We start from the raw sequence: 57,671 nt of genomic DNA, 5'->3' as shown, positions 1-57,671 counted from the left end.
TTGTACTTGCACCCGTTTTTGGAAGCTCTTTATATGTATCTTCTTTTTTATCAGAAGTACTATTGTTTGAGATATTACTGTTACCAGTATCAGAGCCATCGCTGTTGTTAGTAGCAGTACTGCCATTATCAGGGCTATTACCGTTGCTGGTATTGTTATTACCATTATCAGAATCATTATTGTTGCCTGAACCATTATTTCCGTTATCAGAACCGTTACCATTGTCTTTATCTTTCACAACCACTTTTTGTATTGTAGTTACCTCATTACCACCGGAGTCACGAACAAGGAATTTCATTTCGTAAGTACCAGTTTTAGATGTATCTACTTCACCAAAATGTATTACTTTATCAGTAACATCGCCATCTTCTTTATCAATAGCTTTAACCCCAGACATTGGATCGAATTTGTCTCCTACATTCATATTCACTTCAGCAGGTACAGTTAACTCAGGCTCTTGATCTTCAACAGGTTTTTCTTTTTCTTTAACTGTTACAGTTTGCATTTGAGTTGCCAAATAACCTGCAGAATCTTTAACTGTGTATGTAATCGTGTAAGTGCCAGGTGTATTTGTATCTACATGACCTTCATATTTTACTTCCGATGTAATGTCACCATCTTCTTTACCAGTAGCACTTACATCTTTCATTGGGTCGAATTTATCTCCTTCCGTAATTGTAGTTTCTAAAGGTACTTTTAGTACTGGCGCTTCATCTTTTGTTTCTTCTTTCTCTTTAACCGTTACCTTTTGTTTCGCAATTACTTTATGACCTTTAGAGTCTTTAACTGTGTAAGTTAGCTCGTAAGTACCTGCTTTAGATGTATCTACTTTACCGTCAACTGTTACTTTATCAGTAAGATCTCCGTCTTCTTTATCAGTAGCAGATACTCCTGCCATTGGGTCGAATGAATCACCTACATTAATTGTTGCTCCAACAGGTACTGTTAATTTCGGTTCCATATTTGAAGTTTCTTCGTTTTCTTCTACAATAACAGGTTTAGAATCAGTGGCTTCCCAAATAGGCGCGGTTAATATCGGATAGCTCAAAGCTTCTATTTTTTGCCGCGTTTCTTGCGATGCTTTCAGTCCCCATTGATCAAAAAATGGTAGTAAATTTTGTTTCGCTACTTTCGATGTATTGTAAATAAATGCTTGTATTTTATCTTCATCCGTTTTTGGAAGTAGATCCTCTGGTGACTCTCGATATAGTTTATGAAGATTTGGATAAAAATCTTCACCATATGCTAATTGCAGTTGCCAAATCATTACAAGTTTCACAAATAAGTCATCAATATTTTTATATTCTTTATCTGTTTGTTTTAAGTATGTAAAGGCTTTTTCGTAATCCTTATTTTTTTCTAAACGTGTTGGCTGATTTGGGAATAATCGCTTTTGTGCAGCTAAAGAATATAGATTAACAGTTACTTCCCCCATACCTCTAAAATCGCTCCACGTCCATGGGGATTGTTGCCTTGCATGTCCCGCCTCATGCATTTGTCCCCATCCAAATTTATTTACATCTAAAGCACTTTCAATTGCGTTACCAGCAGTAGTAAATACGGCTCCATCAAGAGAGGCATACATGCCCCAATCTGGTTTGTTAGGATTTTCTACAAAAGCCCAAATGCGGCGAGTCGAACGATGTAAAGGATTCGGGTCTGTTTCAGATAACCCTGATATCTTATCTTGTGCTCGAATCATTTCATCATATTTTTCTAGTAGAGGAACAGGATCTTGATCCACAATATATTTCTGAGCACTATCACGAGTAACAGTAAGTACTGCTTTTTCCGATTTCAATTGTACCGCATGTGCATCTGGATACTTGTTCATCATCGCAATCCAGTCTTCTTTCGTATGCTTCCCTAGTTCAAAGAATGGAACAGGGCTTCCGCCTTGTGTTACTTTCACCTTAGCTGTTCCTGTATCTTGAGGGTTATCAAACCCTAATAAACCACCGTTTGGAGAGGAGATGGTATTAGAACCAGGAGATAGATTAACTTCTTTTCCCCATTCTTTATCATATTGATGCGTCCCAATAATCGCTCTAATCTTTTGCGTTCCCGATACTTCAATTGTAACTTGTTCATTCGGTTTTACATAGATTCCTGTTGGCATATAGTTTTTTTGCTCACTTCTTCTTTCTCTTTTTGCTTCACTACTAAAACTTCCTGTACCTGGAAGTTCAAAATCCCTCTGTTCATATTGGTTTGTAGTCTGTGCAGCAATTGTTTCAGCATGAACAGTCAAGCCATTTGTCATGATAGGTGAAAATAATGTAGTTGTCAAAATAGCAGATGTCGCAAGTACTTTCATCGGTTTTTGGAACATAAAATTATTCCTTTTCTTCATATAAATCATCCTTTCCTTTTCAATTCATTCCATTAAAGCCCTTTCGATGAATGAATGTAATTGATTTCGATTTCCTGTCGGTTTTGTTTTTTGAAAATTAAGAAATAAGCGCTCGTAAACCTTCCTAGAGTTTGATAAATATAAAACACACCCGAAGAAAGAAATCTCCATCCGTGTTCATAATAAATAATTACGAAAGGTTGGATATGGGAATGGAACGAACCCATTTCCTTTTTTTCTTATTACTTCGAATTTAACATCGCACAGGTCGTATAGCAATCAAAATTAGACAATCTTAGCTATTTTTCGACATTTTTTGTCACCTTACTAAAATAGTAGTCTCACGTCTATCAACTAAAAAAATTTGAAATCAGTAAAGCGAAAAATGAGATTATGCTGCAAAGTTTTGTAACACATAAAAATATGAGAAAATTGAAGTCCAATTTTATGAAAACGTCAATAAATTCTGTAATTCGTTATACGCCGAAAAGACGGAGTCTATTTGAAGACTTCGTCTTTTCGGCGTATATAGCATAAAGCGTTTCTATTCCTTTGATCGTACGTGAGGCATGTCGAAGACTTTGAAATCCTAAGGAACGAGCGAAACGGCGTTTCACATGTCGATGAACCTGCACAATAAGGTTATTGAGATAGTTAGTTATTTACAAGAGTTCATTTCATTTTTTCGTTTTGAAGAATAACGGATTTCTTAACTTGATGGCAATGTGGCGGTACCCCATCGCTATCAAGCTAAGCTTATGCAAAGTCAATTTTAGGCGAGATTGTTTCTTTTTTCTAAAGAGCAAGTGTAAGTGTTTGAAAGATTTGCATACGAAATAAACCCTAACGGGTTTCACTTTTTTGAATTAAGCGGCTTGGTTATCAGACATGGTACAATTGTAAACGACACCTAATATATCAAAGATCGTTTTTTTATCATATCGATGAGATTTCCGCCCATTTTGCTGTAGGAGATTGAACAGGCGAAGTAACACCTTTGATAGCTCTTGGGTGTTTTTCTTACGATTAGTCAAATGTTTTTTAGAGTTATAATTGATTAAATGCCAGAGATTTTAAGCCAATTAGAATGCAAGCCAAATACCCCTAATATGTGTCCATTTTTTACTAGGGGGAAGATATGGTACGATGGATGAAACTATGGTTTTAGGCGGCTAACCGATAATCATAGTGCATATTATGTGTAATGAGATAGAAGAGAAGCTTCAATAATTTATTTACACATGCAATGGACGCAACTTTATGACACTTGTTATAAGGTTGCGTTTTTAATTTATCGTAATACTCAACAATATGATTTTGTCCGTAACGTCGTTGTTTAATCATGTTCTGGATGATGAGGAAAAGGAGCTTCCTCAAATGTTTATTTCCACGTTTATTGATTTTATCTTTAAAAAAGGTTTTACCTGATTGAAAACGGCGTATATCAATACCAGCAAATGCATTGAGTTGCTTGTTATTGTTAAAACGAGTAATATCTCCTATTTCAGCCATCAAGCGTACGGCAGTATTCGGTCCAATCCCAGGGAGACTGCGAACGATATCGTATTCTGCGCGTTGCTCAGCTACATACACCATCTTGCTAATACAGCTTTCTTTTTGGTGAAGAAGCTCTTGATAGCGCCTTGCGTATAATTTGAGCTGGTCACACAGAACATCGTTCTGAGAAACAGCAGGATAGCAAATTTTCGCTATTTCAAGTATCTGAATCGCTTTTTTCTCCGCCGTAATATTTGATATTTTTTTATTGGTGTTGGCACGAATACGATTTTTTATAATGGTTTTAGAAAGACCTAAAACACAATCTGGGTGGGGAAATAGTTGAACAAAATTTAAAAACAAATCAGATTTACTAGTAAATATTCTTTCCAATTCTGGAAATGTTAATTGGATTACTTTATGCATACGGCCGCGAATTATTGATAATTCATCATCCAGTTCACTATATAATCTAGAAAGAGATTTTAACTGATAGAATAAATTATCAGTTCCGGTAGATACCCTTCGGGTAACTGTAAAATGAGTGAGAGCTAATCGGTGTGCGTCGCTTCGGTCTGTCTTATGAATCCGCAAGGAATCACATTGTATTTTGGCTTCTAATGGGTTTAATAAACAATATGTATACTGGTTATTTTGCATAAATCGTTCTAGCTGTCTGGAATAGATCCCTGTTGCTTCGAACACAATTTCAGGTGATTCGCCGGTTTCATCTGTAAGCTTATGTATCTTTTCTTGTAGCTTTTTAAAATCAGGCTTAGAATGCTTGATTTCACTTTCGAATACGCATTGTTTTTGTGCATTATAAATTACCATATAACTTTTACCCATACTGACATCAAATGCAATAACGTGTTTCATATAGCGCCTCCTCAGGTGGAATTGAAGTCTTCAACTTACACTTATCGATTCTCATTTCTTATACACGATCTCGAAGACCAACATACTAAAAACTGATTCAAATAAGGTAAGTGAAGAAGGTCAGTTTTGTATACGGATTCAGGATCCCAAAACACCCACGACCTCCTCTTCACTTCTACTATATAAAAAATAGTAGTGCGAACCAATGCCTTGGTCTGCACTACTAATCTTAGTATGTTTTGTATAGTTTGGAATAGAAGAAGAAAATAGTCTTTAATCATATATATGGCTTTATACTCACTAAGCTCTCGTTTTTTCTTCATGAGGAGCAATTGGCGCATTTGAAACATGATAGAAGAACAGAGTAGAATGGCAATCAATTGACCATATAAATGGCACTCCAATCGTTCTGGTTTTATCTTTTTACAATGATGGATTTGAAAGAATGACTTCCACGTTTTAAATAAAATTTCGATTTGCCAACGCAAAGAATACCAGTCATGTACCTGTCCCATCGGGACAATATCTGTAGGGGTGTTTGTCATATATACATTGATACCACTGAGCCGTTTACTACAAGGAGAATACTTCATTCCTTTCTTTTTTTCTCTTACAGCTTGATCTTGTAATCGTTTTTGTTGCTGTTGTTTTGTTAATCGGTGAACAATTACACGAGCTGGCACTTTATCAATCATTCCTACATAAGCATCAGCTATTTCACATGTTTGTCCTGGTTGAAGGGAGCTCATTAACGTCTCCATATCTATCTGTATATACTCTGTACCTTTCTTAATTCTTCCGTCTTGAAAATAATCAGGGTTAGGATTTTTTTGATAAATACGTGTATTCGACTTGATACGAGAGATATAGTAGGCCTCTTTATCTTGTATATATTGAAGGTCTTTTAAATGAAAATAACCTAAATCTCGGATACATAAATCATTCGCTGTCACAGTTGGGGCACACAGAGAGCCGTAAGTGCGATCATGTTGTTTACCTGGACCTGTATGAATATGTAAGAACTGTCCACTTAACAAATCATACTCAAGTTGAATTTTTATCCCAGCCGTATGGCTGCATCCTCCTGCACCTGGATAAACCGATGAAAATACATCCGGGAGTTGAAATGCAGTTGAATCTAAAATACGAATACGCTTGAAAACAGAAGTGTATGGAGAAGAAATCGGCATAGATGCGGCCAATTTTTTGCTTAGTAGTTCGGCTAGTAGGTGTTGTAAAAGTTGGACGGCCGCCTTATTAAACCGTTGATTCAGTCCCTCAGGACTGATGAGTACTTCTGTTGATGCTTCTAAACAGCTAGATAACTGAGTTAAAGAAGTCATAGCTATATTTTGGCTCAACCATACACATAAAGCTACTAAATCTTTTGCTTGGTACTTACTGGTTCGTTGTACAAAGCCAACATCTCTAGCAAGATCCCGTAAGGTATTTGGAGATAAAAAACTTTGAATCTCTTGAGCAAATAGTTGTAATTCGTCATACACAGAAACAGACATAAAAAACGCCATCCTTTCCTATGATTCTACAGAAAGAATAGCGCATTTTTTCATTCTAGGGGGCATTTCTTTTTATTAGCTTGATAGCGATGTGGCGGTACCCCAAAGCAAATAGAACACTTATGATAAAACTTCGTATGCTTGCATACCCACGGATCATCGTCATCCTCAACATCATTTGCCAAGAATATTTCCACTTTCGCCTTTTGTCCGTTCTCCATAATCACAATACCTTCGTAATAACCTTCTATATATTCTGTTTTCCCTTCTTCTGTATCAACTAATAGGGGGCACCATACATCACTATCCAGTTAAGATAAATAATTCATATTTATTTACAGCTTATTTTCGGGAGGGGGTTAAGCAATGAGAGCACCATATCAAGTATTGATATTTCCTTATATAATAACTGACGATTCTATTCAATATGCTATTTTTAACCGAAGTGATTATGGTTATTGGCAAGGAATAGCTGGTGGTGGAGAAGATGGTGAGACTCCTACTGAATCAGCACAACGGGAAGCGTTTGAAGAGGCTGGTATTATAAGAGAATGCCCATATATAAAACTAGATTCTGTATCTTCACTACCAGTAGAGGATGTAGTTGGAGGATTTCTTTTTGGGGAAGATGTTTATGTAATAAAAGAATTTTCTTTTGGAGTTAAAGTTCCTACAAAAAATATTTCATTATCCAAAGAACACTTCAATTATAAATGGTTGTGCTTTGAGGAAGCAGTAACGCTTTTGAAATGGGATAGCAACAAAGCAGCATTGTGGGAATTAAACAAAAGGCTATTAAAACAATTAACGTGTTAGCTAACAAAGACGATAGTGGAACGAGAATTAAACAACTTAAAAAAGCCTTGCTACATTATATATGTAGCAAGGCTTTTTTTCTTAGCGTACGAAAGCCGCGGTTCGCCTACCTAAGAAAGGTTTATGTCCTCTTGCAAAAGCGGTAAATAAATATTCACCGAGGTTCCTACTCCAACTTTACTTGTTATACAAATTCTTCCTTGATGACTTTCAATAATTTTATAACTAATCATTAAACCAAGACCTGTGCCTTTTTCTTTCGTACTATAAAAAGGTTCGGCAAGTTTTGCAATTCTTTCTTCTGGAATACCAGTCCCTTCATCTGAAATACAAATTTCCACCTCATTGTTACTTACTTTCTTAGTGGTAATGATTATGTTTCCACCATTTGGCATTGCTTCAATCGAATTTTGTAAAACATTGATAAACACTTGTTTTAATTGCTTTTTACAACAATCAATATATACAACGTCAGGATCCGTTTGGAATGTGACATGAATATTTGTCATAATTGCCTTTGTGTTAATTAATGATACAACGTTTTCTAAAATTACATCGATGCTCTCTTGTTCAAAAGAACATACCTCAGGCTTAGCAATCGATAAAAATTCATGAATAATAGATTCAATGTGCTCAATTTCAGAAAGTATGAGTTGAAAATATTTTGATTCATGTTTCATTGGTATCTCTAATAATTGTATAAATCCTTTAATAACAGTGAGTGGGTTTCGCACTTCATGTGCAACCCCTGCAGCTAGTTGACCGACAGTAGCTAATTTATCTGATTTATTTAATAGTTCCGCTGTCTTTTTCCGCTCTGTAATATCGCGAACCATAACCATTACTTTATCTTTTAATAGCGGTAAACATCGTGCTTCAAAAAAGTAAATACTATTATGCATGAGCAAGGAATAATCTACAATTTCTATGGAATTATTCTGCTGTACCCTTGCAATTGCTTCTTGTAGCTGCAGGGCAACCTCTAAAGGTAACACATCCTGAAATTTTTTATACATAAATTGTTCGACAGGTACATAAAATCTTGATGGACAGCCGGCTTTATAATCAACGATTACTCCGTCAAGTCTTGTTAAAAAACATAAGTCTGGAAGTGCTTTAAAAATTAATTCTAACTCTGAAGATTTTTCTATAAGTTTCTCTTCTACCTGTTTCCGATGCGTAATATCAATACCAACTGCCCAGTAACTGTATCCAGGAACAGGGAATTCTTCTGAAAGGTTTGACCACAGGATTGTTTTTTCATCACCGTTTTTACAAGTAAGTGTCATTTCCCAATCACGAAAGTTTTTACCGAGTTCAGAAAATCCATGAAGTAACTGATTCCGATACGTTTCATCTGGATAAAGTAGCTCTAACGCGCAAGGATTGTTAATAATTTCATCGGCACTATAACCTGTTACAAGTTCACACTCTCGGTTCCATATGACAATATTCCCTTCTTCATCACAAGCATCAACCATAACGGGCATGTTGTGTAAAATCGTATATAATTTTTCAGCAGGGATAGATTGATCTTTCTGTAATTGATGTAATGTATTCATTCCTTTATTCGTTATAATCGTTGCAAGGGATTTAAAGTATATAGTGCAAGATTCAATACTATCTTTAGGCGACAAAATCCAAAAATCACCAATCGTATTTTCATTGAATATAATAGGGACATGAATTTTTGTATGTAAATGTATATCAGAGGATGGTGTGCCGTAATGAAATATGATTCCTCCGTTGCAATCAAGCAGCTGATGTGAAATCTGTGTTAAAAGATAAAAGTGTTCTGCCATAGTTTGTATTTCTTTTACGTCAATAATCTCTGTCAGTTTGTACATATTCTCTCACCCCTATGTATGTAAACATGCGTATGTAGTTATTTTTAAAATTTTCTTAGTTTTTTTATTATACAAATTAAATGTGTCGAGGTACACAGAAAAGATGGGTTATTTTAATTTTCAAACGATCCCCGCGCATTTTTCATAAAAATGCTTTCCAAAAACTCATCTTAAAAACTATGTCCCTGATAGGTGATTTTTTGAATTACTACCTCAACTATCATAAACAATAAATGAAATCTTTACAGAAAAAAAACAACTTGGATAAGGACAAGTTGTTTTTTTCTAAAGGGCACAGCAAAGAAAGAGTGGAGGAAAAAATACATATACACATGTCAATGATGTAAAGTAAACCAACCAACAAACAAAACTAAAAATTCAGATAATTATATCGCTAAGGGTTTTGGTTTACTCTTTCTTTGTAATTATAAGTCTAGCATAAAAAAAAAAAATAAAACAACAAAAATATAAAAAATTCTGATAAATTCGACATTATTTTCGCACGTTACCATTTCCACATTAAGCATCAGTTACTAAAATATTTATTTTTTAGAGGTATTTAGGTATTGATAAGATTTACATAATAGGGGTACCGCCAAATCGCCCATCAAGCTAAAGTTTTATTACACCCCCAGAACGAAATTTCTAGGCTTTCTTGTGAAAAAAAGCTTATTTATCGTTTTGGGGGTGACCTGTTTTCTTAGGTTGATGGCAATGGGGTCACCATATCAAAAAAAGAAAATTGTACGTTTAGACATAATTTAGACACATTTTATCCGGTTCCCTGTACGTTAAGGAATTAGTTTGTATATTTGAGGAGATGTACGAGACAGATGTGAATTTAGGGGAATCCAATATTTTCTATTCAAATATGATAGAATGGAAATATATACAAAACGGAGGAAAAACAAATGAACTCAAACACAAAACAGTTTATTAATGATATCCAGCAAAGAAAGAACAATTATTTAGAAAATGTATTAATAGCAATACAACACCCTAAAAAAGAGCAATCTGAACAGGTCATTCAAAATATAGTAGAGAAGATGGATATGATGATTAGTTTAGTTACTACTTACATGAGGATTGAATCAGGATCTATGGAAGAATTAAAAGAACTTCAGGAAGAAATTATTCATGCTCAAGCATATATTCAAAAAAGAAAATTTGAAGAAACACAGAGATAAAACCCTGTGTTTTTATTTGGTCGTCTATGACGCCAATCTGTTATAAATCAAATTAGATGTAATTTGATCATTGTTTTGGCATAATCCATACAATTTGTTGAATACGTACAATATACGGTACCGTATATTCAATGAGCAAATGATCTGGTTTCACATCCTTTAACTTTCCTCTTACATTACCTCTTACAGTTTCAATAACCACAAGTTTACCAATTACTGATTGTAATGTCTGATATACGTAGGGGTTAGGTACACTTACCATATTTTGTTCACTAAAGTCATTTCCCTCCAAATAACTCATTCTATAAGACTCCTTTCTAACTTGCATTCTTTCTACTAATATATGATATAAATCTTATAAATATGCTAGAAGGATAATTCATTATATGAACGAAAATAACATTTTAATAAGGTACGTTTTCTATTCCTAAATTACTAAAAAATTATTAATATAAGATTATTTTTTAGTAATTAATAGGTAATGATATAGGGATATTTTAAATGTACATTTAGGTTGTTCTTTTCAAGATATTTATCATTTTAAATACGCCCTTTATTAGAATACTGCTCATACTTTTTTTGAGATTCTTTAATAATACGTGCGTTAAGTAAAATTGCTAACAACAAAAACACTCCATATTTTCCCCCTGTAGCTCCTATGATAATCACACTACTACAAACAAGTACAATTAATAGGAGAAACGAAACTAAATAAATATGGTTATAGTTCTTTGACATCTTCTCGTATTTTATGCGTTCTTTCCTTGCATCCATCTAAATTCCTCCTTTAAATTATCCATTTCACTATAAAATAAATCTCGCCCTTAAAAAGAAAACAATCTATCGTTTCAAATAATTAGTTTGTTTTTTTAGCAACTAATTTATATAACATAAAAAGAAATACTACCAACATTAAGCTTTCCGCTATGATAATCCCGACCCTCTCCTTTCTTTTAATCCCATCGCATCAGATGAAATGTATATCCTATTATTATCAACAGCAAACAAAAAGGATCTTCCCTTCTCGTAAAGGCTGATCCTTTTCTTCGTTCATTCAACTATTTTTAGCTATTCTTGATTAATTAGAATAACAGCTGGTCCATCTACACGAATTCCACCAACTTCGATTTTTTCATAAGGCTCAACCGTAATAGAAATGATCCCTTCCCGCTTCTTTAATTCCTTACTTAATTCTTTTGTTAACATTTTTTTCATGTGTGCACTCCTTCTTACTGCTTAATTTACTATTGTTATGTAAATGAAATTTAAAATGGTTTCCTGGTCTGGAAACCATTTTTTGTAGTTGACCATATGGTGTTACCAGTTCGTTTATCAATTTTACGTAAAGAAGATAAACAATTACTATTCACTGTATCAGTAGATGTAAGAAATTCTTAAAGATAGCGGTGAGATTGATTGTTTTTTCTTCTAGAAATAATGACTTAGATAGTATATTACCTAAAACAATGAAAGCCCTACCTCTCTTTCATCCTTACGGCTCCTTGTCCGTGCCAGTGTGAATCAGGATTGCAAAAATCAAGTGACTATTTAATCGAGTTATTTGATGCAACTTCGAACGTTCGTAAAAGAAATTTAAAAATAAAAATGGATTAGATTGAAGTAATAACAAAAGAGGTTCCTACTCTAAAAGTGAGTTGAAGAAGTTGAATGTCTTTGAAATGATTTACTTTTAATAATAATCATATTCCCGAAAAATTCAGGATATTTTCGGGGGATGTAATACATTATCTATAATGAATCTTAACAGAAACTTTTCATTTGATTTTCAGTGATTCCTTTAATTAATCCTAGTTCACTAATCAAAAATTCATGTGCGTTATCCAACATTTTTTTTTCGCTTGTATTAAGTGCCTTTTCTTTCTTCATACGCATTAAATCACGTACAACTTCAGCACCTTCTTGTATTTCACCCGTTTTTATTTTGTCCGTGTTCACTTTATACCTTTGTTTCCACGGCAGTAATTTATCTGATTCTCCATGCTGAAAAATGTGTATAATGTGTTTTAATGCAAGTATATCAGTAACTGGGCGTATACTCGAACTTAATATTTTACCCATAGGAATCATGACTTGCATATTACTGATTGACATTTTTATAACAAAATACTGTTGTTTTTTCCCTGAGAATTCTTTTTCTTCTATGGCTTCAATTATACCTGCTCCGTGCATTGGATAAACAATGTTATCGCCAATTTGAAACATATAATCCACCTCCATATATGGTAACCTTCTTAACCTTAACACATATGCGATTTTTTATCAAATATTTTATAATATCACAAATTTATTTTTGGAGTCAACTACTTTTTTGATAAAAATTAAATTAAGTAAAAAACACCCCCAAAACAATAGGGAGTGTGTCAGATTCTCAATAAAGGGACGGTCAATTTGTCCATATACATCCTAAAATATCGATTAATTAACATAGATCCGTTTTCCCTTGAAAACGACCAAATCGATCCCGTATTTTTTTCAATCTTGTGTGGTACTCCAAAATCTCAATTCTTGCTTTTTCAGCTAGAGGTGCAATTGGTCGTAAGTCTTTTAACCCCCAATAATCAACTACTACATCAAGTACTTGATCAAAATATTGCAGCGGCCCATAGTTAGCTTCTTTTGCAATCACAGTCATTCTATTTTCAAAATCAGGCATGACAGCACCTGGCATTTTAAAATTCCTAATCACATTGGCAATATGATAGCAATAATTAGGTTCCAATTCCAAATGTGTTCGAATGACGTCTCGATAAAACGCATAATGAAGAGTTTCATCTTTTGCAAGACGGCGTAATAATGTAGCAAGATCTGGATCATGCTTACTTGCAACCTTAGCTACATTATTGTAAAACACCATCGTTGCAAGTTCTTGTAGCGTCGTATACGTCATTGCTTCGATTGGTGTGTGAAAATCGGGCTCAAATCCACCCTCAACGACTGACTTTCTTAATTCATGTAATCGTTTGGGATTCACACTTCGAGTGAGTAGTAAATATGTCTCCAATAAATTCGAATGTTGATCCTCTTCTGAAGTCCAAGTATGAATAAAGTCTGTAATAACAGAAAGGGACCCTTTAAAAGTCGCAGATAAATACGTTGTAAACCATGGTAAATTCACTTCTGTTAATAAAGCTGTTTCAATGGCCGTAATTACACCAGTAGGAAGAGTAACTTGACTTTCATCCCAAGGAACTCTTTTAAAGTCCATTCCCTTATCCCATGGTAAAAACTCATGATAACCCCAGTCTATCTTCTGCGCTCTTATTTTATGTTGTTCATACAGTACTTTTAAACGTGGTTCTAATCGGAAATCTAAATCATTTGTTAGCATATATAAGTGCCCCCTTTTCTTATCATAGATATTCATTCTATTTTTACATTCATTTTTATCCTTAAAAATTTTCTACAAATAAATATTACTTTCCTTTTTTTTAGTCAAACATAAAAATTTTTTAACAAAACTCTTTAAGAACGCTTTATTTCTATATGATTTTTTTCATATCAAAAAGGTGCATACCCATAAAGAATCGTTTTATAATTAAGATTGATAAACAATTAATCTTTCATGCGTTTTCGCTACTTTCTAATTTTGTTATTGGTAGCAAAAACTGAAAAGATGAATGGTATGTTATATAGACTAACAACTTATTTAGATGTAAGATCCAAGATGTTAGATTAAGCATTTGGAAAATATATACAGTTGATGAGATAGCCGTAAACGACAATCCCCAACAAGATTACTGTACATTAGCTATGATGAGTTAGACCGTATTTTTGGAAACAGTATACAGCTCAAAGGGAAGAGGCGATAAACATGCAGTCAACGGAAGCTCATATGAAGGAAACACAACGTAGAGAAAAAATAGAAATAATATTTAGTCATATGGTAAAAGGAGAGAGTTATTTTCACGGATCCTCCTATCAATGGAAAAACATTGTATACCAAAATTATAATAGGATACAACAAAAAGAGTTAAAAATTGAACAACTTATTTCCAAAATGGAAAAAGAAGGGGTTCTCTTTGCGCAGCACCGTTCACTCATACACTATCCCGTCATTGATTTTGTCAAATATATAGCTAAGGTTTATAAGGAAACCCTCGAAAAACAATAACCATGATTATATTTTTAAAATAAATAATTATATTCAAAGAAAACCTTTACAAAAAGCTCAAAAACTCATTCGAATATTTTTTTATTCAAAATAATATTCGTTTTTGTTATAATAACAACCATAACGTATTCTAGTCGTTTGTATATCTTCAGATTTTGTGAAATTTATTACACAAAAAGACAACTCTTAATTAGAGTTGTCTTTTCAGGCTGTGGAGAAAGTCTTCTCCACAGCCTATTTTGTGTCTGAACCTCTTTTTATGTGTCAACACTGATAAAAAAGAGGAAAAGGAGAGATTTCTTATGATGGGTGCTTTAAAAAATCATCGTGATGAGCGTGTATCTGTTTCTGTAGAAGAGTTGGTTCCGCAAGATCATTTCCTTCGTGCGATTGAAGCGACAATCAGTTTTGATTTTATTGAGGAAAAATTACGCCCTTATTACTGTGAAAACAATGGACGTCCGTCAATTCATCCTATCGTTTTATTTAAGATGATGTTTATTGGATATTTTTATGGTATTCGTTCTGAGCGTCAATTGGAAAAGGAGATTAAAACGAATATTGCCTACCGTTGGTTTTTAGGTTTTTCTCTATCAGATACAATTCCAGATCATTCTACAATCAGTTGGAATCGCCGTACCCGCTTCATTCATACAAATATTTTCGAAGAAATTTTTGATAAGATTGTGAGTCAAGCGACGGAGCACCGTATGGTGGGAGGACGTGCGTTGATGACAGATTCTACACACATTAAGGCGAATGCCAATAAAAATAAATTTGTACATAAATATAAAAAAGAAAAGGCAAAGTTTTATATAGATGAACTAGAAGCTGCGGTAATCGAAGGTCGTGAGGCACACGGAAAAAAAAATTAAAACCTAGAAAGGAAAGTGATACCCCTACTAAAAAAATTCGTATAAGTACAACTGATCCAGATAGTGGATTTTTAATGAGGGATGGAAAACCGAACGGTTTTCATTTCTTAGATCATCGTACGACTGATGCAAAGTACAATATTATTACAGATACCTATATAACGGCTGGAAATATGGCAGATTCCGAGCCGTATTTAGCACGTCTACAAGCTCAAATTGATAAATTCGGATTTAAAGTTGAAGCTATAGCCCTTGATGCAGGCTATTTTACAGGTTATATCTGTAAGAAATTATCAGAACGGAATATATTTATGGTGATGGGGTATCGCCGATTTGGAAAGCGAAATAAAGAAGTACCGAAAAGCCAATTTAAATATGTAGAAGAAATTAATGTATTTGCTTGTCCGATGGGATGTATTTTAGAATATGCAACAACGGATCGCGAAGGATATCGTCAATACAAATCCAATCCAGAAGACTGTGCTGTTTGTCCGCTACGTAAGGATTGTTTTTCAAAGAAACAAAAACAAAAAGTTATCACTCATCATATATGGGAGAAATATAAAGATATCGCTAGAAAAAACAAGCTAACAGCTACAGGGAAAAGACTGTATAAAGTACGCTGTTCAACTATAGAGCGAAGCTTTGCGGACGCCAAAGAACTACATGGCTATCGATATGCTCGGTTTCGGGGGCTGAAGTCTGTCCAAATGCAGGCTTATCTCACCGCAGCTTGTCAAAACATGAAAAAAATAGCCCTCCACCTAACCAAAAAAGGGCTGGTGGGGGCTATTTTTCTAAATTCTATTATTTTATGTTGTTTTTTTTCGCTAAAATCAAAAAAAGATTCCAGAGTGTTTGGAACCCTAAAGGGTTTCCCAACACTCTGAAAAGACAACTCTTAATTAGAGTTGTCTTTTATTTTTTCTCGATATACATAATACTGTTCTGGTGCAAAAACTCCAAGATTCTTACAACTGGAGAAAAAGTAGGTCCTCTCATAGGAAAGATGCTACTTTTCTCTCTCATATTCCTTCATTATTTTATAAAACGTATTTTTCTTTAGCTCTAACATTTCCATAAATATAATAGCTGTTATTCCCCACTTTTCCATTTAGAATAAGTTTCTTCTATATTAATTATGATAATAGATGGTTTTAATGCTACTGTTGGTTCAACCTTACTTATTTTGCGGTCTATGACAACTACCCTGTCACTACCCCATTTAGTAAGAAAGAAGATTTAGAGAAAGCTAAGAAGTACTATGATGAGCTAGGAAACTCAGCTCCAATACTATTCTTTCATATATAGGCTAAAGGCGATTTCCTTTCACAGATAAATGGTGATATAAAAAATAAAGAGTTTAATAAATATAAAGAAGTTATGGATAAAACCATTAAGCAGGCTAATGAATGCACTTTCATTTTGCGGAAAATATGATAAAATTGTATTTGGATAGAAGTCCAATACATATTATTAAAAGTAAAGTGGTTTAAGTCGGAGGAAGGCACCTTAAGGTGTCTTTTCTTTATGAAAAAATCCCCACACAAGGTGCAGGGATTTTTATGCTACGAATATATAAAACTGACTATTTAATATATAGTGAAGTACGCCACGTATCTCTTGGATAGTTTATTGAAGTCTTTTGATATTCAAAAGTCCCTTCTTGATGATTTGATGCATCCCATTTATATTCCCAACCTACAATAGGATTACCACCAATTATTTGTGAACCAATACTTTTCACATCAAATCCATTCATTTTCGCAAAAGGAAACTGGCCATACCCTATTTCTTTTGTGTAAACATATAAGTAACTTCCCCCATGATCTTTAGTTGTACTAAAACTATTAGGGGTAATGTATTCAACTCCACCCAATTGTGACTCTACTTTTACTACACTTAAAGAAGTTAGAGGTGCCGCTGGCCCTGCAGATGCCTCCGATGCCATTCCTAAACCAACTACCGCTGCCATTGCTAATGATGATATCCCTAATGTAACTTTTTTAAACATATAAACATCCCCTTCTTTTATATATGTACAAGTTTGATATTAACAGAACTTTATAAGAATAACCCTTATTTTGAAAATATTAACAAATTATACTTTTTTAGATATGCAATTTAGCATATTGATTGACATGTATGATAATATATCCGTTGCTTTCAAGATAAAAAACTCCTTAATGGGGTAACGTCCCATTGCCATCAACTTAAGAATTCAATATTACCCCAAAACGAAAAAAATGAGTTCATTTCTCATGGCTACCTATGAGACGATGAAATTTTCGTTTTTGGGGTACTTCAAAATGTTAGCTTGATGTGCATTTGGTGCTATTTCTTATTATACATCTCTAAATTTTAGAGAATATTCACAGCTGTAATTTTGCAAGTTGAAATAGCAAACCTAACGATTGTAGTTGGATTTATAGGTAAAGTACCTATCACTATACCAAGACCTGTTTGTTCCACGTTAAAACCTACTGCAGTAGAACCGTTACTTGCTAAAAGATTCACTGTAGAACCGATAAGCGTATCCAATAACTCCCTAATTGGTCGTTCACGACAATCACATTCGCACCCTGAGTCTACAGGTGGAAGTAATGTTATAGATGGTCCTGGTGGTAAAAATCCTACCCCTGTTACATCAGAAATATTGACCACAAAGGATGTGGTACCATCTGTAACTGTAACTAAAAAATCATTTACGGAAGTGATAGTAAATAAAAAGAAAAGAGGGGGGACGTTAGGCGCGTCTGCAATAGTGCCAAGAATCACAGTTTCCCCAATAAGTTGTTGTAAAACGTTCTGCATAGGTAAAACACAGCAATCACAAAGACAACCTTCAGTTACTCCTGTTGGGCCTGTTGGGCCTGTTACTCCCGTTGGACCTATTACTCCTGTTGGGCCTGTTACTCCCGTTGGACCTGTCCCTCCCGTTGGGCCTGTTACTCCTGTTGGGCCTGTTACTCCCGTTGGACCTGTTACTCCTGTTGGGCCTGTTACTCCTGTTGGGCCTGTTACTCCTGTTGGTCCTGTCCCTCCCGTTGGGCCTGTTACTCCCGTTGGGCCTGTTGGTAGAGTAAATGGGGGAATTGGTGGAAGTGTAGGGCCAATTAAATTTGGATTCAATGCATTAGCTTGAAGCATCTCATTTATTTTTTGTATTTCATTTTTATCAAACACATAACTACCTCCTACGGGTATACTTTATTATAGGAATATATACAGTTACCTTACATAAAATTTATTTATCATTATATAATATGCTATCCCTTTACTATTGTGTGTTTTGTTTTGTGATGATCCAATAACAGTATTTTTGTATTAATAGTAAATCTGGTTCTGATGCAAAGATTGCATCCAATTGAAAGAGGTATACAGGGTTTTAATGAAACCTGTTCTTATGGGGATCTCACAAAATGCTCATCAACTTAAGCAATTTTAATACCCCTAAGTAGCAAAAAATACGTTATTCTTTCTGTAGAATCATAGGAAAGGATGGCGTTTTTGTATGTCTATTTCTGTATCTGACGAACTACAACTATTTTCACAGGAGATTCAGAGTCTTTTATCCCCAAATACCTTACAGAATCTAGCTAGAGATGTTGGGTTTGTACAGCGAACAAGTAAGTATCGAGCACAAGATTTAATAGCTTTATGCGTATGGATAAGCCAAAGTGTAGCAAAAACTTCCTTAACCCAGTTATGTAGTTGTTTAGAAGCATCAACAGAAGTACTCATCAGTCCTGAAGGACTGAATCAACGATTTAATGCCGCAGCCGTGCAGTTTTTACAACAAGTATTAGCTAAACTTCTGAACCGAAAATTATCTTCATCTAGGTTGTGTTCTTCTCCCTATACTTCTATTTTCAAGAGTATTCGCATCTTAGATTCCACTGCATTTCAACTTCCAGATATATTTTCATCGGTTTTTCCAGGTGCAGGAGGTTGTAGTCATAAGGCTGGTATAAAAATTCAACTTGAATATGACCTTTTAAGTGGACAGTTCCTCCACATTCATAAGGGACCAGGTAAACAACATGATCGAACCTACGGTTCTTTGTGCGTCCCGACTGTGAAAGCGAATGATTTGTGTATCCGAGATTTAGGCTATTTTCACCTCAAAAATCTTCAACATATACACGATAACAAAGCTTACTATATCTCTCGTATTAAATCCAATACCCGTATTTATCAGAAAAATCCTAACCCAGATTACTTCCAAGATGGACGAATAAAGAAGGGTACGCAATACATTCAGTTAGATATGGAGAATTTGATGAATTCCCTTCACTCAGGACAAACCTATGAAATAACAGATGCTTATGTAGGGATGAGTGACAAAGTACCAACTCGTGTCATCGTCCACCGACTTACCGAAGAACAACAACAAAAACGATTACAAAATCAAACTGTAAGAGAAAAAAAGAAAGGAATAAAGTATTCCCCTCGTAGTAAACGACTCAGTGGTATCAATGTATATATGACAAACACCCCTACAGATATTGTCCCGATGGGACAAGTACATGATTGGTATTCTTTACGTTGGCAAATCGAAATTTTATTTAAAACGTGGAAGTCATTCTTTCAAATTCATCATTGTAAAAAGATAAAACCAGAACGATTGGAGTGCCATTTATATGGTCAATTGATTGCCATTCTACTCTGTTCTTCTATCATGTTTCAAATGCGTCAATTGCTCCTCATGAAGAAAAAATAAGAACTGAGTGAATATAAAGCCATATATATGATTAAGGACTATTTTATTCTTCTGTTCCAAACAATACAAAAAGACACCCAAGAGCTATCAAAGGTCTTAATTCGCCTATTCTATCTCTTACAGAAAAATGGGCAGAAATCTCATCGATACGAGAAAAAGACTGTCTTTGATATATTAGGTGTCGTCTACAATTGTACCATGTCCGACAATAATGCGGCTTAATTCGAAAAATAAAACCCGTAAGGGTTTATTTCGTATGCAAATTTTCAAATAATCTACACTTGTCCTTTAGAAAAAGAAACAGTCTCACCTATAATTGACGTTGCATAAGCTAAGGTTTTAAAGTACCCCCTAAATGAAAATTCTCTTTCTCTACAGTTAGTTATCTTGAGAAATCAGCTCATTTTTTTGTTTTTGGGGTGTATACATTTCTTAAGTTGATGGGCATGTATGGTGAGGCCTTATATAGGATTTTTAATCAAACTTTTTACAAACGGTACAACTTACTTTTAAAATCACACTAATATAAATTAAAAGTAAACTGTCTAAAAAAGGAAAAAACCTTTTAAGGAGTTGATGTTTAAAGTACTAAATAAAAAACTTTGCGATATTTTTCGCAAAGTTTTTGTAATAATACGTATTATAATAGTAATTTTCGTATTTCTTCTGTACTTAGACCTGTGAATTTTGCAATGTCTTCTAATGGCATACCATTCTTATGCATACCACGGATTAATTGAATTTTTCCTTGCTCAATTCCTTCTTCACGAGCGTGTGCCAACTTAGCTTGTTCATCTAGAAGTAACTTCTCACGAGCTTCATAAGCTGTTCGGAATGAGGAGTCATGGCTCATATTTTCCCATTTATTCATTGCCTTTTGTAAAATTGGATCTTGATTCATCGCAATCTCCTCCAATGTTTGAGTTAAATGTTCATCTTCATGTGCTGGTAGTAATAACATCCAGCGAACAAATGCATTTTCCCATGGATTTACTTTTTCTTCACGCCATTGTTTGAGCAATTTTGGAATTTCTACAAAATGAATTTCAATATCATCACTTAGTATCTGTTGCTTTTGGGGATTCCATAATTGTCCTATGGTGTGAAATGAATCATCCTGGGAGAATAATATAAAATCTAATAAGTTAATGGTAATTGTTTTCCGAAGTGAACGATACGGCATCCCTTCTTGCATTTGGGATGTATAGAGTTTACTCCAGTAATATAAAGATCGCTTCACCATATCATGTGTATTGCGAAGTTGTATCTCTATATTCACTTGCGTTCCGTTATCTAATGTTGCTAATAAGTCTAATATGGATAACTTATCATCTTCATAAGATTTATGAAGATGTGGATCTTCTAGTTGTAGAGATGCAATAGGTGCATCTAGAGATTCTTCTAGGACAGCGTTTAGAAATCCAGTTAAAATTTCTTCGTTTCCCTTCGTTCCGAATAACTGTTTAAAAGCGAAATCAATTCGTAAATTTACTAATTTTGTGGACATGGGTTTCCTCTCCCTGTCTTTCTTTTCTTCTTATTATTTTATAATGTAATTCTTTATATAAGCAAATGCTACTTTTACCATTGTAGCTCCAATTCATCACAGTACACATCCAACTCCGTAAAACAGTTTTGTAAATCCGCTTCAAAACCAATTTCACGAATTATGCTATCTACCTTTTTTTCTAAATCTGAAAGTGTGTTGTAAGGAACATAAAATATATATTCTCCTGAACGTTGTTCCATATAGTATTGTGATATGAGAAAGGATTCGATATTCTTTCGAACTTTCCCCTTTCCTTGTACAAATTTATTATTATTTTCTACACGTAACAACATACGAATAGTGGCTGTTTGTTCTTTAGTTTGTTCGCTTTTTTCAGTTTGCTTATTTTTTCGTATATATCGGTAGAGTGTAGCTTGACTAATACCTGTCATGTTTACAATTTCTTGGATGCTATATTCTTTAGAATCATATAACTTCAATGCTCTCTGAATGAAACTATCCTTAACACGAGGGCGTCCACCTACTCTTCCCCTTGCTCTTGCACTTTCAAGCCCTTCTTGAGTACGTTGAGCAATCAAGTCTCTTTCAAACTGGCTGAATGCTTGAAATACTGTTAACATCAATTTTCCTTGAGGTGTATTAGTATCAAATTGTTCTTTGATACTAATTAGCTTAACTCCCTTATTCTCAAAAAAATCAACAAGTTCAATTAAATCTTTGGTACTTCTTCCTAATCTAGAAAAGCTTTCAACAACTAATGTATCACCAGGTCTAATTTTATCTTTTAATCGAGTAAGCTCTGGACGATCACTTTTCGTACCTGTTATTTTTTCAGTTAAAATTTCAGTACAGTTATAATTTTGAAGCATGTCTAGTTGACGAATCAAATCTTGTTGTTGGGTACTTACCCTTGCATAACCATAAATGTATGAATTCATGAAATCACCTAACCTTTATACGATAATTTTATCATAAAGGGTCGTTAAAGTTAATTTGATTTTGACAATAGTTTTGATAACGAAGTTAAGCGATTTATACGATTAAGATTTTGGTTATTTTCACATTATCAAAAACCATCGTTTTTGAAACACCTATAAATAATAAATCTAATAATTATGTACTTTGTAATAGGTAAGAGTTTATGATAAAAATAGGGAATATCCCCAAAAAAAACACGAGGGGCGTTGATTAAGATTTTTTTTAAAGACTTTAACTACAAAAATGAAGGTGATTATTTATATCCAGTTGAGTATTATCAATTTCGCCAAGCAAGCACACATAATACATTCAAAGTTGAACTATTATGTTTTGATGATCGTTATGATTTCCATTTAACAATTGATAATGAAGCTATCCCTTCAAAGTATAGACTTGTAACAAGCATCTCCTTTGAAATTTATGAAGAATTTGGATTTGAGCCTTATGATTTTAGTTCTAAACACGCTACTCTACAAAGGGCAATTGATATGGCAAGTGCAATTGCAAAGAAATATTGTGAAAATCCAGTTAATCAATAATAAGTAAAGACCGGATATTATATCCGGTCTTTTTTGTATTTGCTGTATGTTAAGGTGATTTTTCTGTTAAATTATCACAATTATTAATGCGTCTTTTAAATTTGAGGTTAAAGACTCAAATTTAAAAGAAAAAAAGAACCCAAATGGATTCTCTTTTCTTGGCATATTTACAACATGGAGAATACTGAGACAACTCTTTCAAAATGTGACTTTACCCATAAAGTTGCCGCTAAAGGAAGCATATCCTTGCCGGAAATTACATGTTTTTGAGGAGATTTAGTTGATTGTTCGAGGGAAAAGGAAGCATATCTTTGCCGTGGATAAATTATTAACCCATAAGCTTGCCGTGAATGCTGTTGGTTTGTAATAAAGTTTGATCAAAAGCATGCTACAAAAATTGATTTTTCAACAGAAGAAACCCAAACATTTTGAAAAAAGTTTGATCAAAATGCTTGGGTTATTTGTTGCTAGTGAATAATTTTTTATAAAAAGTTTAATCATTTTTCTACCTGTGTTTGCTCCACAATCGCGCCCTTTAATCGAATAAACCACTAATTATTTTTGCTCTCGAAAATCTTCGATTGTAAAGTACACTAACTCTTCTCCACGCGAAATGAGCTCTTGCACAATTTTAATAGTCCGTGGTTCTGTGTAATCAACTTCAGTTGGACTCATCTCGAAGGGCTCGACGGCGTTCGTGCAGCACCAGCAGGATAATCATCCCCATTATTACACCTAAGACGATGCCGGCCTGTGTGGTCAACAACCATGCCAATGGGTACTCTGGTGAGGGTGGCGCATCGAGTCGAACTGAAGATAAGGCGGAATAGAGGTTGTTGGAGAACAACGCTCCCGATGAAATCCATGTCGCTGCCATAGGAGGTAGAAACCACCTTGATCCACGGCGGGATGATACCACCAGTATGCCCCACGCACCAGCAAAGGACCACACACCTGTACTCAATGACAGCAGGTACCACCATACATCGCGTCCCCCCATAGTTGCCTGGTCGATGCCAAAAGAGCCACCAACTGCCCAAAACACCTTGATGACACCGAGCAGAATGCAACCGGCAGCGACAATCCTAGCTAAGATGATCTGTAGTTGTAAAGTATTGCCCGGCAACTCCTTGTAGTCGGTTGTGCCACTCAGCGCCTCTGGCCAACGTGCCATTGCATACCCCGCTAATGCAAGCGGCAGGAAGATGCCAATCCCGAAAAGTGAGATCATGACGAAGATCTGCTCGTATACCCAGAAGTCGGCGGCACCTGCTTCTTGATCCCGGATCATAGCTGCAGGGCCCAGAATCGGTGCAATCAACAAAATGGGAACGAGCAAACCGGTACCAACCCAAATGGGTAGAGCAACCAACCACGCAGGTAGCCGCTCCCCCCATGGCCTGCAAAACGCCATTGCAAGAAGGATGCCAATCGCAGCGAGAACGGCGGTTACTGCGTTTATAATGCGCCAGCTGGCGTCACCCATTTGCTCGGTTGGAAGGAAGAAACCAAAAGTCCATACAATTTTGATCAGCAGGTAAGGTGTTACTGCTATTGCCGCACTATAACCGCAGATTCTACGCAACCTCATCAATCTTAAGGCCTTCCTCTCTGCACTAATTGCCATCTTCTCATCTCCTCTACAAGTTCTAACTCACTTTGTTTCATAATTATATATTCACAACTATCCTAATGCCTTTAAACCTTCTTTGTACAACTTTCAAGTACTTATATTTCCAAGACTCATATTAGTGCCTTCCTTACATAAGATAGTTACTCTAGATTATCGAATAAAATGCCATAACTTAACTTCGATTTCCCTTTGAATAAACCTTTCCTTAATTCCATTAGATGGCCTTTTAGTGGAGTAACTTTATTGCCGCTCAACAGTTCCTTAATCCGCCTTTCAGTTCAGATTTTCTTTTCACTATAAAAACATCCCCTTAGATAAACAGATCCAAAGGGACAAAACATCGCGTCTTTTTTATAAACACCGTGACTTTATTTAAAAGCGACATTAAAAATATTCTTCAAATCCTGGAAGCATAAGTTTGCCGCAAACAAAAAGAACCATAAGCTTGCCGAAGCGGCAAACTTATGGTTCATATCACACAAAACTTTATTAGGGGAAAGTTTTAAAAAATGCCCTTATAACAATACTTACATAAATGTAATATATAGTAAATTAATAGAATTAAGAATGACTATTCTTAACTTTTAAAAATTAAATCCTCGCCATACTAATGTGGTTAGATATCCAGTACTTCATGAAACATTAATAGAAATTGAAATTACTCTTCGTCTATCTCGTATTCATTAATATATTAATAATCGGATGTATCTGTTCATGAATATGGTAATCTGATTAAGATTCCCACTACACAAGTCCTACCTACCAGAAATTAGTCAAAAAGAGGAAACTGTTGGGATAAAGCACCACAAGAATCGTTTTTGGGCTATCTGAAAGATAAAGCATATATAAAACCTTACGAGTGTTTTACTGAGTTGAAACAAGAGATAAAGAAATATATGACATACCTTAATCATTATAGATATCACTGGAATTAAAAAGGATTGGAGATGCTACAATAAATTGCACACTAAGTTAAAAGAAAAAGGTGATTCAGTTTATGAGTAGAAAAGTCTATAATCGTCAATTTAAATTGGCTGCAGTCCAATTACTATTGGAAGAGAATATGTTTGTGAAAGAGGTTTCAAAAGAATTATCTATCCATTCGAATACTCTTTATCATTGGATAAGTGAATATGGAGAAAGTGCGTTACCATTGGGAATTTGTTTTACCCACATTTTCAATGGAGTGGCAATTGGCATTCTTAGTTCTTTAGCAATCGCATCATAGCTCCGTCCATCATTTTTATACAAATGTACAGCTTTCAATTTAAATGTCTCTGCATATTTTTGAAATGTTGTTCTTTTTTTGCCATTAAAATATCCCTTCAAGTATAGTGTAACATTCCACATTAAGAATGTAGTCTTTTTACACTGTCTACTTAAAAGGGATAATACCAACTAATATTACCTTACTTGCACCAGCTTTAAGCAATAAATTTCTCGCGGTTTCAAATGATAACTTTTAGTATGTACATTATAATTATTTTTTATGAAAACCTTGTGTAATTCGATCTAATATAATTGCAATTACTACAATAGCAAGGCCTGCTTCAAAGCCCATACCTATATTAACTTGTGTAACCGACCGATAAACGTCTACGCCAAGACCTGGTGCACCGACAAGAGATGCAGTGACAACCATTGATAGAGAAAGCATAATACTCTGATTTACACCAGCCATGATTGTTCCAGTTGCAAGTGGAAGCTGTACTTTGAATAGTTTCTGTGACGATGTTGAACCAAAGGCATTAGCTGCTTCAATTAAATCTTCTGGTACTTGCCTAATCCCTAACTCAGTAAAGCGAATAGTAGGTGGCATTGCAAAAATAACAGATGCAATAATACCTGGTACTACTCCAACACCAAAGAATGTAATTGCCGGAATAAGATAAACAAATGCAGGCATTGTTTGCATAAAATCAAGAGTTGGTTTTAAAAATTTGGAAAACCTTTCGTTCTGAGATGCCAAAATCCCAATTGGTATACCTATAATGATAGAGATAATAACAGACGTCAAGACAAGCGCTAGTGTTTGCATGGTCTGTTCCCAATAGTTAACGTTAAGGATAAACAGAAATCCAATTAAAGAAAATACTATAAGTGAAATTTTACGGGAGGTGTACCAAACTAATAGGCATGTGATTGTAATAAAAATAATGGCTGGGATAAATATTAATAGATTTGTTAATAAATCAACAAATCCTCCGATAATAAAAGAAAATCCTTTGAAAAACCCTTCGAAATGCTGATACAAACTTGTAACAAGTGTATCAACCCATTCTCCTAAAGGAATACGTGGAATACTATTCATTATCATTCACCTCATCCTCTACATTTCCTGCTAAAGCTTGAATAATACTTTCACGCTTTATTATCCCTCTTAATCTATGTTTATCATCTAGAACAGGAAGAGGTAACTTTGCCTTAACCATTTTTATATACATTTCTTCTAATAGAGTATCTAAATAAACAGGAGGAATGTCTGTTACTAATAAATCCGCTATCGGAACCTGTCTTTTAACAGCTTTACTAGCATTATCAGCAGTTAAGACACCTAAAAACTCATGTTTCTTATTCACTACATATACGCTAGAAACACTAGCATTTTTCATGATTTGGAGTGCAACACGTGGACCGCGATCAATTAATAATGTTTCCGGTCTTTTCATAATGGATTCAGAGGTTAAAACTTTTCCTAAATTTACATCAGCAACAAATTGCTCTACAAATTCATTTGCAGGGCTCACCATAATTTCTTCTGGTGTTCCAATTTGAACAATTTCTCCGTCTTTCATTAAAGCAATACGATCACCAATTCGGAGTGCTTCATCTAGATCGTGTGTAATAAAAATAATCGTTTTTTTCATTTTATCTTGCAGTTCTAATAATTCATTTTGCATTTCTTTTCGAATAATCGGATCTAACGCACTAAATGATTCATCCATCAGTAGGACATCTGGATTATTTGTCAGTGCTCTTGCGATACCAACACGCTGCTGCATACCACCGCTAAGTTGTTCCGGATAACTATCTTTATTGTTTTCTAAACCTACTAATTTTAGAGATTCTAACGCTTTTGTTTCTCGTTCTTCTTTTGATACTTTTTGTATTTCTAAACCATATGCAACATTTTGTAAAACCGTTCGATGAGGGAATAAGGCGAATTTTTGAAATACCATACTCATTTTGTTTCTTCTTACTTTTCGAAGAGATTCTTTTCCCATTGTTGCGATATCTTCACCATCAATATATATATGGCCAGAAGTCGGTTTGATTAACTGATTTAACATACGAACAAGTGTAGATTTCCCACTACCGGATAATCCCATAATGACAAATATTTCACCAGCATAAACATCGAATTTTGCCTGGTTCACGCCAATATTCATACCAGTTTCTTTTAATATAGCAGCTTTGCTTTTTCCCTCTTCTAGTAAAGCGATTCCTTTAGAAGGATTCTTTCCAAATACTTTTGTAACGTTTTCAACACGTAATTTCGTTTCTTTCATTCTTTCACTCCTTTTCTTTGACTCTATACAAATACTGTAACTATTTTTAAACCAAATAGTACATTACAATAGTTCATCAAAGACTTTTTTTGATTTTTTTGTTAAGCTATTAATAGTTAGTTTATATTATTCATAGTTATAATTATAAAATATTTATTTATAATTATAAAGTATTTAGCTTTACTTAAATAATTTGCTACGTTAGTTAAAGAAGAAATATCTAATCATAGAGACTAGGAGGAGCTTGATGAAGAAAAAAATATGGCTTCTGTGCATACTATTATTAATTAGCATAATTACTACTTCTTGTAGTGGCGTGAACAGTAATGCAAAGGGAAAAATTAAAATTGGTGTAACGAGTTGGAAAGAAAACATAGCTACCGCAAATATGTGGAAAGTATTACTTGAGGAAAAAGGTTATAAAGTTGAATTGTTATATTTAGAAAAAGCAGCCGTTTGGACCGGGGTAGCACGAGGAGATGTGGACGCCAACTTAGAGGTCTGGCTACCAATTACTGATAAGCCATTATATGAAAAATATAAGGATGATGTTGTAATAAAATCAGCGTGGTATAAAGGTACTGGTCTTGGTTTAGTTGTTCCTTCATACATGACAGATATCAATAGTATTGAGGATTTGAATGCAAATAAGGATAAATTTAACAATAAAATCATTGGTATTGAACCTGGTAGCAGTTTAATGGGCTTAACAGATAAAGCGATACACAAATATGGGATAGAGCTAAATCTTGTTCAATCTTCAGAAGCCGCTATGATGAGTGAATTAAAAAAAGCATATAATCAAAAGAAACCCATTGCAGTAACATTATGGAATCCACATTGGGCTTTTTCAGAGTTTGATCTTAAATATTTAAAAGATCCTAAAAAGGTGTATGGAGAAAAAGATGATATTTATTACTCTGTTCGTAAAGGATTTGAAAAAGATTATCCAGAGCTTATAAAGTATTTTGATAACTGGAACATGACCGATGAGCAACTCGGAACGTTGATGACCATGATTAATGAATCGAATGACCCTGAACAGGCCGCTGAAAAATGGATAAAAAAGAATAAAAAATTAGTAGATACATGGATGAAAAAGTAATCATTTATGGGGTACGGCAACCATTCCTTCTTTTTGGAGCCACTCGTAAATACAAAGAAAGAGAAGTGATGTTTTCATATAATCATTTCTCTTTCTTTTTATTAGCTTGATAGCGATGAGGTTCCTTCAACAAAGCGCGAATTTCGTACACTAAGAAAATTCAAATAAATAAAGTCCATTTCTTTTAGTGTATAAGAAATGGACTTTATTGTCTTTTGTCTAACTTTCTGGATACTTACTTTTCTTAAATTACTTATAAAACTATTTTTTTCCATTTAAGAATTTTAGTTCTGAAATTCGTAAATGGAGCAACTGTATTGATATGCACCCATTTCCAAACAGGCCACATTGCTTTTGTTGTGGCCCATTTTCTTTGTTCTGATTGGAATAATTCTTTTTCAGAAAGATCATTTATCCAATCGACTAACTTTCGAACTAACTTTGTCAATTCTTCCTCCTGCTGTTTTAAAGTTAAAACACCGTACTGCTCATAAAAAGATTGATAAAGTTTACCTAAGTTATTCCATTTGTAGTCTGGAGTGGGCGTTTGTACGTCAAGTCCACATTGTTCGTCTTTTTCCCACGATAACAACAAGTTGATCCACCCCAATTGATAAGAAAGTATTTCAGAAGGAGATTTATCCACTTCAGAGATATGTTTATCTCTCAACTCTTCAGGAATCACCTTAAATTCTTCAATAAATTTCTTATAGGCTTTATCGATTGATTCAATTAATTCTTCAGCATTAGAGTACTGTTTCATAATACTTTCACACCTTTATTTTTGATACCTTCAGTATATGATAGAATGGTATCAAAACATGATACCATTAGGAGCTTTTTATGAAAAAAGACGAGCGACTCATTCAAGAAATGATCTATATCAATTCAAAAAAGAATTTTAACCTTAACGACTTGATTGGAGAATTCGATATTTCTAGAAGTACCGCCTTACGAGACATTTCTTCCTTAGAAGAACTAGGTGTTCCTCTTTATTCTGAAAAGGGAAGTCATGGTGGATATCACGTGTTAGAAAATCAACTTCTACCACCAATTTATTTTAGTAATAATGAATTACATTCTATATTCTTTTCGCTACAACTATTAAAAACATTGCTAAAAACTCCATTTGATAAAGACTACAAAGAAATTAAAGAAAAACTATTAGCTATACTGCCAAAGAAGCAAAAAGAAATGGTTCAACAGGCGGATCAAGTCATCCAATTTGTAGGAACAAATCAAAAAAAGAGTCTCCCTTTTTAGGAGAACTTTTCTCTGCAATATTCAATAAAAAGGTAATAGAAATCAGTTATTGTCGCTATGGCAACAATCAAAGAGTCATTCAACACCTAAGATTATTAATCACGGATGGAAATTGGTATTGCTTTAGTTGGGATTTAGACAAAAATGAATTTCGAAATTTTCGTTGTGACTATATTCAATCCGTAAAGTATAAAGATAAAGAAAGCATTCCTTTTACTGAAGAGACAATTAGTTCTTTATTTAGAAAACAATTCAATACACAACGCCCTTTTTCTTTTAAAGTCAAACTTAGTGATAAAGGGGTCGAACAGTTCTATAAACGCATTTACGATAACATATCTCTTCAAGAAGAAGAACAAAATAAATACATTATTGGGACTTTTGGAGAAAAGGAGATAGATTTTCTAGTTCAGTATTTTTTGTCTTTCGGTAAAGAAATTAAAATCATTTCTCCAGAAATGCTACGCTCCAAATATAAGGAATATTTAAAAGATATATTGGCGGATTGTTATAAGATAGAAAGTAGATCACATACAAAATAGTAGGTCAAACTCGCACAAAATAAAATAACATTCCTTATTTAATTTCAATTAGGTTTTTGATGCCATTTTAATAGATATATTTAGACGGAAGTGAAATGACTTGATTTTTGATGAAGAACTATTAAAACATATTTCTTCATTAGGATGGAAACATAGTAATTTCCTAGGAGAATACCGATTTAATTAGAAAGAAATTGCACCTTCAACTTAAGAATATTCACTAGTCCACCGTTATCAAGTTAATATTTATAATGCCCCCAGAACGAAATTTTTTTTGTCTTTTATAGCAACAAGATTCATTTTTATCGTTTTGGGGGTACTTTTTATTTTTAACTTGATGGGCATGTATGGTGACCCCTAATAAGATCATTTGCTGATATAAGTAATCTTTTAAGCTCTTACAGTTGTTTTCTACCGCTCTTCTACGGTCTGCTAATCGTTTTTCTTCTAACTTGATAGCTTCTGTATCTGCTTCAAGGTTGCGGATTAATAGAGCGATATTTTGCGCCTTATCTTGAATGCTTTCTTCAATTGCTTGTAATGTATCTTCCAATGCTGATGGATCTACGCCATCCTCAATCATCATTTGTAGTTCGCGGTAATTATTTGTTAAGTCATAAAGTTTCATAGTTTATTTCCTCCTAGAACGGCATTTCGCCATGTGGTTTATTTGTTAAAACTGTGATTACATAGTCAAGATCTATCTTTTTCACACTGTCTTGTTCTTTATCAGACATTTGCTTTAAAGTTTCGATTGCACGTTCTACATGTTTATCTTTAATTTCAACCACATCTTTCACCCCATCCGATTGTTTTCCCGCAATCTACACAATAGTCATACTGCGGTTCCATAACTGCTTCACCAGGGATGTATCCATAATGCGTATCTATGTTTTTGTGCTTGCATTTAGCTTGTTTTTCTTTTTTTTTCCTTTCTAGAACCACTGAGCAATATTGTTCTTCATGGACTTTTGCGCCGTGTTTTGTAAGTAGGCGTTTTCCGCAATGATCACATTGATACAAGGTTTGATTTGTTAAAACTTTCATTTCCACATTCCTCCTTATTTACTACGAAAAGTCGATGTGATATAATGAAGGCATCTTAATCTTTCGACTTTTCGAGAAACGCCCTGTCTCCCAACTGGGCGTTTTTTCATTTTTAATATCCAAACCGTCTTAGGGGTAAGTCGTTTTTTTATTTTGTTTTGATAATTTCTAACTATTCTGTTAAAATGTAATTACCGTTGTGTTACAACCGGTCTGTGCTTCTGTACGGGCTTTTTATTATGCTAGTTTTTAGCTAGCGGATACATTATTCTCACTCCTTTCTGATGCTTCGCGCATCGGAATATCCAGGAACCCATTTGCTAGGTGGGAGATACCCTTAGATTACTGAATATTCAGACGAGCGAAGGCTTGTCTATATTTGTGAATTTGTGGTATTATAAGTTTATAAGTTTGTAAGTTTGTAAGGTCGCCAATTCGACCTTACCCTTATAAAATGAGCCGTTGAGTTTCACACTCATGGCTCATTTTTTATTTAGCTTTAGACTCTTTTTTTAGTTCTAAAAGCGTATGGAACGTATTTCTTTTAATCGTTTCTAACAGTTGAAATGCTTCATGTGGCGTATAATCTTCTTCCTCAACTAATCTCGCAAGACCAGTAATTATTAGCTGTTGACCAAAACTCTCTAGATTCAATTCATCTTTATTCAATTCCCATTCCCCTCTCTATTTAGCTAGAGTGATATACTCTTCTAAGGACTTTTCAATTGGACACATTTACCACTTTTTATTTTTGAAAATTATGATAATATAACTTTACCGAGTCCCTTCATTCTCGGTACAACTCATATTAGAGAGCCCCGAATCCCTCAACATCCCTTTGCTCGGGGCTCTTCTATTTAATTAACTCCGCTAAAACGATGTATCCATGATGATTTACAATAGCTTCCGCGCTGTTATGTACTCCTCTAGCCTTTAAATCTCGTATCATTTTGATGATGTTTTCTCGTTCTTCTTTATCTCGCTGCTGTTTATCCATTGCCTTATCACCTTATTTATCTATTAGGGGTCACCATACATGCCCATCAACCTAACAGAACAAGTTGCCCCCAAAATGAAATTTCTATGTTTGATTAAGCCCTTTTTGTTTTAAAGATTGTATACTACTTTATAGTGATGACAATAGTAGCTCTAAAAAAATAGTGTTCTCAAGATATTTATCTTAAGAACACTATTTTCTAATTCAGCTGTATTTAAAATACTAACGGTGATTACTATTTGATACGCATATTCATCCTCCTTTAGTCCAAAATGAAGTTTTCATAAAAATTCATTGCAATGTATTTAAATATTATAATTTTTATATATTACATATAAATAATGTGTTAGTATTAATTATGAAGATATTTACCAACTAACTTTTATGCCCTAGTCGTGCGCCGCACTAGGGCATATTCTCATTTTTTTAAATACATAAAAAAATTTAAAATCAATATATTTCGTTATTAATTAAAGTGATATATTATATTTAGAGAAGAGTAAGGTAAGAGTTACTCTTTGCCATTTTAGGAAAGGGCCTGCTATTTATAGCAGGTCCTTTTTTGTCAAACTACAGCTAAACTAGTTGCGATAGGTAAGACTTTGAAGTTATCTCCATCTTTTCCCCCGCTTAGCACTGTACGTGCGACTTTCATCGCATACAGCGCCCCATCTTATCCTTTTATAGGGGGCTTGCCACATCGCTATCAAGCTAATAAAAAGAAATGCCCCCTAGAAGGGGTCACTCATGTATTTTAACGGATTCATTTTACTTTATGTTTTTAGGGATTAATTGAGCAGGTCCTTTTGAAAAAAAAAAGACGCCATAAGGCGTCCCCCACAATTGGGTAGATAAGGTTTAGTTTTCCAATCTAAAGAAATTATGTATCACACTTTGAAAGTATATCATAATATCCAATCGACTTAATATGCATTATTACATACCCTTTTCCAAGCTTCTAAATTGCATAAAGAAAAGACACCCTAAGGTGCCTTCCTCCGACTTGATAACCACTTTAATTTTAATAATATGCATTTGGATTTTCATCCGAATAATATTTTACCACATTAATTTATATTGTCCATTGAGAAATATGATTCAAATCTATATTTTGTTAATTAGTCATTTTCGGGAAGGTTTTCTAGATAATCATTGATTTCTAGTCTTAGTTCTGTGCATTCATGTTCTAAAGTTTTAATATTTTCTATATCTTGTATGTTTATAACCCCACCTTTTATTATCTTTGTATTACATTTTAAGGATAACTTTGTATGGGTATTTCCTAAACGATTATAGCTATTTTTAAACATGTCATATTTTTCTTGAAGTTCTGTAGGTTCGTTTAAAAATGTCCCGTGTATTTCAGAATGTAAAGTTAACAGACCTTTTTTGATAAAATCTAATTTGATATTTATATTTTTAAGAGTTATATCTGCTTTTTGATTTGTAGCAAGTGAGGTAGATAATTCATTAAGTTCTATTTGTTTTTCTAATAATTCATCGATTTTTTCTTGAGCTATGGTAGTAATGGATTGAGATCGCTCAATAATTGTAGCGGCTTGATTTATTTTCTTTTGCGCTTGTCTATTTAGATATGTTACGTATGCAAAGGCTCCGGTTACGACTAGACCAGCAAGCCCAGCTACAATTCCAATAGGTGCCCACATATTAGGGGTAACCATACATGCCCATCAAGCTAAAATTTCATAGTACCCCCAGAACGAAATTTTGTGCTAACTTGTAACTAAAAAGCTCATTTATTCGTTTTGATATCTTATTTAAAAAATGTTTTAGACTATAGAAAAAAATATTAGACTGTTAAAAATAGTTGTATACTGAAAAGGTGTTTTCTGTAAATGAAAGAACTTTTTGCTAACATAAAAAGTCTCGCAAAACATTTAAAAGTCCCTTCAGAAGTACGGAAAGAATTTTCAATTCAAATAATCAGTGTTATTGGTTGTAAATCAAAAATCCACTGATTTTATTGAATAAATAGAAAATACTTTTCTTTTTCGTTTATTTAATTTAATATCAATAAGGGCACCAAAAAAATAGATAGGGGTGCTAGAATGTACGGTATTATTAATTATGAAGTGTTTTTACTAACAGGGATTTTATTAAATCTAATTCCTGGCGCAGACACCATGTATATTGTGGGGAGAAGTATTTCACAAGGTAGAAAAGCAGGTGTGTATTCTGTTTTTGGTATTATTACTGGTTCTTTAGTCCATACGTTATTGGTTGCTTTTGGTTTATCTATTATACTTACAAAATCCATTGTGTTATTTAACACTATTAAGGTTATAGGTGTTATCTATCTTGTATATTTAGGGATTAAAATGATACTTGATAAGACAAATGTAGCTTTCCGAGCCTCATCCAATAAATTGAACATTAGAAAGATATATTTACAAGGACTTTTAACAAGTCTTACGAATCCAAAAGTCTCTTTATTCTTTATTGCGTTTCTTCCACAATTTATAGATACAAAGGCTTCAGGTCCTATGCCTTTTATCATTTTAGGACTTACTTTTACAGTAACTGGACTATTGTGGTGTTTATTTGTTGCTTATTTCTCTTCATATGTCACAAAAAAATTAAGAGGAAACCAAAAGGTAGGAATGATTCTAAATAAGATAACAGGACTGATTTTTATTGGTATGGGGTTAAAGTTGCTTCAAACGAAAGCTCCTCAATAAACCTGAATAACATAAAAATGCCCCCTTTCAAGAGATGTTATCTTGGGTTTAAGCTAATTTCTATATACTAAAAAGTCCCTTTAAATTTGAAGGGACTTTTTGCTTGTTATTTTGGTTTATCTAAAAATTTATTTCATAGTTCATGATCTATTCTAATCAATTGTCATGAATCTACGTGTCCTCTAATGACAAGGTTAAATTTTTTCAGTATTACATTTAGAAAATAAGAAAAGAGGAATCTAGTTATACCAACTAAATACAGTCTAAAACATTTTTTTAACTGAACATTTGGGGAAGAATGTGTCTCTTAACTTGATAGCGATGTGGTGCTACCACATAAACATCGTAACTTTATTTAAAGTCTATACTTAGAGGAGATGAGCAAAAATACCCACAAACAAAAAAGCATCTAAATTAAATTAGATGCGAAATGTATCAAGTATATTGTCTTTCTCCTCCTTATTGATTCCAATGTACCTTAATGTAATTTGTGGTGTACTATGATTCAATATTTCTTGTAACATAGCAATATCCTTTGTTTGCTTGTAAAACCAATATCCAAATGTTTTACGCATGGTATGGGTACCTACAGATTCGACTCCGGCAAAATCCCCGGCTTTTTGTAACTGTCGATAGGCTTGAATTTTACTAATAGGTTTATCACCTTTTCGAGAAGGAAATAACCAGGTACTTTTTAGATCCTCAGCGTATGGCAATACTTCCTCAAAAATGGATGTAATATTTATGATACGTTCCTTTTTTGTCTTTCCTTCTTTAACCTTAAATTCTTTCCGTTTTTTTCGCTTAAGTTTTAAAATCTCATTCGTTTCCATTTTAAGTAAATCACTTACACGTAACCCCGTATTAATACCAATTAGAAATAATATATAATCACGATCTGAACAATGACGTTTGAGCGACCATTTCATATCATTAAGCTGTTCTATGCTCCGAATTGGTTGTACATCAATTAAATGTTGCTTTTTATCCATCTGTTTTTCAATCCCTTTATTTTCAATAATTTGAATGTATACTTTTTTATCTTTTTTTATAATATCAATGAAATTAGATAAAAGTCAATGTTTAAGGAGGTTTCAATGTAAACTTTTGGGTAAAAGTTTACTTTCACCTCTTGAATCATTTATAGCTAATTTTGTAATAAATTTCTCAATATAGATATACTTATCAATTATGGTTTTAATATTCAAAATTAAAAAAAATTGAAGTATTATAAAAATATGATGGTTATTCCTTTTGTTTACTCCTTGTGCTAAAGATAAGATTGTGTTCCCGATCTTATCTTTTTTCTTTGTAGATTTTTGATACAAAAAAAGGAATCCTTATAATAAGGATTCTGCAACAGGAAATAACAAAAATATAAATAATAAAAAGAATTAATTATATTATATATATTCATTTGAAGTTCAGCTCTGTCTTGGGTAGCACCTGATACCTTTTCTTCATATATAATGCCCATTCCAATTCCCTTCATTTATTGTAATTGTCTCTTTGGATTCTGATCAACAAAACTTACTCGAACATAACTTATTTTTCTTATATTCTACTCTCCTATTTTGAAACAAGTCATATGGGACACCTTGAAGTACCGTTATACCAGGTTCAATAAAACATCCCAATAGGATTTACCTAATTGGGATGTTTTGTTAATACTCATATGGAAAGATAGACATTAAATCCACCTCTTCAGTTTCTTCTTTAGAATTCGTTGCGAATTCGTCATGTTCAAAAGACATACTCGTTAGTATTGCAAATACTACTAAATTTCCTAAAAGAATTTTTTTCATCTTCTTCTCTCCTCACATTTCTTCCTATTAAATGTTGCCAGGGGGAATATTTAATAAGAAGAGAAATACTTATTTTATCATTTGAAGTAAACAAATAATTGTAACAAGGGAAACCCCCTCATTTTTTGAGGGGGCTCCATCACTTCGCTTTGCTTATCCACTTACTATTTACATATATCGCTATATATTTGTGAATTATTATACTTAAATTTTTCTTGCTACTGTTATCTTATTATTTTTTACAACCCAAGGATCTGAAACAACTGAACCATCTGCTCTCTTTAACGTATATTTTGTTGCCAGTTGATATTCTGTATATCCTGTTGTTTTACCAGGTTCACTTGTAACAGAACTTGTAATTGTTTCTTCCGTTGCTTCCGTATTAGTTGTACTAATTTCTGTTTGTATTGTTTTTGTAATCTCTGATTTAATTGCTGCAGATGCGTCTCCAAATTTCAATCCAAAATCTGCTCCAATCTTCATAGAAAGCGTATCAGTCATCTTTTGTTGATCTACAGTAGTCATACCTGTTTTGAATGTATAATTACGAGTCAAACCAGCTGGAATAACCGCTGAAAATGTTTTATCCCAATATTCTTCTTTTACCAAAGTATAATATTGGGAATTGTGTATTTTTGTATAGTCACTCGCTTGACTATCTTTTACCATAAAACAAGGTACTAAAGATGCTCCAACAACAACAGAATTTGACGTTTGAGGTAATTGTTGATCATTAGCCCCACTTGTATTATAATCTGGAGCATTTGGTCTAGTTCCTACAGCTGGTAAAGTTGGTAATGAAAAAGTGCCGTAATCAGGAAATAAACCTGGGAATGAATCAGCTAGAGCACCAAGTCCATTCTTAGCAATGTTAAATACCTTATCATTATCAGAAGGATTTGATTCATCCAAATCTACCCACTCTATTCTCGCTGGACCTGATATCCCATTCGATCCATATGATGCAACTTGCCCATTTCCTTGGTTCACAATTTCATAATTATTATTTCCCTTGTCTCGTAAATACCATTGTTGAGTAGCGGAACCAGTCCAACTCGTTTGTCCCAAAACTCCAGAATTCCCCATAAGAACACCAGGTGTTACAGGTTTTCCACTATTTTTATTTACAATTGCATATGCTCCTCCATCAAGTGGGAAAAATACAAATTGTTCATTGTCACCACGAGAGGAAGTATTATATAGATCAATTTCTGCAATATCAGTAGACCCGCCACGTACATCCCAAGCTAAGTTGTTATTAGCTTTCAAATGAATAGAATAATATCGATTATTCTCTGGAGCTGCTGCTTCACTTGAAGGAGCCCAGATAGATAGACTCATTGCTCCTACACCTAACCCTGCCATGACTTTTTTTGATATTGATTTCATAATATTGCCCCCTATTTTTGTCGGTAAGATTCCTACAAGATTACAAAAAATGATTTTATACTGTACATTGCTTATACTTTTATTGCGAAATAAAATCACTTTTGCTATGTAGAAACTTAAAACCAATTTTGTACAAATATGATACTTTTGTGATTCGAGATACCTTTTTAAAAATGACCGAATATTAAGAAAGTTTAAATCAACATAATGTTACTTGCAACTTTACTAAACTCCCATTTAGTGGAATTTGCTCCTTTCTTATTGGTCATACCAGTTATGTTATTTATTAAAACATTAAATTCCCGATGCGTAAATAGTAAAATTTTGTCGTAAATAGTAGAATTTTATCTTATGTATTCGATAATTTCTTAATATGAGTGAGAGGATATTATACTAATAAAATTAATGATGAATTCTATTGTAGTAATTATAATGATTACAACTTAATATATCCAATGAAAAAATAACTATATTAATTTAGAGGGGGTTAGTTTTTATTTTAGAAAAATACTTATAGAATAATTTAATGGTATTACTTATACATTTGACCCTTTATTTGGATATGTATAATTGCATGTTTCCCTTCTCAATAGAGTGTACCCTATTGAGAAGAAATCTTTTCCTTGATATTATTCGTCTCAGAGACTCTCAATAACACTTATCAAAATACATACAAAAAGAGGGATAAAAATGATCTATGGATACACTCGTGTAAGTGCACAAGATCAAAATTTAGATACACAGATTGAACAGCTCATGAAATATGGAGTAGATGAAATCATAAAAGAGAAAATAAGCGGAGTTACAAAACAAAAACCTGAGTTAGACACTTTACTTTCAAAACTAACAGCTGGCAATACTTTAGTTGTAACTAGAATGGATCGTTTAGGTCGAAATACCATTCAGCTACTACAGTTAGTTGAACAATTTCGGGAAAAGGATGTTCACTTTGCGATTTTAAATTTAGGAATAGATACGAGAACTCCAACAGGAAAATTCTTTTTAACTGTCATGGCTGCCTTTAGTGAATTAGATCGAGATATGATTAAAGAAAAACAACGTGCAGGAATAAAGTTAGCGAAACAAAAAGGAGTGTATAGAGGAAGATTGAAGAAATACACGGATAAGCACCCAGGTATGAATCATGCGATTGAATTACGGAAGCATACCAATAAAACCGTTAAGGAAATATGCCAAATTACAGGGGTGAGTCAAGCCGCTCTGTATAGTAGATCAAAAGAACTTGAATAAAGTTCTTTTTTAATTTGTAATTAAACCCCAGAGTGGCCCCGCATACCCATAATCATTTCCGTACCCCTTATACTAAAATTCACTTGCTGATACTCATTTGAAAATTAGGAAAATGCGTTACCGTTTATAAAGGGATACCGTTAAGGACATGGGGTACCACCCCATCGCCATCAACTTAACAAAAATCCTCCAGATGCTGAAAGCATCTGGAGGTCGTGGGGATCTCATTTACCAAGTCACATTTATAAAAAATAGACTTTTTTGTATCATTAATTTTGGGTAATACGTCCCTCACTGTCAAAACGACATAATTTAATCGGACCATCGTAATTAATCCATGCTGTTGTGTTTCGATGCATTACACCATTATTCGGGTCAGCGTAATAGCGTTTGCCTCCAACTTTGAAAAGTCCTGTTATCATTTTTCCACGTTGCTCAGAATCTTCCGAGAAGTAATATTTGTTACCATTTATTTCTTGAAAGCCTGTTTGCATTTCGCCTTTATCATTATTATAGTATGTGTTACCGTTAGTTTTTACAAAACCTGTCTGCGTAGCTTCTCCTTCATGATTAAAATAATATCTGTTTCCTTCAATGTTTACATTATAATCGAAAGTATAGCTTCTGCCACCATCAAAGTGGTATTTTTTACCATTTTCTTCCTTCCAACCGTTATAGTTAGGCTCTTCTAAGCTGTAATATACCACCACAGGCTGGTCTTCTTCCTCTGAAGTCCATCCAGGGAAAAAGACTTTAGAAATCCCACTTTTTCTAATGGAACCACCATGTTCAAATATTAACGTTTTCTCGTCAAAAATAACTGAAGTCTGCGAGCCATTTAGCGCTTCTCCATTCAGTCTAGAAGCTCTCTCAAGTACGCCTTTGTCAGAAAAATGAAGAATGACACCTTGATTTTCTAGACGTATTTCTTTTGTATTAGCAACGGTAGATTTGAAATAATAAATTTTACCATCGATTTCCCGCAACCCATCTCCAATAAATTCTCCAGAAGCATCAGAATAGTGTAGACCATCGCCATCTTCCTTCCATGCTGATCGTTGCAAGGCACCTTTATCATTAAAGTGGTACCACTTCTCATCAATTGCCCCAATATTGCTATCTGACAATACTACTTTCCCATTCTCCTGAAAATAATATGTCTCACCGTCAATTTCTTGCCAACCGTTCTTCAAGAAAACGCCATCAGAACCTGCATAATAATAATCTTTATCCTTCTTTACCCAATTGTTCTTTATCACATTTCCAAAGGAATCTTTTGCAGTTGACTTGTTATAATCGAACTCTACTTCGCTATACTCCTTTTTCTCATTTTCTTTACCAGGATACCAATCTATTAACCAATTATTCCATTTGCCTTCTGCAAGGCGAGCTGTGAATTTACCAGCTTGATTAATGTCGGAAGTAGTCCACGCTGGTGCACCTTTACCAGTTCTAGGAACATAGAAATATTCCCCTTTATTATTTTGTAAAGAAAACTGACCATTTTCTCGATTAACAAGAGTCCATACTTCATCAGAACTGATATCTCCTGCATGAGTATAAACCCACTGACTGCGATCTCCTAATTTTTTAGATGTAAGATATCTTAAGTTATCATTAAAGACAGATGTTATAAAGACCTTATCAGATCCTTTTTTAACCGGCGTAATTGTAAAATCAGTCCCTGCATTTGGATCCCCATTACCTTCTTCATGAATATAGTCCCCTGCTTGCAAGTTTAGGCCATCATTTATAATTTTTGTAGAAATAGCGGAATATTGCCCTTCTTTATGTTGTGTAAAGATATCGAGTGCACGTTTCTTCATATCCTCACGAACTTGAGAATCCTTTTCTACATCACCAAACAGTACTTCTTTACTTACTGGTTCCGAAGTAATTGTTGCTAACATTCGTTTTTCTTCTGGCAGTTTACTAAAAAGATCCTCATTAGCATAACGAACATCACGCAAACCAGAGCCATTATTAAGAAAATAACCTGGGAATTCTTGTTGTTCAAATCTATCTGCTAGAACATTTTTACCACCGCTATTGTCACTTTTTAGATAATAAGTTTTGAAATTCGTAAGTGAAACACCTGTATTTCCTTCATCTAATTGTTTTTGCGTAATATACAAAATATCATGTTTAGATAGTTCTGGTTCATCAGGAGTTAAGTCTACTATTGTACCAGCGTCCTTAATACGAATTTGTTCTCCATGCTTGATTGTTTTATTTTCAACTTTCCCATTGGCATAAACAAGTTTAATCTTCTTGCTAAAATTTTGATCTTTATTATAATCAAACACACTAATACCAAATTCCCCTTTGTTAAAAGTAGGAGCTTTATAAGCAACGTTTTCCAGACGAGCTGCATAACTGTTCTTTGCATCTATTTCTTCTAACCATTTCCCAAATGGCTCTTTAAGAAACGCGTCATAGATATCTCCAAATGTTGTAACAATCGTTGCGAACGTATCAACATCTGCTTTCACTTTATATTCTGTTACGGGGCTGGCGCTGAATAAAATCCCCATTGCAATCCCTACAGGAAGGATTTTTCGCATACTTTTTTTTGCTTTTCCATTCATAATTGTGCTCCTCACTTTGTGCTACCCTATTTTTTCTATTTGTTAAACTGCATTTAACGTTCCGAAGTTTATCTTAGTATAAATACCTTTCAAAAGTCTTTCATAAATGTTACAAAAGTCTTACATTAATATCGTATAAAATTCCGAATTTTTTACGATATTCTATATTTTTTTAGCTTGGCCCCATGCTCATTAACCGAAGATTTTTAAGTATCATCAAAACAAAATTTTTATTTTAATCGATACTAACTAAAAGGAATAGTTTGTCTCGTTCTTGTTAGACAAAGGCCTTTTTTTCAGATATGTCATAATTACACCAATAAATAATAATAAAGGTGTAGTAACGGAAATTCCAAGTAAACCGAAACTATCTTCAACAAACCTAGGTAAGAACAGCATCCTTGAGGAAGATATAAATAATTCCAGTACGAGAGAAAATAACTGTACGAGTAATAATCTCACACTTATGTTTTTGAGATTCATGGTGTTAAGCTCTTCGCAAAAGTGTATTTTTAGACTATATGATCGGTGGTTTACTTATGTATCAATCCTTTTATTCTTATCGGTATGTCTAAGTTTAAGAAATTACTTACAAAAGTACTGAAGTGTTTGTATGAGAAACAATGAAATGGTTTTGTAACATTTATGAAAGACTTTTGAAAGGGATTTAAACTAAGATAAACTTACTGATATGAATGTAAATACGTTGAAAATAGTATAAATTAGAAAGTAAGGAGCAAATCCATGAAGGAAAAGATAAAGAGATATATAAAAAAAATCCCCCCTGTAGGAATAGCGATGGGGATTGCATTCAGTTTCAACCCATTTACAAAACATAAAGCAAAAGCAGACGTTGATACGTTCGCAACGATTGTTACAACATTTGGTGATACCTATGATACGTTTTTAAAAGAGCCTTTTGTTATCTTTTTATCCGAACAAAGTGCTAAAAATGATTATACAGCTAACAATGAAAACCGCGCTTACAAAGCTCCTACTTTTAACAAAGGAGAATTTGGTATTAGTGTGTATGATTATTATAAAAACCAAAACTTTTCTAAGAGAATTAAAATTTTCTATAAAGATGGGAAAGTTGAATATAAAACGATAAAACATGGTCAACAACTTCTGATTAAGCAAGCTGGTATCATAGTGGACTTAAATCCAGAGGCCTCAGATCTATATGAACGTGATGTGTATTATATTACACAAAAACAATTAGATGAAGGGAATACTGGTATTGCGCTTACGAATTGGCAAACATATTACTTAAAAAGTGAAAATAGTGGTCAAATGAATGGTCCTTTAGCTTTTAAATTTATTAGACAGGAGTTTCCAAATATAAAACCAGGTAATCCTTCTTTTGACCTAGAGAAACTTTTTCATGCACTACCGGGAGAGAAGCGAAAACTGGCAACGATAACTTCGAATCCAGTAAAAGAATCTGAAATTTTTAGTTATACCTCTGATGAGCTTGCTGAGATAAAGAGACATAAGCTCGCCGTCGTTACACAGCATAAAAATGAAGAATGTTCTTCTATTTCTGTGAAAATTAGAAACAGGGATAACGTCTTGCGGACATGGGAGGATAGTACAAATATTTCTGCTGCATCTAATTGGATCCCAGAAGATAGGAGCATATTTACAATTATTCCAATTGAAAAAGGATCTAATAAGGTGTACATAGAAGCAAATGCAACCTATCTTACATCTGCAAATGGTGAGGTGGGCGTCACAGGATTTCGTGCTTATGGACAAGTATGGACACTTGTTAATCATGGATTTGAAAGCTTCTCTTTAAAAAATAACCACGGACAATATTTATCTGTTCATGATACATCCGTATGTCTTACTGACAAGCCTGATAAAAACACTATATTTGCCATTACTATTCAAAAAGATAAATGGAATGAGTGGTTAGCTAAATGGTATTCTAGCAAATAAAATGCAAGTTGATATAACCTCTAGAAGCTTTTCAAACATTTTTAACGAGTAACAAACCAACAAGCCAATTTTCTGTACGTTAAGGAAATCGGCTACACAGATCCCTAAGTTGTTTTTAATCAAGCTTTATTTCAAACCAAAAATAATTCGCCCTTACGTTGAGTATATGTATGCAACGTAAGGGCCCTTTTAAATTCATATTTTAATTTTCTTGGTTAAGATAACGTGTAAAACTAGGTCACAGGGATACTTGTATTTACTTTATTGTTTATCCAACTTCTTCATTTTTGACAATGATAAGACAAACTATAATCTAACGTAAAAAAGAGCAAACCATATGAAAAATATGGTTTGCTCTTTTTCTTAATATGGTTTATTGATGAATTGCTTCCATATCAAAACTACGATTACGCTTCCACATATACATATTGCATAGGTGATACCGGCAATATCTCCAAAGACTTCTAATCCAAAAGGGAGTAGAAAGGTAGTTAGTCCTAATATGTAAGCAAATATACCGAATAATTTAGCTAGTTTATTTTTATCACCAATAAATGTTTCTTCCTGATATCCAGCAAAATGAAAGTAAACTTTTGGCTAAAAGTTTACTTTCGGTTTTTGAAACATTTATAACTAATTTTGTAATAAATTTCTCAATATAAATATACTTGTTAATTATGGTATTAATATTCAAAATTAACAAAAATTAAATTATAATAAAAATATGATGGTTATCACTTTTGTTTACTCCTTGTGCTAAAGATAAGATTGTGTTCCCGATCTTATCTTTTTTCTTTGTAGATTTTTGATACAAAAAAAGGAATCCTTATTTATAATAAGGATTCTGCAACAGGAAATAACAAAATATAAATAATAAAAAGAATTACTTATATTATAGTTTATATATTAATAATATAATATTGAAAAATTTTTACATAAATTCAGTATGTATTAATTAATCTAAGAACCAATGTTGGAGAATAAGTCTACAAGGTTTGAACCAATCCCTCCATAAAAGAAATCCTGCCAATTTATACGACAAGGTTTTGTTGTACTAATTATATAAATAAAAGAAGGGAGATCTTGTATGGGATCGCGAATGCTGAGAAGTAAGCATTGGATGTTATCTGAAGATGATGAACATAAACAATACTTTTTACGTGATAATGATGGCTATATGATGAGTAAAGCTGATACTATACAGACTTTGTATAAAATTTTAAATTTCTACGATTCACTCACAGAAGGAGATATCCAAGAATACAATCGTTCTGTAGGTCAGGAACATAAAGAATATTATAAACGAATGCAAAAGGAGGTTGAAGAAAGACAAAGTAAACCTAAACCGGGCTTTATGTTTATCATAAAAAAAGTTGGTGAACCTCTTTATAAAATAAAATACGGTACAGAAAGAAGCAAATATGATAAGACAAGGTCACTTGAAAATCGTTTGATAAATTTAAGAGATGAAGATCCCCACCCCATCGAATTAGTAAAGGCATATCCACTTGTTGATAATCCAGTTGCTATTCATCGAAAGATAATGGATCATTATGGTTCTACACGAGATAATTTTGGATTTTATATTTTGAATGCTAAAAATCTACAACACATTGATGAACATATAGGAAAATATGAAATATAAGGGGAAGGGTGCATATAGGTCTTATCATATCAAAAAAGGAAAATTGTACGCTTAGACATATTTTGAGGTGTTTTGTGTACGCTAAACCTATTTTCCTTATTAAATAGGATCTATTTGGTGCTAAAGAGTGGATATGTAGATTAAAAGAACTTGAATAAAGCTCTTTTGAAATTTGTAATTAAATCCTAGAGTGACGCCTCATACCCATAATCGTTTCCATATCCCATGTACATTTCCAGAAAAAATCTTTGTTTTTGCCTAAAGACTTTATCATAATAAAAGGAGCTAAGTTCTATATCTTAGCTCCCTTATTTGTAAATTATTTAATTATAAAGGCTACGATTGCTAAAACGATACACACAATCCCACTTAATAATTGTCCTATTCCAGAACTTTGTCCATTAATTAGCAAGTTGAAAAGATTTTTTCTGGTTTGAGTTTTTCCTACGAATGCATCATACTTCTTCATTTTATATGCACCCGATAAAATTAATGCTACACCAATAACGATAAGTACTACTTTTAAAGCCACTATATTTACCTCCACTTATTATGTATATGTTGAATTTTTCTCAATCATTTTTTAGTTGTTGTTATAATCGTGAACAACACTCGTCTATAATTTCTAAAAAATCATTATCAATTTTTATAAGTTAATTATTACATTTTAACGTTAAACAAACTATCTAATAATCTTACACAAAGATGACAGTTCTGTAAGGATAGTAGAAAACAAATAAGCTATCTACAAAAGCCTTTTTTTCTAGTTATTGATAAATATACTTTGCTTTTCCCATTTCTCTTTTACAAGTAAGATCACTACTTTGCGGTCTACTGTCACTACCCCACATAGCCATCAAGTTTATAAAAATCCTCCAGATGCTGAAAGCATCTGGAGTTCGTGGGGATCTCATTTAGCAAGTCATATTTATAAAATATAGACTTTTTGTATCATTTATTCTTTGTGTCCATGACTGTCAAATTTATAATTCCTGCCATCAATTTCAACAGTGACGCCTTGATAAATTGAACCGTCCGCTTTGGCATAATACTTAAAGTATCCAAAACCATGGAGAGTGGTTTCGTAAGGACCGACGAACCATCCTATCTTAGCTGCTCCAGAATCATCGAAGTAATACCATTTACCATCGATTTGTTGCCAGCCCGTTTGCATTTCGCCTTTATCGTTATAATGATATATTTTACCATCGACTTTATCAAACCCAGTTAACTTAGCTTCTCCGTCCTGATTAAAATAATATCTTTTTCCGTCAATTTCTTCATGTCCATCAAAAGTAGTGTGGCGGCCCCACTGGAAGTGATATTTTTTACCATCGATTTCCTTCCAACCAGAATAGGACAGTCCGTCTTCTAAGCTGTAATAATTCAGTACAGGCTTATTTTCTCCTGCCAGAATGGCATAACCTTTAGAGGCTCCACTTTTTCTAATCGAACCGTCTTTTTCAAAAAATAACTCTTTCTTATCAAGAGTAACATAAGCACCATCAGTACCGTTATTACCTTTTAGCTCCCCTCCCTCCGGTCTAGAAGCCTTCTCAAGTGCGCCTTTATCAGAAAAGTGAAGAATAATATCTTGATTTTCTAGACGTAGTTCATTTGTAGTAGCCTTATAATTTTGGAAATAGTAAATTTCACCATCAATTTCTCGTAGGCCTTCTTTAATAAGTGCTCCAGTATGATCAGAATATTGTTTATTGTGCCATGTTGATTTTTGTAAAGCACCCCCATCATCAAAGTGGTATTGCTTACCATCAATATCTGGGTTAACATAACCTCTCTTGAACGCGCCATCCCTACCAAAATAATACGTCTTACCTTCAATGTTCTGCCAATCCTTCAACAAGAATCCATCAGAGCCTGCATAATAATGATTGTCAGAAACGTTTACCCAACTGTTCTTTATTACGTTTCCAGAAGAATCTTTTGCAATCTTTTTAGTAGGATCCTTTTCATCAGCTATTATCTGTATTCCGTCATACTTCTGTTTCTCATTTTCTTTCCCTGGATACCACTCTCTTAACCAGTTATGAATTTCATTGTTGCTTTTTGCAGTGAAACGCATTTCAGAGTTTAAAATCCATTCAGTATTAAACGTTTGAATATTTCGATTATCAGTCAAGCTTACTCCATTCTTATTTTTCAAACGGAACTGAAGTTTATCATCGGAAGAATTTTCTATCTGAACAAGTTCAAACACTTCATCATCACCAAGCGAATCAGAATATTGAAGTTCGTTTCCTTCTTTTCCTGAAAGGTATTTTGAACCTGTTTTTAAGATTACCTTATTCGTCCCTTTTTTATAGGGAATAATTTGATAAGATTTACCGTGATTTAGTGCATGAAATGGTAGTGCAATAGGTGTCTCTAGGACGTGAGTACGCTCCGCCAATATATCAGATAATCGATCATAAAAATCTGCACGAGCTTTAGGGTCATTATTAACATAGTTGTCAAGAACATCTTTAGATACTGGCTTTGAAGTCAATTTTATCAATTGTTTTTGCTTATCTGATAATTTATTTGCTATCTTATTAAATTGGTAATCATAACTTCTAGCAATCACATCCCAATCTGTAGTCCAGCTGTCTGCATATTTTTTATAAAGTGGAATAATAAATCTTGGGTTTGTACCAGATGCTTTTTCTACAAATGCATGTTGGCCTTGATTCATCACAACTCCGGTCTTTCCTTCGTCTAATTGTGCTTGTGTAATGTAAAGAAGATCGTGTTCTGAGACATTTGCTCCATTAGGGTTTAAATCTATAATTGCACCTGCTTCAGTAATTTTAAGCTGCTGCCCAGATCTTAGTTGATGAAGTTCGATTTTCCCATTCGGATAGCGTACTTTAACTGGTTTAAGAAAATTCGAATCACCTTGTGTATGATACATGGAAATATTAAATTCCCCAGATGTAAAACTAGGAGCCTGGTAAGTTTCGTTTTCTGCATATACATCAATGCGAGTGCCTGGGTCTCCATCCTCTGGGCTTATTCCAAGTGCTTCATAAGTGTTTGCTACAGCACCTAATACAGTAATACTTATATCTATTACCGTACCTATCCCTGCGCTAGCCTTGTTTTCTGCAATAGGAGCGACAGAAAAAAGAATACCTAATGCCGCTGCAGTAGGAATTACTTTCTTTCCAATTCCAATTGTTTTAAATTTTTTCTTCATTTTTGTTGTCCTCTCTTAGTAAGATTTAGCCTAGATTGCTTACATGTAACACTGTAAAAAACAAACATATAAATACTGTCGTATATTGATTTAAAATATAAAATCAATATTTATAAATTCATCTTAGTTTAAAAACCTTTCAAATTTCTTTCATAAATGTTACAAAAGTCTTTCATTAATATCGTATAAAATTCTGAACTTTTTACGATAGTCTATATTTTTTCAGCTTGGCCACATGCTCATTAAGCGAAGATTTTTAAGTATCCCCAAAACAAAAATTTTATTTATAAAATGAATGAAGTAGTAAACAAGAAAGGCTGGCAAAATGCCAACCTTTCTTGTTTTTTGGATCTCAATTTTTAATTTAATAAGATATATCGGTGGTTTACTTATGTATCAATCCTTTTATTTCTATCGGTATTTCCAAGTTTAAGAAATTACTTGCAAGAGTCCTGAAGTATTTGTATGAGAAGCAATGAAAGGGTTTTGTAACATTTACGAAAGACTTTTGAGAGTTATTTAAATTAAGATAAACTTACCGATGTTAATTTAAATATATTGGAAACAGTATAAATTAGAAAGTAAGGAGCACATCCATGAAGGAAAAGATAAGGAGATGTATAAAAAAAATCCCCCCTGTAGGAATAGCGATGGGGATTGTATTCAGCTTGAACCCATTTACAAAACATAAAGCAGAAGCAGACGTTGATACAAGAGAAACGATTCTTACAACATTTAGTGATACCTATGATACCTTTCTAAAAGAGCCTTTTGTTATTTCTTTATCAGAACAAAGTGCTAAAAATGATTATCTAGCTAACAATGAAAACCGTGCTTACAAATCTCCTACTTTTCACAAAGGAGAATTTGGTATTAGTGTGTATGATTATTATAAAAACCAAAACTTTTCTAAGAGAATTAAAATTTTCTATAAAGATGGGAAAGTTGAATATAAAACGATAAAACATGGTCAACAACTTCTGATTAAGCAAGCTGGTATCATAGTGGACTTAAATCCAGATGCCTCAGATCTATATGAACGTGATGTGTATTATATTACACAAAAACAATTAGATGAAGGGAATACTGGTATTGCGCTTACGAATTGGCAAACATATTACTTAAGAAGTGACAATAGTGGTCAAATGAATGGTCCTTTAGCTCTAAAATTTATTAGACAGGAGTTTCCAAATATAAAACCAGGTAGTGTTTCTTTTGACCTAGAGAAACTTTTTCATGCACTACCGGGAGAGAAGCAAAAACTGGCAACAATAACTTCGAATCCAGTAAAAGAATCTGAGATTTTTAGTTATACCCCTGATGAGCTTGCTGAGATAAAGAGACATAAGCTCGCTGTCGTTACACAGCATAAAAATGAAGAATGTTCTTCTATTTCTGTGAAAATTAGAAACAGGGATAACGTCTTGCGAACATGGGAGGATAGTACGAATATTTTCGCTTCATCTAATTGGATCCCAGAAGATAGGAGCATATTTACAATTATTCCAATTGAAAAAGGATCTAATAAGGTGTACATAGAAGCAAATGCAACCTATCTTACATCTGCAAATGGTGAGGTGGGCGTTACAGGATTTCGTGCTTATGGACAAGTATGGACACTTGTTGATTGTGGATTTGAAAGCTTCTCTTTAAAAAATAACCACGGACAATATTTATCTGTTAATGATACATCCGTATGTCTGACTGACAAGCCTGATAAAAACACTATATTTGCCATTACTATTCAAACAGATAAATGGAATGAGTGGTTAGCTAAATGGTATTCTAGCAAATAAAATGCAAGTTGATTTAACCTCTAGAAGCTTTACAAACATTTTTAACGAGTAATGAACCAACAAGCCAATTTTCTGTACATTAAGGAAATCGGCTACACAGATCCCTAAGTTGTTTTTAATCAAGCTTTATTTCAAACCAAAAATAATTCGCCCTTACATTGAGTATATGTATTCAACGTAAGGGCCCTTTTAAATTCATATTTTAATTTTCTTGGTTAAGATAACGTATATATCTCTGCTGAACCCCTTATTCCCCCTTTTCGAGGGGATGGGCAAAAACACCCTAATTAGTTTAAAGTGACTTTTGTATCACATGTTCATAAAGGGGTAGCACCAACATCCGTCAACTTAAGAATTTTATAACGCTCCCAAAACAAAAAATTGTACATTTTCACCTGGAGATGTCAATTTTCTCATTTTGGGGTATTTGCTTTTCTTAGCTTGATAGGCATGTGGCGGTACCCCCACAAATGTGGCATATTAAAATTTGAACTTTATTTTAAAGCTACAAAACATCAAAAAAGAGAGGGAACAATTAGTTCCCTCTCTTTTTTGATATTAATCATTATATAGATTAGATAACAATAGTTTCGTCATCAGTCACATTTTTATTTGCTAATTTCAAATAGAAATGCGATACAGTCGTTGTGTAATATGGGGAAATCCAAAGATACGGAAGATTTAATGTGAATATTCCTACCAATGAACCTAAAATAAACCAACCAATAAAACTTAACCAAGTGATGAATAAGTCTAACTTATGTCCTTTCATCATCGCTTTACTTTTTTTAATCGCTTCGCTTGCTGTACATTCTGGATCCTCTAACATAATGTAGTAAGCCATAGAATAAGAGAAAAATTTAATAATACCTGGAATAATGAACAAAAGACTCCATAAGAAAATGAATATTGTTTGTAAGATACCTAATTTCATAGCTCTAAATATATTATTTGACTTAAATCCAGCAAATAAATCACCAATTGTAGTAGATTCATTTTTTGCTAAACCTAAAGTGATGTTGTAATAACCGTAACTCATAACACTTTGCACAACGATATAAAGAATAAAAATAATAGCCCATATAATAATTTGAGATAAAATAACTCCAAAATTAAGTTTAGGTTCGCCATACGAATAATATACAAGGTTCTCAGGTCCTATAACATCTACAAATAAACCAAAAATTAAAAATACTACTATACCAATGAGATACATACTTGCTGCGGGAATGAGATAATTTAGGAATGTTGAACCTACTCCTAATCCCCAACGGCCCTTCAATGAAGATAAAGCCCCTTTTTTCAAATCACTAATCACCTTAGTTCCACCCTTCAATTTATTATATAAAAAGAATCTGCCCTAAAAGTTCCACTTATAGGCAGTTCTTTTATTTAATCATATAAAAGCATAGATTAATAGCAAATTTATATTTTTAAATGTTTATGCTCTTTTGCAACTCTTACTTAACATACACATGGGCTTCATTTATTGTTACATAGTATGTTTTGCCGGTACTATCATGTACCATATATTATTCTATTAAACTTTGAATTATTTGTAAGAGATGCTAAAGTTAAGTAGGTTAAAAAACATACAAAGTGAGGCGGTATTCTTGAAGAAGTTAAGCTTATTACTAACAGCATTTGTAATGGTTTTTTCATTATTTATTCCTAATCTTGCAAGTGCTAAATCTTTCCCTGATGTCCAAGCTGGCCATTGGGCAATTAAAGAGATTAACTATTTATCAGAAAAAGGCATTATTAATGGTACTCCAGAAGGACATTTTAAGCCAAGTGACAATGTAACTCGTGGACAAATGGCATTAATGCTAGATTTATCGTTAAAATTAGAAAAACCATCTAGCTATGATCATATCTTTTCTGATGTAACCAAAGGTATCTATTACTATGATTCTGTACATAAGTTAGCACATAATAACATTGTACAACGTGAGAAAAACTACTTCCCTGACCGCTCATTATCTCGTGCAGAAATGGCAGTAGTTCTTGTTAAAACTTTTGATTTGAAGCCTACAGGTGCGGACGTCAATTTCCCTGATGTTCCATCTACTCATTGGGGTTACCAATATATCAAAACGCTAGCTCAAAACAATATTACTGCTGGATTACCTGACGGTACATTTGGTCCAGACGTAAAAGTAACTCGTGAGCAATTCGCTGCATTCTTGGCTCGTGTATTAGAACCAAGTTTCCGTCCGGCTCTTCCTAAGCCTCAGGGTAACTTAGAGGTTTATTATATTGATGTGGGACAAGGTGATGCTACATTTATTAAATCTACAAGCGGAGAAACAATCCTTATTGATGCGGGCAACAATGGAAAAGGTAAAGTAGTGGCGAATTATCTAAAAGGATTAGGATTCCAAACAATTGATTATATGATTGCTACACACCCTGACGCTGATCATGTAGGTGGCTTAGATGAGGTCCTTAATTCTATGAATGTAAAAAATGTTTACGCTCCTAAAGTAAGCCATACTACCCAAACATATAAAGACTTTTTAACTGCAGTAGCTAACAAAGGATTAACAATTAAAGAAGCAAAAACTGGTATGACTTTACCAATCAATGGTTTAAACTCACAATTCTTAGCTCCTGTTAAAGAATATGGTGACGACTTAAACGAATGGAGTGCTGTGTTAAAAGTAACGCACGGTAGCAAATCATTCTTATTTACTGGCGACGCTGAGACAAAAAGTGAAAAAGATATGGTTGCAGCGCATGATTCTAACCTAAAATCTGATGTATTAAAACCTGGTCATCACGGAAGTAAGACTTCCTCTTCTCAGCCATTTTTAGATGCAGTTAAACCAAGTATTGCTGTAATCAGTGCCGGTGCGGGTAACCGATATGGCCACCCTACACAGGAAACTTTAGCTAAGTTATCTTCAATGTCTGTTAAGGTGTACAGAACAGATTTAAATGGGACAGTAGTTGTTAACAGTGATGGTGCAAATATTTCTGTAAGAACGGAGAGATAATTATGCAAAGAGGTATTATTGACCGTTTTGAAGGGGAAATAGCAGTTATTGAAATTAATAATTCAACAATTAATGTGCTTAAATCTAAACTCCCTTCTACTGCAAAAGAGGGTGATGTTCTTATAATTGATGATGATAATTATACAATTGATAAGGACGAAACAACTAAAAGAAGGCGTGAAGTCCAAGATTTAATGGATAAATTATTTGAATAACAAGATTAAATATTTAAATGAGAAGAGTCATCCAACAGGACGGCTCTTCTTTATTTCACATATACATAGGCTTTATTTACAATTAAGTAGATTTTATTTTACACAAATATCATTATACTAATCTAAAATTTCTGTGTTTACATTTTTTCTTTTTATCTCATAATTTAAATTGGGAAAAGGGAGGAAAGAAATGGTTCAAATCAAAGTGACACCTGAAATGCTAGAAGAAGTTGCTAATCGTGCAAGTAATACCAGAATCGCATTAGAGTCTATACGTAATAATTTATGTAATGAAATTGATCATTTGTGTTTTCAATGGATTGGTGCCTCTAATCAACAGTTCATTCAAATGTTCAATGATGCGAAACCAAAAGCTTTTACATCTATCAATTCACTTGTGCAGGTAGAAGAGGATTTGAAGCGAATCGCTGAAAAGTTTCGCAATGCAGATAATCAAGATGTTACACTAGAAGAAGGTGCAATTTAACAATTATTTTCACATCAATTGTAAATCCTAACCCTACATCTACAGAACCAACGACATCTTTCCCCTGCCAAGAAGGGTATTATTGAAACGAATATTATTAACCTTAGCAACAACACGCTTACCTACAAAGGGACTCCACAGTAATTTCTCCTATTATATATAAATCATGCTTAGTTAAATTGATTTGATTTTATAAGGAGCCAAAAACCTCTAAATGTTTATTTTATAATTACATAAATAATCCTAACATCTCCAAAATTTGATATAATGATGCAGTTATTAATAGCAATTAGGGAGATATACACATATGCCAAAAGGAATAGGAATGGTTAAGCGGACTCCATTCGCTTCGATACCGAAGAAATTCATCGGTATTGGTAAGATTGTTAAAAAACAAACAAAAGTGGAGCGCCCTACATTAACCCAAGACGAACAAGAAATTATTGAAAACAAGTTATTATGTTCATTTCTTTCTGAAGAGAAGATATTGATTACTTATTATAGAGATGGTCATTTGCTTACTAGATATGTGACTGTAACTGACATAAATCCGATAAAGAATTTAATAACTTGCACTGATGCATCTTATAACAGAATTTTCCTTAAATTTATAGATATAATTGATTTGAGATAAAAAACATACAGTTTTTCAAATATATCCGGGAATAAAAATGAAAGAATCTTGTATTCTCTAGGTTAAATACAGATAAAGCAAAAGTGTAAGTTCTTGTGAGAGTTAGCAAGATAAAGGCTGTTTGTTTATGTTTTGGACTGTCTGTTATGGTTATCGAATTTACAAATACAAAAGAGGAACAGAACTCAATAGAGAAAGCTAAGGAAGCATTTACCACCCGGTCTAGTATCCATCCACCAAGTAATCTTATCTAACTCTGCATTAGGTAGGACATCGGTTTGGATATAACATAGTCCAGAAATTGGATCAACATTAACGCTACCTTTTCTTCCTCGTTCTGTCATAGCTTGAATAGCTTCATCTAAGGAGTTAGTACCGAATCCACCTGACTTAACGTATTGATATCCACCATTAGAACCGCCGTTTCCTCCACCATTCCCAACAGTTTGTCCCGTTAGAGCGTATACGTAGGAAGTAACTCGTCATAGCTCCTCCTTATGGTAATTCCTTTTGTAAATCTTTTTTAAATGTATAATTGTGTAAGAATTTCTAAAACTTTGAATCGAGGTGAAAATCATGAGAAGTTTTGGTTCATTAGTGACCTCTACTATCTGCTCAGTAATTCTTATAATTTGGAATTCCTGCCGAAGCTGTTCATATTCCTCCATTATAAATCCCCCTCTTTTAATTCTTTCACTTTCGCATAAATAGTAGAAAGCGGAACACCTGTCATTTTGGAAATGTCATTTACACTCAAACTATTTTCTGTTCTATTAAAGAATAAGTTCATGGCCTGTTTGACCTGTTTTTCATCCTGCCCTTTTCTTCCCATGTGTTTGCCCATCGCTTTAGCCCTTTCTCGGCCTTCAGCTGTTCTTTCATTGATTAAATCTCTTTCAAATTCAGCAATAGCCCCTAGCATAGTGAACATCAATTTACCTGCGGGTGTAGAGAAATCAATTTGTTCTTTAAGAAATACCACCGCTATGCCTCGATCAGCTAATGTATTCACAATCTTATATAAATCGAATATTGATCTAGCTAAACGTTCAATTTTACAAATAACAAATTTATCTCCTTCTCTCATATACTCTAATGCTTTTTGCAATTCTCCTCGATTGCTATTAGCTTCACTGTATTTTTCAGAATATATTTTATCACATCCATAATCTGTTAATATCTCAATTTGCGCATCTAAATTTTGTTCTTTTGTACTTACCCTTGCATAACCAACAATAGCCATCACAATCACCTCAAAATAGTCTAAAAGTCCTAAGAATTCTATACTTTTATTTCAGACTATCTTTTAGACATTAACAACTATCTGTTTACAAAGTTTTTAACCTATGAAATCAAATTGTACAAAAGGGTCAACTTTTAGACATATAAACAAGACATTTATTTTCGTTAGTTATGTTCGTTTGTTTTGTTGGACCTTAAATCGAATTGCAACTACATTCTTCGTATTTAATAAGTATTAATTTAGAAAACCCATAAACAAAAAAAGAGTGCTGCGAAGAAGCACACTCATTCAAAGGACTTTACTAATCTCGACGATTATCAAGCTCACAGTCATGATGATGGTTACGTCTGCGACGGCATTCATCACAATCGCAGTCACGGTCGCGTCTACAACGACGGTCATCACAATCTCTATGTCTGCGTCTGCAGAACATTAAATCATCCCAAAATCTATTACAATCTCTGCAATGTCTGAAATTACAATTACATCCCATAAATATGATTACCTCCTCTTAACAATAGAATTCCTCATATTCTATGATTAAAAGTTAAAAACAGCTTGTTTATTAGTCTACTTTCTGCATTTTAAAGTAATAATATTATTATCTAACCTTCAAATTGCAAGTCTATTTCACCCCTTATCATTCCTTAACAACAAACAAGACGCCACCAGGATAACGGCAGCGCCTACGATAATTGCTATTGGTTTAATCACTACTTCACCAACAATCCTAATTCACGTAGGATTTCTGAGAACGAATAACCATACGCAAAACCTACAATACGAATTCCTGGAGTGCATCTATGTTCTAAATCTTCATTGTATGTTTTC

At 33.6% G+C, this 57,671-nt stretch carries 48 protein-coding genes and 13 pseudogenes (2 of these 61 running past the window's edge); 21 read left to right on the top strand and 40 right to left on the bottom strand.

Translation table 11 applies throughout. The annotated features are described in order from the left end of the window. The 5 genes and pseudogenes from ACE38F_RS27345 to ACE38F_RS27325 form a co-directional block, all read right to left on the bottom strand. On the bottom strand, nucleotides 1–2,353 hold the 5' portion of the coding sequence (locus ACE38F_RS27345; protein WP_375371032.1) for a M60 family metallopeptidase. 86 nt of this gene lie to the left of the window's left edge; the window shows 2,353 of its 2,439 coding nt (coding positions 1–2,353); the start codon lies at nucleotides 2,351–2,353; the stop codon falls past the left edge of the window. A 445-nt stretch (nucleotides 2,354–2,798) separates the two neighbouring features. Continuing rightward, nucleotides 2,799–3,006: pseudogene (locus ACE38F_RS27340) on the bottom strand (IS6 family transposase); the annotation flags it as partial. A 213-nt stretch (nucleotides 3,007–3,219) separates the two neighbouring features. Next, a pseudogene (locus tag ACE38F_RS27335) lies at nucleotides 3,220–3,375 on the bottom strand (IS4 family transposase); the annotation flags it as partial. 142 nt (nucleotides 3,376–3,517) lie between these two features. Continuing rightward, nucleotides 3,518–4,729 (bottom strand): IS110 family RNA-guided transposase, encoded by a 1,212-nt coding sequence (locus ACE38F_RS27330; protein WP_375371033.1) that lies wholly within the window; start codon nucleotides 4,727–4,729, stop codon nucleotides 3,518–3,520. A gap of 41 nt (nucleotides 4,730–4,770) precedes the next feature. Then, nucleotides 4,771–6,246: an IS4 family transposase gene (locus tag ACE38F_RS27325; RefSeq protein ID WP_375371034.1), complete on the bottom strand. Its 1,476-nt coding sequence runs from the start codon at nucleotides 6,244–6,246 to the stop codon at nucleotides 4,771–4,773. Between the two features lie 366 nt (nucleotides 6,247–6,612). Here ACE38F_RS27325 and ACE38F_RS27320 point away from each other — a divergent pair, with 366 nt between their 5' ends. After that, nucleotides 6,613–7,062, top strand: a complete 450-nt coding sequence (locus tag ACE38F_RS27320; protein ID WP_375371036.1) for an NUDIX hydrolase — start codon at nucleotides 6,613–6,615, stop codon at nucleotides 7,060–7,062. A gap of 110 nt (nucleotides 7,063–7,172) precedes the next feature. Here ACE38F_RS27320 and ACE38F_RS27315 read toward each other — a convergent pair whose 3' ends face one another. Further along, on the bottom strand, nucleotides 7,173–8,909 hold the full coding sequence (locus ACE38F_RS27315; RefSeq protein ID WP_375371037.1) for a PAS domain-containing sensor histidine kinase: 1,737 nt from the start codon (nucleotides 8,907–8,909) through the stop codon (nucleotides 7,173–7,175). Nucleotides 8,910–9,820: 911 nt separating this feature from the next. On the opposite strand from ACE38F_RS27315, the gene ACE38F_RS27310 reads away from it, so the two are divergent. Beyond that, entirely contained in the window at nucleotides 9,821–10,096 is a 276-nt protein-coding gene (locus ACE38F_RS27310; RefSeq protein ID WP_375371038.1) for a hypothetical protein, read from the top strand. A gap of 67 nt (nucleotides 10,097–10,163) precedes the next feature. Here ACE38F_RS27310 and ACE38F_RS27305 read toward each other — a convergent pair whose 3' ends face one another. The 5 genes from ACE38F_RS27305 to ACE38F_RS27285 all read right to left on the bottom strand — a co-directional run bounded on the left by ACE38F_RS27305 (nucleotide 10,164) and on the right by ACE38F_RS27285 (nucleotide 13,445). After that, complete coding sequence (locus ACE38F_RS27305; protein WP_375371039.1) at nucleotides 10,164–10,397, bottom strand: YuzF family protein; 234 nt, start codon at nucleotides 10,395–10,397, stop codon at nucleotides 10,164–10,166. A 239-nt stretch (nucleotides 10,398–10,636) separates the two neighbouring features. Further along, the gene (locus ACE38F_RS27300; protein ID WP_375371040.1) at nucleotides 10,637–10,870 is read right to left on the bottom strand and encodes a hypothetical protein; all 234 of its coding nucleotides are present in this window, start codon (nucleotides 10,868–10,870) and stop codon (nucleotides 10,637–10,639) included. Nucleotides 10,871–11,164: 294 nt separating this feature from the next. Beyond that, on the bottom strand, nucleotides 11,165–11,311 hold the full coding sequence (locus tag ACE38F_RS27295) for a BC1881 family protein (protein ID WP_377896117.1): 147 nt from the start codon (nucleotides 11,309–11,311) through the stop codon (nucleotides 11,165–11,167). A 546-nt stretch (nucleotides 11,312–11,857) separates the two neighbouring features. Further along, nucleotides 11,858–12,319 (bottom strand): CarD family transcriptional regulator, encoded by a 462-nt coding sequence (locus ACE38F_RS27290; RefSeq protein WP_462782494.1) that lies wholly within the window; start codon nucleotides 12,317–12,319, stop codon nucleotides 11,858–11,860. Nucleotides 12,320–12,536: 217 nt separating this feature from the next. After that, nucleotides 12,537–13,445 carry an acyl-ACP desaturase gene (locus tag ACE38F_RS27285; protein WP_462782492.1) on the bottom strand — a complete coding sequence of 303 codons (909 nt, stop codon included), beginning with the start codon at nucleotides 13,443–13,445 and terminating at the stop codon, nucleotides 12,537–12,539. Nucleotides 13,446–13,928: 483 nt separating this feature from the next. Between ACE38F_RS27285 and ACE38F_RS27280 the strand changes: the two genes are divergently transcribed. Both ACE38F_RS27280 and ACE38F_RS27275 read left to right on the top strand, forming a co-directional pair. Further along, nucleotides 13,929–14,228 carry a hypothetical protein gene (locus tag ACE38F_RS27280; protein ID WP_002144219.1) on the top strand — a complete coding sequence of 100 codons (300 nt, stop codon included), beginning with the start codon at nucleotides 13,929–13,931 and terminating at the stop codon, nucleotides 14,226–14,228. A gap of 302 nt (nucleotides 14,229–14,530) precedes the next feature. Next, nucleotides 14,531–15,900: pseudogene (locus tag ACE38F_RS27275) on the top strand (IS1182 family transposase); the annotation flags it as partial. Nucleotides 15,901–16,115: 215 nt separating this feature from the next. Here the strand turns inward: ACE38F_RS27275 and ACE38F_RS27270 are convergent. After that, nucleotides 16,116–16,237, bottom strand: a pseudogene (locus ACE38F_RS27270) (recombinase family protein); the annotation flags it as partial. A gap of 90 nt (nucleotides 16,238–16,327) precedes the next feature. Here ACE38F_RS27270 and ACE38F_RS27265 point away from each other — a divergent pair. Beyond that, nucleotides 16,328–16,543 (top strand): annotated as a pseudogene (locus tag ACE38F_RS27265) (hypothetical protein); the annotation flags it as partial. 148 nt (nucleotides 16,544–16,691) lie between these two features. Here the strand turns inward: ACE38F_RS27265 and ACE38F_RS27260 are convergent. Together ACE38F_RS27260 and ACE38F_RS27255 are read right to left on the bottom strand one after the other, a co-directional pair. Continuing rightward, nucleotides 16,692–17,117 carry a DUF4879 domain-containing protein gene (locus ACE38F_RS27260; RefSeq protein ID WP_375371305.1) on the bottom strand — a complete coding sequence of 142 codons (426 nt, stop codon included), beginning with the start codon at nucleotides 17,115–17,117 and terminating at the stop codon, nucleotides 16,692–16,694. Between the two features lie 347 nt (nucleotides 17,118–17,464). Further along, nucleotides 17,465–18,289 (bottom strand): exosporium leader peptide-containing protein, encoded by an 825-nt coding sequence (locus ACE38F_RS27255; protein WP_375371306.1) that lies wholly within the window; start codon nucleotides 18,287–18,289, stop codon nucleotides 17,465–17,467. Nucleotides 18,290–18,617: 328 nt separating this feature from the next. Here ACE38F_RS27255 and ACE38F_RS27250 point away from each other — a divergent pair. After that, nucleotides 18,618–20,048: pseudogene (locus ACE38F_RS27250) on the top strand (IS4 family transposase). Between the two features lie 418 nt (nucleotides 20,049–20,466). Here the strand turns inward: ACE38F_RS27250 and ACE38F_RS27245 are convergent. Both ACE38F_RS27245 and ACE38F_RS27240 read right to left on the bottom strand, forming a co-directional pair. Next, nucleotides 20,467–21,333 carry an Rpn family recombination-promoting nuclease/putative transposase gene (locus ACE38F_RS27245; RefSeq protein ID WP_375371307.1) on the bottom strand — a complete coding sequence of 289 codons (867 nt, stop codon included), beginning with the start codon at nucleotides 21,331–21,333 and terminating at the stop codon, nucleotides 20,467–20,469. Between the two features lie 74 nt (nucleotides 21,334–21,407). After that, nucleotides 21,408–22,274 carry a recombinase family protein gene (locus ACE38F_RS27240; protein ID WP_375371308.1) on the bottom strand — a complete coding sequence of 289 codons (867 nt, stop codon included), beginning with the start codon at nucleotides 22,272–22,274 and terminating at the stop codon, nucleotides 21,408–21,410. Nucleotides 22,275–22,477: 203 nt separating this feature from the next. Between ACE38F_RS27240 and ACE38F_RS27235 the strand changes: the two are divergent. After that, nucleotides 22,478–22,853 (top strand): annotated as a pseudogene (locus tag ACE38F_RS27235) (hypothetical protein). Between the two features lie 661 nt (nucleotides 22,854–23,514). Here the strand turns inward: ACE38F_RS27235 and ACE38F_RS27230 are convergent. Next, nucleotides 23,515–24,480 carry a hypothetical protein gene (locus ACE38F_RS27230; protein WP_375371309.1) on the bottom strand — a complete coding sequence of 322 codons (966 nt, stop codon included), beginning with the start codon at nucleotides 24,478–24,480 and terminating at the stop codon, nucleotides 23,515–23,517. A 745-nt stretch (nucleotides 24,481–25,225) separates the two neighbouring features. Here ACE38F_RS27230 and ACE38F_RS27225 point away from each other — a divergent pair. Further along, a pseudogene (locus ACE38F_RS27225) lies at nucleotides 25,226–25,421 on the top strand (IS3 family transposase); the annotation flags it as partial. A 62-nt stretch (nucleotides 25,422–25,483) separates the two neighbouring features. Further along, the gene (locus tag ACE38F_RS27220) at nucleotides 25,484–25,714 is read left to right on the top strand and encodes a transposase (protein WP_002169661.1); all 231 of its coding nucleotides are present in this window, start codon (nucleotides 25,484–25,486) and stop codon (nucleotides 25,712–25,714) included. Between the two features lie 252 nt (nucleotides 25,715–25,966). Here ACE38F_RS27220 and ACE38F_RS27215 read toward each other — a convergent pair whose 3' ends face one another. Beyond that, nucleotides 25,967–26,797 (bottom strand): ABC transporter permease, encoded by an 831-nt coding sequence (locus ACE38F_RS27215; RefSeq protein ID WP_002144230.1) that lies wholly within the window; start codon nucleotides 26,795–26,797, stop codon nucleotides 25,967–25,969. After that, entirely contained in the window at nucleotides 26,790–27,995 is a 1,206-nt protein-coding gene (locus ACE38F_RS27210) for a quaternary amine ABC transporter ATP-binding protein (RefSeq protein ID WP_375371310.1), read from the bottom strand. Before ACE38F_RS27210 ends, ACE38F_RS27215 begins: the two co-directional genes overlap by 8 nt. Before the next feature lie 247 nt (nucleotides 27,996–28,242). On the opposite strand from ACE38F_RS27210, the gene ACE38F_RS27205 reads away from it, so the two are divergent. After that, nucleotides 28,243–29,100, top strand: coding sequence for a glycine betaine ABC transporter substrate-binding protein (locus ACE38F_RS27205; protein WP_002204049.1), 858 nt, complete (start codon nucleotides 28,243–28,245; stop codon nucleotides 29,098–29,100). A gap of 253 nt (nucleotides 29,101–29,353) precedes the next feature. On the opposite strand, the gene ACE38F_RS27200 is transcribed toward ACE38F_RS27205, so the two are convergent. Next, on the bottom strand, nucleotides 29,354–29,863 hold the full coding sequence (locus ACE38F_RS27200) for a ClbS/DfsB family four-helix bundle protein (RefSeq protein WP_375371311.1): 510 nt from the start codon (nucleotides 29,861–29,863) through the stop codon (nucleotides 29,354–29,356). An 80-nt stretch (nucleotides 29,864–29,943) separates the two neighbouring features. Here ACE38F_RS27200 and ACE38F_RS27195 point away from each other — a divergent pair, with 80 nt between their 5' ends. Both ACE38F_RS27195 and ACE38F_RS27190 read left to right on the top strand, forming a co-directional pair. Then, entirely contained in the window at nucleotides 29,944–30,363 is a 420-nt protein-coding gene (locus tag ACE38F_RS27195; protein WP_235702255.1) for a helix-turn-helix transcriptional regulator, read from the top strand. Beyond that, nucleotides 30,264–30,905 (top strand): WYL domain-containing protein, encoded by a 642-nt coding sequence (locus ACE38F_RS27190; RefSeq protein WP_462782505.1) that lies wholly within the window; start codon nucleotides 30,264–30,266, stop codon nucleotides 30,903–30,905. The genes ACE38F_RS27195 and ACE38F_RS27190 overlap by 100 nt, the downstream gene beginning before the upstream one ends. Nucleotides 30,906–31,125: 220 nt before the next feature. On the opposite strand, the gene ACE38F_RS27185 is transcribed toward ACE38F_RS27190, so the two are convergent. From ACE38F_RS27185 to ACE38F_RS27160, 6 genes are all read right to left on the bottom strand, one after another. Then, entirely contained in the window at nucleotides 31,126–31,533 is a 408-nt protein-coding gene (locus tag ACE38F_RS27185) for a siphovirus Gp157 family protein (RefSeq protein ID WP_002169654.1), read from the bottom strand. Between the two features lie 13 nt (nucleotides 31,534–31,546). Beyond that, entirely contained in the window at nucleotides 31,547–31,696 is a 150-nt protein-coding gene (locus tag ACE38F_RS27180) for a hypothetical protein (RefSeq protein WP_162533051.1), read from the bottom strand. Continuing rightward, entirely contained in the window at nucleotides 31,689–31,952 is a 264-nt protein-coding gene (locus tag ACE38F_RS27175; protein ID WP_002169653.1) for a hypothetical protein, read from the bottom strand. Before ACE38F_RS27175 ends, ACE38F_RS27180 begins: the two co-directional genes overlap by 8 nt. A 489-nt stretch (nucleotides 31,953–32,441) precedes the next feature. Further along, entirely contained in the window at nucleotides 32,442–32,621 is a 180-nt protein-coding gene (locus tag ACE38F_RS27170; protein WP_078177517.1) for a hypothetical protein, read from the bottom strand. 184 nt (nucleotides 32,622–32,805) lie between these two features. Continuing rightward, a complete protein-coding gene (locus ACE38F_RS27165; RefSeq protein ID WP_002144241.1) occupies nucleotides 32,806–32,949 on the bottom strand; it encodes a hypothetical protein in 144 nt (47 codons plus the stop codon). A gap of 1,118 nt (nucleotides 32,950–34,067) precedes the next feature. Then, complete coding sequence (locus tag ACE38F_RS27160) at nucleotides 34,068–34,616, bottom strand: hypothetical protein (protein ID WP_462782483.1); 549 nt, start codon at nucleotides 34,614–34,616, stop codon at nucleotides 34,068–34,070. A 402-nt stretch (nucleotides 34,617–35,018) separates the two neighbouring features. Here ACE38F_RS27160 and ACE38F_RS27155 point away from each other — a divergent pair, with 402 nt between their 5' ends. Next, the gene (locus ACE38F_RS27155; RefSeq protein WP_215589299.1) at nucleotides 35,019–35,648 is read left to right on the top strand and encodes a LysE family translocator; all 630 of its coding nucleotides are present in this window, start codon (nucleotides 35,019–35,021) and stop codon (nucleotides 35,646–35,648) included. A gap of 419 nt (nucleotides 35,649–36,067) precedes the next feature. Here the strand turns inward: ACE38F_RS27155 and ACE38F_RS27150 are convergent, their stop codons facing one another. The 4 genes and pseudogenes from ACE38F_RS27150 to ACE38F_RS27135 form a co-directional block, all read right to left on the bottom strand. Next, nucleotides 36,068–36,640, bottom strand: a complete 573-nt coding sequence (locus ACE38F_RS27150) for a tyrosine-type recombinase/integrase (protein ID WP_215589300.1) — start codon at nucleotides 36,638–36,640, stop codon at nucleotides 36,068–36,070. Between the two features lie 425 nt (nucleotides 36,641–37,065). After that, nucleotides 37,066–37,206, bottom strand: a pseudogene (locus ACE38F_RS27145) (recombinase family protein); the annotation flags it as partial. 106 nt (nucleotides 37,207–37,312) lie between these two features. Continuing rightward, nucleotides 37,313–37,453: a hypothetical protein gene (locus ACE38F_RS27140; RefSeq protein WP_375371313.1), complete on the bottom strand. Its 141-nt coding sequence runs from the start codon at nucleotides 37,451–37,453 to the stop codon at nucleotides 37,313–37,315. Nucleotides 37,454–37,657: 204 nt separating this feature from the next. Next, nucleotides 37,658–38,842: an RICIN domain-containing protein gene (locus ACE38F_RS27135; protein ID WP_375371314.1), complete on the bottom strand. Its 1,185-nt coding sequence runs from the start codon at nucleotides 38,840–38,842 to the stop codon at nucleotides 37,658–37,660. Nucleotides 38,843–39,532: 690 nt separating this feature from the next. Between ACE38F_RS27135 and ACE38F_RS27130 the strand changes: the two genes are divergently transcribed. After that, the gene (locus tag ACE38F_RS27130; protein WP_375371315.1) at nucleotides 39,533–40,093 is read left to right on the top strand and encodes a recombinase family protein; all 561 of its coding nucleotides are present in this window, start codon (nucleotides 39,533–39,535) and stop codon (nucleotides 40,091–40,093) included. A 269-nt stretch (nucleotides 40,094–40,362) separates the two neighbouring features. Here ACE38F_RS27130 and ACE38F_RS27125 read toward each other — a convergent pair whose 3' ends face one another. Further along, complete coding sequence (locus tag ACE38F_RS27125) at nucleotides 40,363–42,681, bottom strand: cell wall-binding protein (RefSeq protein ID WP_375371344.1); 2,319 nt, start codon at nucleotides 42,679–42,681, stop codon at nucleotides 40,363–40,365. 744 nt (nucleotides 42,682–43,425) lie between these two features. Between ACE38F_RS27125 and ACE38F_RS27120 the strand changes: the two genes are divergently transcribed. Then, nucleotides 43,426–44,625: a hypothetical protein gene (locus ACE38F_RS27120; RefSeq protein WP_375371316.1), complete on the top strand. Its 1,200-nt coding sequence runs from the start codon at nucleotides 43,426–43,428 to the stop codon at nucleotides 44,623–44,625. A gap of 363 nt (nucleotides 44,626–44,988) precedes the next feature. Here the strand turns inward: ACE38F_RS27120 and ACE38F_RS27115 are convergent. Continuing rightward, nucleotides 44,989–45,219: pseudogene (locus tag ACE38F_RS27115) on the bottom strand (DUF3784 domain-containing protein); the annotation flags it as partial. 493 nt (nucleotides 45,220–45,712) lie between these two features. Between ACE38F_RS27115 and ACE38F_RS27110 the strand changes: the two are divergent. Then, nucleotides 45,713–46,270, top strand: coding sequence for a GIY-YIG nuclease family protein (locus ACE38F_RS27110; protein WP_375371317.1), 558 nt, complete (start codon nucleotides 45,713–45,715; stop codon nucleotides 46,268–46,270). 319 nt (nucleotides 46,271–46,589) lie between these two features. Here ACE38F_RS27110 and ACE38F_RS27105 read toward each other — a convergent pair whose 3' ends face one another. Both ACE38F_RS27105 and ACE38F_RS27100 read right to left on the bottom strand, forming a co-directional pair. Continuing rightward, a complete protein-coding gene (locus ACE38F_RS27105) occupies nucleotides 46,590–46,802 on the bottom strand; it encodes a hypothetical protein (RefSeq protein ID WP_375371318.1) in 213 nt (70 codons plus the stop codon). A gap of 423 nt (nucleotides 46,803–47,225) precedes the next feature. Further along, nucleotides 47,226–49,466: an N-acetylmuramoyl-L-alanine amidase family protein gene (locus ACE38F_RS27100; protein WP_375371319.1), complete on the bottom strand. Its 2,241-nt coding sequence runs from the start codon at nucleotides 49,464–49,466 to the stop codon at nucleotides 47,226–47,228. A 596-nt stretch (nucleotides 49,467–50,062) separates the two neighbouring features. On the opposite strand from ACE38F_RS27100, the gene ACE38F_RS27095 reads away from it, so the two are divergent. Further along, nucleotides 50,063–51,262: a hypothetical protein gene (locus tag ACE38F_RS27095; RefSeq protein WP_375371320.1), complete on the top strand. Its 1,200-nt coding sequence runs from the start codon at nucleotides 50,063–50,065 to the stop codon at nucleotides 51,260–51,262. Between the two features lie 574 nt (nucleotides 51,263–51,836). Here ACE38F_RS27095 and ACE38F_RS27090 read toward each other — a convergent pair. Further along, complete coding sequence (locus ACE38F_RS27090; RefSeq protein ID WP_016105479.1) at nucleotides 51,837–52,580, bottom strand: DUF975 family protein; 744 nt, start codon at nucleotides 52,578–52,580, stop codon at nucleotides 51,837–51,839. 295 nt (nucleotides 52,581–52,875) lie between these two features. Here ACE38F_RS27090 and ACE38F_RS27085 point away from each other — a divergent pair, with 295 nt between their 5' ends. The 3 genes and pseudogenes from ACE38F_RS27085 to ACE38F_RS27075 form a co-directional block, all read left to right on the top strand. Continuing rightward, nucleotides 52,876–54,261, top strand: a complete 1,386-nt coding sequence (locus ACE38F_RS27085; RefSeq protein WP_375371321.1) for an S-layer homology domain-containing protein — start codon at nucleotides 52,876–52,878, stop codon at nucleotides 54,259–54,261. A 2-nt stretch (nucleotides 54,262–54,263) separates the two neighbouring features. Continuing rightward, a complete protein-coding gene (locus ACE38F_RS27080) occupies nucleotides 54,264–54,476 on the top strand; it encodes a DUF3006 domain-containing protein (RefSeq protein ID WP_375371322.1) in 213 nt (70 codons plus the stop codon). A gap of 190 nt (nucleotides 54,477–54,666) precedes the next feature. Next, nucleotides 54,667–54,960 (top strand): annotated as a pseudogene (locus ACE38F_RS27075) (WXG100 family type VII secretion target); the annotation flags it as partial. 1 nt (nucleotide 54,961) lies between these two features. On the opposite strand, the pseudogene ACE38F_RS27070 reads toward ACE38F_RS27075, so the two are convergent. Beyond that, nucleotides 54,962–55,098: pseudogene (locus ACE38F_RS27070) on the bottom strand (N-acetylmuramoyl-L-alanine amidase); the annotation flags it as partial. A 172-nt stretch (nucleotides 55,099–55,270) separates the two neighbouring features. Between ACE38F_RS27070 and ACE38F_RS27065 the strand changes: the two are divergent. Beyond that, nucleotides 55,271–55,597, top strand: coding sequence for a YolD-like family protein (locus ACE38F_RS27065; RefSeq protein WP_197236273.1), 327 nt, complete (start codon nucleotides 55,271–55,273; stop codon nucleotides 55,595–55,597). A 185-nt stretch (nucleotides 55,598–55,782) separates the two neighbouring features. On the opposite strand, the pseudogene ACE38F_RS27060 reads toward ACE38F_RS27065, so the two are convergent. From ACE38F_RS27060 to ACE38F_RS27045, 4 genes and pseudogenes are all read right to left on the bottom strand, one after another. Further along, a pseudogene (locus ACE38F_RS27060) lies at nucleotides 55,783–56,070 on the bottom strand (N-acetylmuramoyl-L-alanine amidase C-terminal domain-containing protein); the annotation flags it as partial. 194 nt (nucleotides 56,071–56,264) lie between these two features. Continuing rightward, nucleotides 56,265–56,840, bottom strand: a complete 576-nt coding sequence (locus tag ACE38F_RS27055; RefSeq protein WP_375371323.1) for a recombinase family protein — start codon at nucleotides 56,838–56,840, stop codon at nucleotides 56,265–56,267. Between the two features lie 301 nt (nucleotides 56,841–57,141). After that, a complete protein-coding gene (locus tag ACE38F_RS27050) occupies nucleotides 57,142–57,333 on the bottom strand; it encodes a hypothetical protein (protein WP_375371324.1) in 192 nt (63 codons plus the stop codon). A 220-nt stretch (nucleotides 57,334–57,553) separates the two neighbouring features. Beyond that, nucleotides 57,554–57,671 carry the final stretch of a hypothetical protein gene (locus ACE38F_RS27045; protein WP_016119217.1) on the bottom strand. It continues 158 nt past the right edge of the window, so only the last 118 of its 276 coding nucleotides appear in the window; the start codon falls outside the window, past its right edge; it ends in the stop codon at nucleotides 57,554–57,556.

The sequence above is a fragment of the Bacillus altaicus genome, assembly GCF_042136375.2.
GTDB lineage: Bacteria > Bacillota > Bacilli > Bacillales > Bacillaceae_G > Bacillus_A > Bacillus_A cereus_U.
This window is presented reverse-complemented; position numbering and strand designations above follow the sequence as displayed.

Bases quoted from the DNA above. Each gene is read 5' to 3' on its own strand.
- ACE38F_RS27185 (WP_002169654.1), bottom strand. From the start codon at position 31,533: ATGAAACTTTATGACTTAACAAATAATTACCGCGAACTACAAATGATG.
- ACE38F_RS27130 (WP_375371315.1), top strand. From the start codon at position 39,533: ATGATCTATGGATACACTCGTGTAAGTGCACAAGATCAAAATTTAGAT.
- ACE38F_RS27155 (WP_215589299.1), top strand. From the start codon at position 35,019: ATGTACGGTATTATTAATTATGAAGTGTTTTTACTAACAGGGATTTTA.
- ACE38F_RS27095 (WP_375371320.1), top strand. From the start codon at position 50,063: ATGAAGGAAAAGATAAGGAGATGTATAAAAAAAATCCCCCCTGTAGGA.
- ACE38F_RS27150 (WP_215589300.1), bottom strand. From the start codon at position 36,640: ATGGATAAAAAGCAACATTTAATTGATGTACAACCAATTCGGAGCATA.
- ACE38F_RS27280 (WP_002144219.1), top strand. From the start codon at position 13,929: ATGCAGTCAACGGAAGCTCATATGAAGGAAACACAACGTAGAGAAAAA.
- ACE38F_RS27240 (WP_375371308.1), bottom strand. From the start codon at position 22,274: ATGAATTCATACATTTATGGTTATGCAAGGGTAAGTACCCAACAACAA.
- ACE38F_RS27080 (WP_375371322.1), top strand. From the start codon at position 54,264: ATGCAAAGAGGTATTATTGACCGTTTTGAAGGGGAAATAGCAGTTATT.
- ACE38F_RS27200 (WP_375371311.1), bottom strand. From the start codon at position 29,863: ATGAAACAGTACTCTAATGCTGAAGAATTAATTGAATCAATCGATAAA.
- ACE38F_RS27230 (WP_375371309.1), bottom strand. From the start codon at position 24,480: ATGGCAATTAGTGCAGAGAGGAAGGCCTTAAGATTGATGAGGTTGCGT.
- ACE38F_RS27165 (WP_002144241.1), bottom strand. From the start codon at position 32,949: ATGGATAAACAGCAGCGAGATAAAGAAGAACGAGAAAACATCATCAAA.
- ACE38F_RS27325 (WP_375371034.1), bottom strand. From the start codon at position 6,246: ATGTCTGTTTCTGTGTATGACGAATTACAACTATTTGCTCAAGAGATT.
- ACE38F_RS27290 (WP_462782494.1), bottom strand. From the start codon at position 12,319: ATGTTTCAAATTGGCGATAACATTGTTTATCCAATGCACGGAGCAGGT.
- ACE38F_RS27140 (WP_375371313.1), bottom strand. From the start codon at position 37,453: ATGAAAAAAATTCTTTTAGGAAATTTAGTAGTATTTGCAATACTAACG.
- ACE38F_RS27050 (WP_375371324.1), bottom strand. From the start codon at position 57,333: ATGGGATGTAATTGTAATTTCAGACATTGCAGAGATTGTAATAGATTT.
- ACE38F_RS27110 (WP_375371317.1), top strand. From the start codon at position 45,713: ATGGGATCGCGAATGCTGAGAAGTAAGCATTGGATGTTATCTGAAGAT.
- ACE38F_RS27295 (WP_377896117.1), bottom strand. From the start codon at position 11,311: ATGAAAAAAATGTTAACAAAAGAATTAAGTAAGGAATTAAAGAAGCGG.
- ACE38F_RS27320 (WP_375371036.1), top strand. From the start codon at position 6,613: ATGAGAGCACCATATCAAGTATTGATATTTCCTTATATAATAACTGAC.
- ACE38F_RS27315 (WP_375371037.1), bottom strand. From the start codon at position 8,909: ATGTACAAACTGACAGAGATTATTGACGTAAAAGAAATACAAACTATG.
- ACE38F_RS27205 (WP_002204049.1), top strand. From the start codon at position 28,243: ATGAAGAAAAAAATATGGCTTCTGTGCATACTATTATTAATTAGCATA.
- ACE38F_RS27330 (WP_375371033.1), bottom strand. From the start codon at position 4,729: ATGAAACACGTTATTGCATTTGATGTCAGTATGGGTAAAAGTTATATG.
- ACE38F_RS27195 (WP_235702255.1), top strand. From the start codon at position 29,944: ATGAAAAAAGACGAGCGACTCATTCAAGAAATGATCTATATCAATTCA.
- ACE38F_RS27285 (WP_462782492.1), bottom strand. From the start codon at position 13,445: ATGCTAACAAATGATTTAGATTTCCGATTAGAACCACGTTTAAAAGTA.
- ACE38F_RS27135 (WP_375371314.1), bottom strand. From the start codon at position 38,842: ATGAAATCAATATCAAAAAAAGTCATGGCAGGGTTAGGTGTAGGAGCA.
- ACE38F_RS27305 (WP_375371039.1), bottom strand. From the start codon at position 10,397: ATGAGTTATTTGGAGGGAAATGACTTTAGTGAACAAAATATGGTAAGT.
- ACE38F_RS27300 (WP_375371040.1), bottom strand. From the start codon at position 10,870: ATGGATGCAAGGAAAGAACGCATAAAATACGAGAAGATGTCAAAGAAC.
- ACE38F_RS27210 (WP_375371310.1), bottom strand. From the start codon at position 27,995: ATGAAAGAAACGAAATTACGTGTTGAAAACGTTACAAAAGTATTTGGA.
- ACE38F_RS27310 (WP_375371038.1), top strand. From the start codon at position 9,821: ATGAACTCAAACACAAAACAGTTTATTAATGATATCCAGCAAAGAAAG.
- ACE38F_RS27065 (WP_197236273.1), top strand. From the start codon at position 55,271: ATGCCAAAAGGAATAGGAATGGTTAAGCGGACTCCATTCGCTTCGATA.
- ACE38F_RS27245 (WP_375371307.1), bottom strand. From the start codon at position 21,333: ATGTCCACAAAATTAGTAAATTTACGAATTGATTTCGCTTTTAAACAG.
- ACE38F_RS27175 (WP_002169653.1), bottom strand. From the start codon at position 31,952: ATGAAAGTTTTAACAAATCAAACCTTGTATCAATGTGATCATTGCGGA.
- ACE38F_RS27055 (WP_375371323.1), bottom strand. From the start codon at position 56,840: ATGGCTATTGTTGGTTATGCAAGGGTAAGTACAAAAGAACAAAATTTA.
- ACE38F_RS27260 (WP_375371305.1), bottom strand. From the start codon at position 17,117: ATGTTTAAAAAAGTTACATTAGGGATATCATCATTAGCAATGGCAGCG.
- ACE38F_RS27215 (WP_002144230.1), bottom strand. From the start codon at position 26,797: ATGAATAGTATTCCACGTATTCCTTTAGGAGAATGGGTTGATACACTT.
- ACE38F_RS27120 (WP_375371316.1), top strand. From the start codon at position 43,426: ATGAAGGAAAAGATAAAGAGATATATAAAAAAAATCCCCCCTGTAGGA.
- ACE38F_RS27100 (WP_375371319.1), bottom strand. From the start codon at position 49,466: ATGAAGAAAAAATTTAAAACAATTGGAATTGGAAAGAAAGTAATTCCT.
- ACE38F_RS27220 (WP_002169661.1), top strand. From the start codon at position 25,484: ATGAGTAGAAAAGTCTATAATCGTCAATTTAAATTGGCTGCAGTCCAA.
- ACE38F_RS27125 (WP_375371344.1), bottom strand. From the start codon at position 42,681: ATGAATGGAAAAGCAAAAAAAAGTATGCGAAAAATCCTTCCTGTAGGG.
- ACE38F_RS27160 (WP_462782483.1), bottom strand. From the start codon at position 34,616: ATGTGGGCACCTATTGGAATTGTAGCTGGGCTTGCTGGTCTAGTCGTA.